Raw genomic sequence first — 46,695 nt, 5'->3', positions numbered from 1 at the left:
CAGAACTGACCGAGGACGGGGTATTTTATAGTCTGGCGTTGACTTTTGGCACGCTGTTGAGTTCTCAAGGAACGGACGCTTCCTTTGTACTCACCCTCTCGGGCTTTCCTCCGGGCGCTTCCCTTCGGTATTTCGTGTTCCGACTCTATCAGATCGTTTTCCGTGCCGTTCCCGGCTCGAATTCGTTTTCCGATCCCCTGTCGGCGGGGTGTTCACTACTTTAGCGGTTCTTCCCGGTGGCTCCTAATCGAGCCGATCGTCGTCATATTTCGGCACAGCAAAATATGACCCCGATCCGGGGTGACCTCGTAGTAGTGATTGTGCCGCCCACCGGTCCGTGCACACGGCACGTCCGTCTCAAGCGGCTCGGGCTACGTTAGGTCCTCGGCGTCCGAGAGTCAAGCACCGGCCTGTCGGCCCGTCTTGCCGGGTCCTTCCTTGCCGCCTCCCCCACGGTGCCGCGGCACGTGCGCGCGGTACGGGCTGACCGTCGGGTCGCCGTCCACCCAGAAGCGCCACGGGTGGGTGGCCCCCTCGCCGCCCACGCCCGTGCGCGGGCCGTTGCGGATCCGGTCCGGGGAGAGGGGGTGGCCGGCGAGGACGGCGAGCGGGGCGCCGGGGCCTGCACAGACGTCCGTGCCGTTCAGGCTGCGGTCGACACTCAGTGCCGTGGCCAGGCGGGCGGGGCCCTGCGCAAGCTCCCGGTCCTTGCGCGCCTTGGGGCGGCGTTCCCGGGCCAGGTCCTGCCCCTTGATCACTTCGCCCGCCCTGAGGAGGACGCCGCTCGCGGTGCCCTCCTCCCCGCAGACGAGGTTGAGGCTGAACCACATGCCGTAGATGAAGTAGACATACGCGTGCCCCGGCGGTCCGAACATCGAGGCATTGCGCTCGGTCCGGCCGCGGTAGGCGTGGGAGCCGGGGTCCGCTTCGCCCGCGTATGCCTCGACCTCCGTGATGCGGACCTCGATCGGTCCGTCGGAGGTCGTACGGACGAGGGTCCGGCCCAGCAGCTCGGGGGCGACCTCGAGCACGGGACGGTCGAAGAAGTCGCGGGCGATTGGCATACGGTCAGGCGCGGCGATCATGCCGATCGAGCGTAACGGACAAGAACGGAAGGACTCGCTCCGAATCAGTGGGGCGCGGGTCCGGTGAAGAGAGGTCGCGGTCATGGGGTTCAAGAAGCTGCTGGCGAGCCTGGGCGCCGGGGGCGCCTCGGTGGAGACGGTGCTGTTCGAGGAGAACGTCGTCCCCGGCGGCATCGTCCAGGGCGAGGTGCGGATCCAGGGCGGTTCCGTCGCTCAGGAGATCCAGGGGCTGTCCGTCGGGCTGCAGGCCCGGGTCGAGGTCGAGGGCGGCGACAGCGAGTACAAGCAGGACGTCGAGTTCACCCGCTTGCAGCTGGGCGGGGCGTTCGAGGTGGCCGCCGGGGCGGTGCACTCGGTGCCGTTCGGGCTGGAGGTCCCGTGGGAGACGCCGGTCACCACCTTCCTGGGGCGGCACCTGACGGGCATGGAGGTCGGGGTGACGACGCACCTGGCGATCGCCCGCGCCGTGGACTCCGGCGACCTCGATCCGGTGAACGTGCACCCGCTGCCGGCACAGCAGGCGATCCTGGACGCGTTCGGGCAGCTCGGCTTCGCCTTCAAGGCCGCGGACCTGGAGCGGGGCCGGATCCGGGGGACGCGCCAGCAGCTGCCCTTCTACCAGGAGATCGAGTTCCGTGCCCCGGCGCAGTACCGGGGGCTGAACGAGGTCGAGCTGTCGTTCGTCGCGGACGACCGCGAGATGGACGTCGTGCTGGAGATGGACAAGAAGCCGGGGCTGTTCTCCGAGGGCAGCGACACCTACCGGTCCTTCACGGTCGACCTGCACGCGTACGGGCAGACGGACTGGGCGGCGTACCTCAACCAGTGGCTGGCGGAGGTCGGCGGCCGGCGCAACTGGCTCTGACGGTCGCGTCCGGACCGGCCGCGGCTCGCCGCCCGCCTCCCGGGTCACCCCAGCAGCACCGCCAGCGGTGTCTCCGCCTCGGCCCAGTAGTCGACGGCGTCGCCGAAGATCGCCTCCGCCGTGCGGGCGTCCTTCGGCGACGCCTTGCGGAAGGCCGTCCACTCCTCGGCGAGGACCAGGTAGCCGCGTGCCTTGCCTTCCTCGCGCCACCACGAGAGGTCGGTGAGGCAGTCGGCGAGGGCGTCCCAGTTGCGGCCGAACCACTCGGGGAACTCCAGGTCGCCGGCGCACCGCTCGAGGAAGGCCGTCTTGGTGGTGACCCCGCCGAGGTGCAGGGTGGCCCCGCGCCAGTCGGCCTCGGCGGCGAGCGACACGACGCGGGGGGTGGTGTCGGTGGGCGGCAGCCGGTAGACGCCGGGCGGGGTCGTGCCGAGGAGGAGCCCGGTGAGTCCGGGGGCGGGCAGCAGGTCGGTCATGGCTGTACCACCGCTTCGAAGGTCTGGTAGTGGTCGCTGGTGTAGTAGCGCTCGGCGTGGCTGCCGGTGATGATGCGGCGGGCCCCGCGGTTGCGGGCGCCGGGCGTGGGGACGGTGTACTCGTGGTAGTAGCCGCGGGTCTGTTTCGGCAGCCGGTTCTCGTAGTTGCCGAAGACGGCGCCGTCCTTGTCGTACGGGAAGGGCCCGCCCTTGTCGATGAGGTCGAGGGTCTTGCGGGCCTCGGGCGGCAGCTTCTCCCGCGAGACGGTCTTCATGCCGTGCGCCCACGAGGGTGCGGGCGGCGCGGCGGTCGAGGCGCCGCCGCCCCCGCCCTTCTTGCCGCTGCCGCCGTCGGAGGAGGAGCAGCCGGGCAGGAGGAGCAGGGGGAGGGCGGCGAGGAGGACGGTCAGGGTGCGCAGGGCGCGGCCGGCCGGTCGTCCGATGGGGCCAAACTGTCGAAGCACGCTTCGTATGGTCTCAGCCGCAGCCCCTGAGGGCTCGTTAGGCTGACGTCTTCAGTGTTCCGCAGCATTCCCGTGCGTTACAGGAGGCGCAGAGGTGTCCGAGCAGAAGCGACGGCCGCTCCCCCACGATTTCCATCCGCCGGTGCCCTCGTTCGCGGTGACGAGCGACGATCTGACGGACGGTGGGACGCTCGCCCGGGATCAGGTCCACAGCGGCGGGAACGTCTCTCCGCAGCTGCGCTGGGAGGGCTTCCCCGCGGACACGAAGAGCTTCGCGGTGACGTGCTACGACCCGGACGCGCCGACGGGCAGCGGGTTCTGGCACTGGGTGCTGTTCGACATCCCGGCCTCGGTGACGGAGCTTCCGGCGGGCGCGGGCAGCGGGGACATGAAGGGGCTTCCGGCGGGCGCGGTGCACGCGCGCAACGACTACGGCACGCGGGACTTCGGCGGTGCCGCTCCGCCGCCGGGCGACGGGTCGCACCGCTACGTGTTCACGGTGTACGCGGTGGACCGGGAGAAGCTCGGACCGGACGCGGACGCCTCGCCGGCGGTGGTGGGCTTCCACCTGCGCTTCCATGCGCTGGGGCGGGCTCAGCTGATCGGTGAGTACGAGGCGCCGGCCGCGGGCTGAGGCTCCTGCGCGGGCCCGTCGTACGTGCTGCGCGGGCCCGTACCGGCGTGGTGCGACCGGAAAATCCGTTGCGCCCCGCCGCCCTTGGATCGCACAGTGGTGCATGGCTGACGGCCCCGCATGGCCGTCGGGCAGTGGACACCGCAGTGGCGGGGGCGGCGGGGCGCAGTTGCGCCCGCGGTCTGCCGGAGCCGGGCTGCGTGCCGGGCGACCGCGTCCGCTGCCGTGCGCTCCGGGCCCGTGTTCGTTACGGGGGAAGGGCCCGGAGCGTTGCCCCCCTTCTTCAGCCCCGTCCTCCCTCCTGCCCGCTTCGTCAGCCCTCACTTTCAACTCCCTTTCGCGGCACCGAAATTGCGTTGTCCGCTACGCAACCACCCCGGCACAGTTGAGCCACCTCGCCGCTGGGGCGGGGGTGATCCGGGAGGTGGCCGGGATGCGGGAGACGTTGGTCCTCAATGCGAGCTTCGAGCCGCTGGCGACGGTGTCGCTGCGGCGTGCGGTGGTGCTCGTGCTGCAGGGCAAGGCCGTGGTCGAGCAGGCCCGCCCGGGGCGCCGGGTGCGGGGCAGCGCGGTCGACGTACCCGCACCACAGGTGATCAGGCTCTGCCGGTACGTCCGGGTGCCGTTCCGAAGACGGGCGCCCTGGTCGCGGAGGGGGGTGCTGGTGCGGGACGGGCACCGGTGCGCGTACTGCGGGCGGCGGGCCACGACCGTGGACCACGTGGTGCCCCGGTCGCGCGGCGGCGAGGACAGCTGGCTGAACACGGTCGCGGCGTGCGCGGAGGACAACCACCGCAAGGCGGACCGGACGCCGGAGCAGGCGGGGATGCCGTTGCTGAGCCTGCCGTTCGAGCCCACTCCGGCGGAGTCTCTGCTCCTGGCGACGGGGGCGTACTGCGCCCCCGCCCGGCGTGACGCGGCGGCCTAGCGCAGCAGCATCTGCACGATTGCCACGACGCCCACGGCGACGATGACGCCCCGCAGCGCCGTGGGCGAGAGGCGGCGGCCGACCTTGGCGCCTATCTGCCCGCCGAGGGTGGAGCCGGCGGCGACGAGCAGGACGGCGGTCCAGTCGACGTGGGCGACGCAGATGAAGAAGAGCGCGGCGACGCCGTTGACGATGACGGCCAGGAGGTTCTTGAGGGCGTTGATGCGCTGGAGGTCGTCGCGCAGGAGCAGGCCCATGAGGGAGAGGTAGAGGACTCCTTGGGCCGCGCCGAAGTAGCCGCCGTAGGCGCTGGCGAGGAGCAGGCCGGTGAGGAGGGCGGGGCCGCCGTCGCTGCGCTCGCCCCCGGTGCCGTTGCGTTCGCGGCGGCGGGCCAGGGCCTTGGCGAGCCGGGGCTGGAGGACGACGAGGACCAGTGCGATGCCGATGAGGGCGGGCACGATGGCGTCGAACGCCTTCGAGGGCAGGGCGAGCAGCAGGACGGCTCCGGCGAGGCCGCCGACGAGGGCGGTGAGGCCGAGGCGGACGGCGCGGGCGCGCTGGCCGCGGAGTTCACGCCGGTAGCCGAGGGTGCCGCTGATGTTGCCGGTGACCAGGCCGATGGTGTTGGAGACGTTGGCGGTCACCGGTGGCAGGCCGACGGCGAGGAGCACCGGGAAGGTGAACAGGGTGCCGGAGCCGACGATGGTGTTGATGGTGCCCGCGCCGATGCCGGCGGCGAAGACCGCGAGTGCTTCCCAGATGGACAAGGCCATCTCCTTCATGATCAGGGTGTCGCCTCCCCGCCGTGGAAGGTCGAGGGGCCTTGCTGATCATGCAGGAGAGGGCGGCCTTCAGTCGATGCCGGGCTGCTCGCGGCGCGGAGGCTCCTTGGGGGACCGGGGGGACTTGGGGGCGCCGCCCATGGGGCCGAGGTTGCCGACGGCGCCGCTCAGGCCCTTGAGGGCGTCGCCGATCTCGCTGGGCACGATCCAGAGCTTGTTGGCGTCGCCTTCGGCGATCTTCGGGAGCATCTGGAGGTACTGGTAGGCGAGGAGCTTCTCGTCGGCGTCTCCGGCGTGGATGGACTCGAAGACCGTACGGATGGCCTGGGCCTCGCCCTCGGCGCGCAGGGCGGCGGCCCGGGCCTCGCCCTCGGCGCGCAGGATCGCGGACTGCTTCTCGCCCTCGGCGGTGAGGATCTGCGACTGGCGGATGCCCTCGGCGGTGAGGATCGCGGCGCGCTTGTCACGGTCGGCGCGCATCTGCTTCTCCATCGAGTCCTGGATGGAGGTCGGGGGCTCGATGGCCTTGAGCTCGACGCGGTTGACGCGGATGCCCCACTTGCCGGTGGCCTCGTCGAGGACACCGCGGAGGGCGGCGTTGATCTCCTCGCGGGAGGTGAGGGTCCGCTCCAGGTCCATGCCGCCGATGATGTTGCGCAGCGTGGTGACGGTGAGCTGCTCGATGGCCTGGATGAAGCTGGAGACCTCGTAGGTGGCGGCGCGGGCGTCGGTCACCTGGTAGTAGATGACGGTGTCGATGTTGACGACCAGGTTGTCCTGGGTGATCACCGGCTGCGGGGGGAACGGCACGACCTGCTCGCGCAGGTCGATGCGGTTGCGGATGGAGTCGATGAAGGGGACGACGATGTTCAGGCCGGCGTTGAGGGTGCGGGTGTAGCGGCCGAAGCGCTCCACGATGGCGGCGCTGGCCTGCGGAATGACCTGCACCGTCTTCATGAGGGCGATGAAGACGAGCACCACCAAGATGATCAGGACGATGATGATCGGTTCCATCGGGGCTCCCCGTGCCTCTGGTCGTTGATCGGGTGGACCGGGTTGATCCAGTTCGAGTCTTTCAGAACGCGGTGCCGCCGTGCAGGCGTTGACCGCACTTCACGGACTTCGCTTCCGCGGACGGCGCTTCGCGGACGGCGTTCCCCTGGGCACCGCGTCACATCACGACGGCCGTGGCGCCTTCGATCTCGACGACGTCGACGTGCTCGCCGGCCTCGAAGGTGCGCTCGGAGTCGAGGGCGCGGGCCGACCAGATCTCGCCGGCGAGCTTGATCCGGCCGCCGCTGCCGTCGACCCGCTCCAGGACGACGGCCTGCCGTCCCTTGAGGGCCTCCACGCCGCTCGCCAGCTCGGGCCGCTGGGCGCGGTGCCGCATGGCGACCGGGCGCACGACGGCGATGAGGGCGACCGACACGGCGGCGAAGACGACGAACTGCGCCACGGTGCCCGCACCGAGCGCGTTGGTCACGGCGGCGGCCACGGCGCCGAGAGCGAGCATGCCGAACTCGGGCATCGCGGTCACCACCAGCGGGATGCCCAGTCCGACGGCGGCCACCAGCCACCACACCCATGTGTCCACATGGTCATGGTAGGCGCGGTGACCGCCCCCGGGACAGGGCGCCCGGGGAGTCGGGCGCCCTGTTCGCGGGTCAGGAGAGCGGCAGGCCCTGGGCCGTCCAGCGGTCGCCCCGGCGCTCGACGACCAGCGGGAGGCCGAAGCAGTGGGAGAGGTTGCGGGAGGTGAGCTCCAGCTCGACGGGGCCGGCGGCCAGCACCTTGCCCTGACGGATCATCAGGACGTGGGTGAAGCCCGCGGGGATCTCCTCGACGTGGTGGGTGACCATGATCATCGAGGGGGCGAGCGGGTCGCGGGCGAGCCGGCCGAGGCGGCGCACGAGGTCCTCGCGGCCGCCGAGGTCGAGACCCGCGGCGGGCTCGTCGAGGAGCAGCAGCTCGGGGTCGGTCATCATCGCGCGGGCGATCAGGGTGCGCTTGCGCTCGCCCTCGGAGAGGGTGCCGAACTTGCGGTCCAGCAGGTCCGTCATGCCGAGGACGTCGAGGAAGGCGCGGGCGCGCTGCTCGTCGACCTCCTCGTAGCTCTCCTGCCAGGTGGCCGTCATGCCGTAGGCGGCGGTGAGGACCGTCTCCAGGACGGTCTGGCTGCGCGGCAGCTTGTCGGCGAGGGCGATGCCCGCCACGCCGATGCGCGGGCGCAGCTCGAACACGTCGACCGCGCCGAGCTTCTCGCCCAGGACCTTGACCGTGCCCGTGGTCGGGAAGAGGTAGCTGGAGGCGACATTCAGGAGGGTGGTCTTGCCCGCGCCGTTGGGGCCGAGGATGACCCAGCGCTCCCCCTCCTTGACCGACCAGGAGACCTGGTCCACCAGAGCCCGGCCCTCGCGGACCACGGATACGTCCACCAGTTCCAGCACTTCGCTCATGAGCGCGTTGTCTCCCATTGCAGTCTCGTCGTCGCGGCGCCGGTAAGCGCAGCCCCCAGGGAAAACCTACGCCACCCGCCGGGGACACCAGTCCTTAGGCTGGTGGCCATGCTCGATGAACATCGCTCAGGACGGCTCACCGCGTGGGGAAATGCCCTCATTGCCGGGTTTGCCGCACCTGATGACGCCGCGCACCAGATCACCGGGGATGACGCCGTCCACCGCGTCGTGGGCCTTCCCGGTGAATCCGGGCCCGTCGGCCTGACGCTCGCCCTCGGCCGGCTGCGGGCGCTGGGGGCCACGGGACTGCGCCTCGCCCTGCCGGCCCCCGGCCACCCGCTGGGCCTCAGCGGCCCGCCCGAGTTCAATGCCCGCGCCCTGGAGGCCGGGGAGGCGGTCGTCGCCACGGGAGCCGCACTGGGGCTCGTACCGGAGGTGCACGAGGCCGGGCCGGAGGGCGACGTGCACGTCGAGGTCGTCTGGCACTGCCTGCCCGTACGGGACGCGCCGCCGGCGGACGTGCCCTCCCTCGGGGAGGCCGAGCGGGAGCTCGCGGAGGCCCTGCGGGAGGCCACGGAGGTGCTCACGCGGCTGGACGTGGCGGGGTCGGGGCCGGTGGCGCAGGCAGCACTGGAGGCGTACCGGGCGCGGGCCGAGCGCGGGCGCGAGGTGCTGGCACCGGGGTATCCGCCGCGGGCGGTGCGCGTGCTGGAGCTGGCGCAGCGCGTGGGGGCGCTGATCGCGATCGCCCACGAGCCGGGAGACGGCGGCGGACGCGAGCACGGGGCCGCGGTGAGCGCGTCGGAGATGGCGGCGCGGGCGCAGGCGCTGCGACCGGTGGAGCGGACGGCCCGGCGGGCCCAGGTGGCCGCGTACAACGCGATCGTCGAGGAGCGGGCCCGCAGGCGGCACTGAGGCGGTGATCGCCCGTTTCGCACAGGAAGGGCGGAAGGTGCGGGAAGGCCCCGCGGACCCAGAGGTCCGCGGGGCCTTCCCGTTGCGCCGGTACGGGTCAGTGGTGCCCGTTGTGGCCACCCCAGTGACCGTTGTGGCCGTTGTGGCCGTCGTGCCGGTCGTGGCCGTTCCAGTGACCGCCGTCGTGGCCGTGCTTGTCGTGGTGACCGCGGTGCTCGTGGTAGCTGCGGTGCTCGTCCCAGCCGCTGCTGGCGTTGACGCAGGTGTTCCCGAAGGTCGGGTTCAGCAGGCCGATCAGGATGTCGATGGTGTTGCCGCAGACGTTCAGCGGCACCTGCACCGGGATCTGGATGACGTTGCCGGAGACGACGCCCGGCGAGCCCTTGGCGACGCCGTTGGCGATGGCGCCACCCGGGTGGTGGCGGTGCTGGTGCACCTGACGGTCGCTGTGGTCGTGGCGATCACCACGGTCGTGAGCGGATGCGACGCCCACAGTGGAACCGACGGCGAGCCCCGTGACCGCCAGGGCGAGAGCGGCTTTCTTGGCACTGTTCATGGTGAGGGTCTTCCTTCTGCTGACGTTCTCGGCGGCCCCAGCCGCGGGGTCGCGTAGTGATGAACGCCAGCGCACCGCCGACGGCACGGCCATCGGCGGTGTTGCCCTCGTTCGGACGATTGCTCGCCCGCGCCTGCCCGGGCTATGCAGGGCGCGCCGGGCAGGCGGGATGCACCGGTACTACTTGTTGACGCAGAGGTTGCCGGCGGCGGGGTTGAGGACGCCGACGATGCTGATGGTGTTGCCGCAGAGGTTGGTGGCGACCTTCACCGGAACCTGGACGACGTTGCCGGAGGCGACACCCGGGGAGTTCTTCGCCGTGCCGTCGGCCTGGGCGTGCGCAGAGGCGGCACCGGCACCGGCGAGGGCAAGACCGCCGGCGGCGATGGTGATGACTGCGGCCTTCTTCATGTTCTTCACTCTTCTTATGACCTTCCTAGGGCGTTGCCACGGCCAGCCGCCGCGGTACGCCATGGAGAACGGGCCGCGGCCATTCGGGTTGCGGGGCCGGAGCGACCACCACACGGTCGTATGAATCTCTGATCAGAACGCGACGTTCCGCTTTGCCGCGAGCCCGTGCCGGTCAGGCTCCGATCCCATGTCGGACGGCCCACAGCGCCGCCTGCGTCCGGTCGGCGAGGTCCAGCTTCATCAGAATGTTCGACACGTGGGTCTTGACGGTCTTCTCCGAGAGCACCAGCGCACGGGCGATCTCCCGGTTCGAACGGCCGTCCGCGATCAGCGCCAGGACCTCCCGCTCCCGCTCGGTCAGCGCGTTGCCCCGCCCCTGGCCCCCGCCCCCGGCCTCCTCCTGCGACAGCAGCGCCCCCGCCACCTCCGGCTGCAGCAGGACGTGGCCCGCGTGCACCGAGCGGATCGCGCCCGCCAGGGCGTCGGGGTCCACGTCCTTGTAGACGTAGCCCGCCGCCCCCGCACGCAGGGCCGGGATGACCGTGCGCTGCTCCGTGAAGCTCGTGACGATCAGCACCCGGGCGGGGTTCTCCAGCTCCCGCAGCCGGCGCAGCGCCTCGATCCCGTCGGTCCCGGGCATCTTCACGTCCATGAGGACGACGTCCGGGCGCAGCTCCTCCGTACGCTCGACGCCCTCCGCGCCGTCCGCCGCCTCCCCCACCACCTCGATGTCTTCCTGGACCTCCAGGAAGGTGCGCAGGCCCCTGCGGACCACCTGGTGGTCGTCCACCAGCACCACGCGGATCACTCCTTCAGCCACCGGGCACCTCCATCTCGATCGCGGTGCCCATCCCGGGCTCCGAGGTAACGGTCAGACTGCCGCCGACGCCGCTCGCGCGGTCCCGCATCGACACGAGGCCGAGGTGGCGGCCGGCCCGGCGGACGGCCTCGGGCTCGAAGCCGCAGCCGTCGTCGGCGACGCACAGCGCCGCGCCCTGGCCCGCGCGGGTGAGGGTGACCTGGACGCGGCCCGCTCCGGAGTGGCGCAGGGCGTTGTGCAGGGCCTCCTGGGCCACGCGCAGCAGGGCTTCCTCCTGGGCGGCCGGCAGGGCCCGTACGCCGTGGGAGGCGAAGGTGACCTTGGCGGTGTGGGCCCGGTCGAGGACCTGGATCTGGGTGCGCAGGGTCGCGACGAGGCCGTCCTCGTCCAGCCCCGCGGGCCGCAGCTCCACGACCGCGGCCCGCAGCTCGTCCGTGGCCTCCGCGGCGAGCCGGGCGGCCTCGTGCAGCTCCTCCTTGGCGCGGGCCGGGTCGCGGTCGATGAGCGCGGCGGCGGCCTGGGCGGTCAGCCGCAGCGAGAAGAGCTTCTGGGCGACGGCGTCGTGCAGCTCGTGGGAGAGGCGGGCGCGCTCCTCGGCGATGGTCAGCTCGCGGCTGCGCTCGTAGAGGCGGGCGTTGGTGAGGGCTATGGCCGCGTGCTGGGCGAGCACGCTCAGCAGCTCCTCGTCCTCCGCGGTGAAGCCGCAGGTGCGGCCGGCCTCCTCGAGGCCGCAGGGCGGCTCGCCGGTGCGGGCGGGGCGCCTCTTGTTCGCGAGGAACAGCGCGCCGAGGACCTCGTCGCCGTCCGCGACGGGCATGCCGATGAAGTCGCGCATGTCCGGGTGGGCGGGGGGCCAGCCGCCGAAGCGGGGGTCCGAGCGGACGTCGGCGAGGCGCTCGGGGGTCGCGTGCTGGATCATCGCGGCGAGGACGCCGTGCTGGCGGGGCAAGGGGCCGATGGCCTTCCACTGCTCGTCGCTGACGCCGTCGACGACGAACTGGGCGAAGCCGCCGTGGTCGTCCGGGACGCCGAGGGCCGCGTACCGGGCGTCCAGCAGCTCCCGGGCCGAGACGACGATCGTCTTGAGGACGTCGTGCACCTGCAGGTGTCTGCTCATGGCGAGGAGTGCGGTGCTCACGGCGGTGAGGCCGGAGCGGGGGCCATTGGTCATGGCCTTACGGTAGCGAGGGCCGCGGGGCCCGGGATCAGGCTGACGGTGGCCGGGCCTGAGTCGTTCGGCCTAGGCCGGTGGTCGGGTGGCTGCCCGCCCCCTGCCGTGGGCATGTACTCATCATGTCTATACCAACCCAGTGGACACCCACCCACGGCGACTCCTACCGGCCCGTGCCCTACCGGCCCCCTCGGATGCCCGTCCAGGAGTCCCTCGCCCGCGCCGCCGAGCTGCGCGAGCGGATGGACGGGCGGCGGACGGTGCGGCAGTTCTCCGCCGATCCGGTGCCGGAGCAGGTGATCCGGGACGCCATCGCGTGCGCGGCCACCGCGCCCTCCGGGGCGCACCAGCAGCCGTGGACCTTCGTCCTGGTGAAGGACCCGGGGGTGCGGCGGCGCATCCGTGCCGCCGCGGAGGAGGAGGAGCAGCTCTCGTACGCGGGCCGGCTGGGCGAGGAGTGGCTGGCGGCCCTGCGGCCGCTGGGCACGGACGAGGTCAAGCCGCACCTGACGGACGCGCCCGCACTGATCGTGGTCTTCCAGCAGCGCTACTGGCTCGGCGAGGGCGGGGAGAAGCGCAAGCACTACTACGTGGACGAGTCGGTCGGCATCGCGGTCGGGATGCTGCTGTCCGCGCTGCACCTGTCGGGGCTGGCCGCCCTGGTGCACACCCCGAGCCCGATGCGTTTCCTGTCCGAGGTGCTGGGCCGTCCGGTGAACGAGAAGGCCTTCGCGGTGATCCCCGTCGGCTATCCGGCGGACGACTGCCAGGTGCCGGACCTGGTGCGCAAGAGCCTCGATCAGGTGCTGGTGGAGGTCTGAGCCCGGAGCGGCACGCTGTGTGCGGAGCCGGTCGCACCGGGCGACGGGAGCGCCCGCCCGGTGTGACCCCGCACATAGGACGCACGTCACCTACGATCCCGCCTAGTGGGCGCATAAAACCGGCGTAAGCGGGTGGCAGGGGCCCTTTTGACCTTCCCTTTGCCACTCCCCGCAGCCCCCTCGGCAACGAAGCCGGGTAGTACGTCACGCCTTTGCCACAGCATTTTGCGGCCGCTAAGAATTCTCCCGTCGCACGGCGCCGTCGATCGAGACGCGGCGCTCATTCGCGCCGCTCCGGGCCACTGCGACTTCGTGCGATCGGAAGGTTCACCCCAGCATGCGCTCCCCCATCTCTGGTTATAGCCGCCTGTCCAGGATCCAGAAGTTCTCCGCCGCCGGCGTCGCCGCCGCGGGCGTCGCCGCTCTGACGTTCGCCGCGATACCGGGCTCCGCCGAGGCGGAGAAGCAGCCCATCGCCGTCAAGCCCGTCGCGTGGAGCGCGGAGGCCTTCGGCCACCAGGAGCAGCAGGAGCAGCTCACCAAGCAGGCCGACAACGCCGCCAAGCAGGCGCAGGCCCAGGCCGAGGCCAAGAAGAAGGCCGACGCCGAGGCCGCCGCCAAGGCGAAGGCCGACAAGGAGCGCGCCGACAAGGAGGCCGCGAGCCGTTCGCAGGAGCGCAAGCCGGTCCAGGCCGCGCCCGCCCCGGCTCCGAAGACCTACGCCAACAACCTCGACGGCTGGATCAAGGAAGCCCTCGACGTCATGAAGGCCAAGGGCATCCCGGGTTCCTACAACGGCATCTACCGCAACATCATGCGGGAGTCGACCGGCAACCCGAAGGCCATCAACCTCTGGGACTCCAACGCCGCCAAGGGCATCCCCTCCAAGGGCCTGCTCCAGGTGATCGACCCGACCTTCAAGGCGTACCACGTCGAGGGCACCTCCTGGGACATCTACGACCCGGTCGCCAACATCACCGCCGCGTGCAACTACGCGTGGAAGGTCTACGGCTCCATGGACAACGTGAACTCGGCCTACTAAGGGCGGGAGCGCGGACAGCGACGTACGCCGAAGGGCGGCACCCGGTGCGGGTGCCGCCCTTCGGCGTATGCGTGGCGGGGCGCGGGACTACTTGCGCATGACCTCCGGCTCGTGGCGGCGCAGCAAACGTGCGACTGCGAAGCCACAGACGATGCCGATGGCGATCAGGGCCACGATGTCGATCGTCCACTGGGTGGCGGTGTGCTCCCAGAGCGGGTCGAGCTTGGGGGGCCTGGCCTTGTCGAACGGGGCCATGATATGCGAGAGGTCGAGCGTGGTGCCGACGCCGGCGATGGCCCAGCGGGCCGGCATCAGCCAGGCGAACTGCTCGATGCCCGGCGAGTCGTAGATCTTGAACAGGATGCCGGTGAAGACGACCTGGACGATCGCGAACATGACCAGCAGCGGCATGGTCTTCTCGGAGGTCTTCACCAGCGCGGAGATGACCAGGCCGATCATCATGCAGGTGAAGCCCAGGGCGATGATCACCAGGCAGAGCTCGAGGGCGGGCGCCGCCTTGAAGACCAGGCCGTTCGCCGGCAGCTCGCGGACCGAGAAGCCGATGGCGCAGATGAGGGCGCCCTGCACCGCGGTGATCAGGCCGAGGACGACCACCTTGGACATCAGGTACGCGGAGCGGGACAGGCCGACGGCCCGTTCCCGTTCGTAGATCACCCGTTCCTTGATCAGCTCACGGACGGAGTTGGCGGCGCCGGAGAAGCACATGCCGACCGCGAGGATCAGCATGATCGTGCCGGCGTCCTGGTTGAAGTGCCCCTTGGTCGCCGGGCCGAGGCCGAAGTCGGACGGGATCACCGTGCTGACGCCGCCGAGGACGGCCGGCAGGAGCAGCATCAGGGCCATGAAGCCGCGGTCCGAGGCGATGACGGAGACGTAGCGGCGCATCAGCGTCCACAGCTGGGAGCCCCAGCTCTGGGCCTTCGGCGGGCGCACCATCTGCGGCTGGACGTGCACCGACTGCGGGGCGACGGCGTCGATGTCGGCCGCGTACATCTGGTAGTGCTGCGAGCCGCGCCAGCGGCCCGACCAGTCGTAGTCGCGGTAGTTCTCGAAGGCCGAGAAGACGTCCGCCCAGGTCTCGTAGCCGAAGAAGTTGAGTGCTTCCTCCGGGGGGCCGAAGTAGGCGACGGAACCGCCGGGGGCCATGACGAGCAGCTTGTCGCAGAGCGCGAGCTCGGCGACGGAGTGGGTGACCACCAGGACCGTGCGGCCGTCGTCCGCGAGGCCGCGCAGCAGCTGCATGACGTCGCGGTCCATGCCCGGGTCGAGGCCCGAGGTGGGCTCGTCCAGGAAGATCAGCGAGGGCTTGGTCAGCAGCTCCAAGGCCACCGAGACGCGCTTGCGCTGACCGCCGGAGAGGGCGGTGACCTTCTTGTCCTTGTGGACGTCGAGCTTGAGCTCGCGCAGCACCTCGTCTATCCGGGCCTCGCGCTCGGAGGCCGCGGTGTCACCGGGGAAGCGGAGCTTCGCGGCGTAGCGCAGCGCCTTCCGGACGGTGAGCTCCTTGTGCAGGATGTCGTCCTGCGGCACGAGGCCGATGCGCTGGCGCAGCTCGGCGAACTGCTTGTACAGGTTCCGGTTGTCGTAGAGGACGTCGCCCTCGTTGGCGGGCCGGTAGCCGGTGAGCGCCTTGAGGAGGGTGGACTTGCCGGAGCCGGAGGGGCCGATGACGGCGATCAGCGACTTCTCGGGGACGCCGAAGGAGACGTCCTTGAGGATCTGCTTGCCGCCGTCGACGGTGACCGTCAGGTGGCGGGCGGAGAAGGAGACGTCGCCGGTGTCGACGAACTCCTCCAGCCGGTCGCCGACCAGGCGGAAGGTGGAGTGACCGACACCGACGATGTCGTTGGGGCCGATGATCTGCTGGCGGACCGGCTGACCGTTGACGTAGGTGCCGTTGTGGCTGCCGAGGTCGACGATCTCGAAGCGGCCGTCGCCGGTGGAGCGGAACTCGGCGTGGTGCCGGGAGACCTGGAGGTCGGAGACGACCAGCTCGTTCTCCAGGGCACGACCGATGCGCATCGTGCCGCGGCCGACGGCCATCTGGTGGAAGCTGGTCGGGCTGCGGTCGCCGTAGACGGGCGGGGCGCCGCCCTGCGAGGGCGGGCCGCCGTGCGCCGGGGGCTGGTGCGCGCCGGGTCCCGGCTGCTGGGGGACGTACGCCTGCTGCGGGGGCTGCTGCCAGCCGCCGGGCTGCTGGTGCTGCTGCGGCTGCTGGTACTGCCCCTGCTGCTGCCAGGCGCCGGGCTGCTGGTGCTGCGGCGGCTGGTGCGGCGTGTGCTGCGGCGGAGCCTGGTGCAGCGGCGCGGCCATGGCGGTCTGCGCGCTGTAGAGGTCCGCGGCGGGGACGCCGGCACCGGCGCCGGCGGCACCGGCGCTCAGGTTCAGCCGAGGGCCGTCCGTCGCGTTGCCCAGGTGCACCGTCGAGCCGGGGCCGATCTCCATGTGGTGGATCCGCTGGCCCTGCACGTACGTGCCGTTGGTGCTGCCGTGGTCCTCGATGACCCAACTGCGGCCCTCCCACCGTACGGTGGCGTGCCGCCACGAGACGCGGGCGTCCTGCAGCACCATGTCACCCTGCGGATCCCGCCCGAGGGTGTAGGACCTGGACGGATCGAGCGTCCAGGTCTGTCCATTCAATTCCAGTACGAGTTCCGGCACTCCATGCCCCACTACTTGTCCCCCGATGAGCCCCCTGCATCAGGGAGTCTAGGGATGGCGAACATCGGGAGGAACTATTTCAGGCACAGTCCCCGAACCGAAAGTCGGGGATTGCCGCGACCGTGTAACAGGCGCCGTTGACCGATCCGAAACATACCCTGAGAGTGGTTACCGCCATGGATACGTACGGATCATGCGCATCCGGGCAATAGCCCGGCTGCAGACCGGCACGGGGGGCCGTGATGACCGTGGACGGGGGCGGGCGCGGGGTGCGCCCGGCGGAGCTGTTGCTGACGTCGATTGCTGCTGTGAGCTGGTCTTTTCTGGCCATGGTGGGGATTGCGGCGCTCGGGCTGCACCTGCTCGGCGCGGATACCGCGGGCGCGCTGGGGCCGATGACCGCGGCCGTCGTCGTGCTCGCCGTAGGCGGATCACTCATGCCTTCGGGGGATATTGAAGCATTCGGCCTGAAGGGCGCCGGGGCGCACACCGCCATCGATATCGCGCCACTGGGAGTGAGCCTGGCGGGCGCCCTGTTGCTGGGAATGATCTTTGCACGATCGTTGCGCCGGGCCGGTGCCACGATCGGCGCCGGAGAGCTCGCCGCACGGGCCGGCGCGGTGGTCGTGCTCTTCCTGCTCCTGCTCGGCGGCCTCGCCTGGGCCGGGGAGGATTCGATCACCATCGACGGGAGCAGCCTGGGCCTGGGCGGCGGGGACGGGGGCGGAGGCGGCCCCAAGCTGGTGATCCCGGGCATCGGCGACGTCGGGGACATCGCGGGCGGCCTGCCGGACCGGCTCGCCGGCCTGGCCGACGCCAAGGCCGCCGTCGGCTTCAGCGTGCGGACGGCGCCCTCGCTGTTCGGGGGCGCGGTCTGGGTCCTGGGCATCCTGCTGATCGCGGTGCTGGGCGCGCGCCGGGCGCCGCTCCCCCGCGGCCTGCAGGCGCTGCACCGGGGCGTGCGCCCGGCGGTCTCGGCGCTGTGCGCGGTGCTGGTCCTCGCGGTGGCGGCGGGCCTGGCCGCCGCGGCGTACGCGGCGGCCGGCGACGACCAGCCGAAGCGGATCCTCGGCGCCGCGTTGCTCGGGGCGCCGAACGGGGTGTTCCTCGCGGTGCCGCTGGGGCTGTTCGTCTCCTGGCGCGGCACGGCCACGGGCGCGCTGGCCAAGGTGCTGCCCTCCCCGCTGGACGAGCTGCTGAGCGCGCGGGCCGAGGAGACGGTCACGCTGGGGCGGCTGGCCGGGCTCGACAGCACGGTGTGGCTGCTGGCCGTCGCCTGTGCGCTGATGATGCTGGGCGTGGGGGTGCTCACCGCGGTCCGCGCGCCGCGGGAGGGGCTGGGGCCGACGGCCTTCGCCGCGCGCTGCGCCGTGGCACTGGGGGTGACGACCGCCCTGGCCCTGCCGCTGCTGGTGCTCGCGACGCGGGTGAAGGCGGACGCGAGCCTGTCGGTGCTGGGATTCGACGCCTTCGGGGCGGGCCTGGAGCTGCGCGGCAATGCGGGGATGGCGCTGGCGCTGGGTGCCGCGTGGGGCGCCGCCGCCGGGGCGGCCGGGGGTCTCCTCGCGTGTGCGACCGGCACGGCGGGGCGGCGGGCGGTGGCCTTGGGGCGGCCGGGGGCGGCCGCTGCGGCCCACCCGGCCGCGGCGCCGCCGCCCGGCCCGTACCGCCCCTCGCCGGGGCCGGTGGGGCAGCCAGGACAGCCGGGGCAGCCGGGCCAGGACGACTCCAACCCGTACAGGCGCCCCGCGCGGGACGACACCAACCCGTACAAGCGCCCGCTCTTCGACGACCGCTCCACCGCGCCCACGCAGACGGGCCGGCCGCTGCCGCCGCCGCGCAGGCCCCGGGGCAGCGGATACCGCTACGGGGCGCCCCCGCCGGAGGAGCCCCCGCCTCCGCCTCCCGGGCCCCCGCCGCGGCGCCGCTGACGGCGTTCACGCGGTGTAGGCCGTGCCTTGGGCATGTCTTCGCCGAGCGGTAGCCGGGACACCTGTGCGTATCCGGCGCGGGGCCCGATACGGTAAGAGGACCATGAGCGCATCGCAGACCTCGCCTGCCACCCCCGTCCCCGCCGACGACGAGCCGACCCTCCTCGTCAAGATCTTCGGGAAGGACCGGCCGGGCATCACCGCCGGCCTGTTCGACACGCTCGCCGCGTACGCCGTGGACGTCGTCGACATCGAGCAGATCGTCACCCGGGGCCGGATCACCCTGTGCGCGCTGGTCACGGCGCCGGAGGGCAGCGGGAACGCCGAGGGCGAGCTGCGGGCCACGGTGCACAGCTGGGCCGAGTCGATGCGGCTGCAGGCCGAGATCATCTCGGGCCGGGGCGACAACCGCCCGCGCGGCACGGGGCGTTCCCACGTCACGGTGCTGGGCCATCCGCTCACCGCCGAGTCGACGGCCGCCATCGCGGCGCGGATCACCGGCACGGGCGGCAACATCGACCGGATCTTCCGGCTCGCCAAGTATCCGGTGACGGCCGTGGAATTCGCGGTGTCCGGCGTGGAGACGGAGGCCCTGCGCACGGCGCTGGCCCTGGAGGCCGCGGTGCGCGGGGTCGACGTGGCGGTCGTTGCGGCGGGGCTGCAGCGGCGGGCCCAGCGGCTGATCGTGATGGACGTCGACTCCACGCTGATCCAGGACGAGGTCATCGAGCTGTTCGCGGCGCACGCGGGCTGCGAGGCCGAGGTCGCCGAGGTGACCGCGCGGGCGATGCGCGGCGAGCTGGACTTCGAGGAGTCCCTGCATGCCCGGGTGGCGCTGCTGGCCGGGCTGGACGAGTCCGTCGTGGACAAGGTGCGGGCGGAGGTGCGGCTGACGCCGGGCGCCCGGACGCTGATCCGCACGCTCAAGCGGCTCGGCTACCAGGTGGGCGTGGTCTCCGGCGGGTTCACCCAGGTCACGGACGACCTGCAGGAGCGGCTCGGACTGGACTTCGCCTCGGCGAACACCCTGGAGATCGTCGACGGCCGGCTGACCGGGCGGGTGACCGGGGAGATCGTGGACCGGGCGGGCAAGGCCCGGCTGCTGCGGCGGTTCGCCGCCGAGGCGGGCGTGCCGCTGGCGCAGACCGTGGCCATCGGCGACGGCGCGAACGACCTCGACATGCTCAACGCCGCGGGGCTGGGCGTGGCCTTCAACGCCAAGCCGGTGGTGCGCCAGGCGGCGCACACGGCGGTGAACGTCCCGTTCCTGGACACGGTGCTCTACCTGCTGGGCGTCACCCGCGAAGAGGTCGAGGCGGCCAGGACCCACGAGTAGGCCCCGGCGGACGTGCCCGCCGCGACGCCGGGGGCGGGGCACCGCGACGGCGGGGGTCCGGCGGAACGGGCGACGGCCGGAACCGGTGCACGCACCTCGTCCGCCGGACGGGCGCTAGGCGTGGGGCGCCCAGAAGGCGACCAGCCGGCCGACGCCGTGCTCGACGCCCTTCCACGATCCGGTGAAGGCGAGCACCGCGATGGCGGAGGTGGGGAACCCGGTGCGATTCATCCGCGGCAGCAGATCGCCGTCGGACTCGCCCGCGAGGGCGTCGGCCAGGGCGTGCATGCCGGGGTTGTGCCCGATCAGGACGAGGTCCCGGACCTCGTCGGAGACCTCGTTGAGCAGGGCGATCAGCTCGCCGAGCGAGGCCTCGTACATCCGCTCCTCGTAGACCGTGCGGGGGCGCTGGGACAGCTCGGGGACGGCGAGCTTCCAGGTCTCGCGGGTGCGGGCGGACGTGGAGCAGAGGGCCAGGTCGGGGTCGATGCCGGAACCGGCGAGCCAGCGGCCTGCGACCGGGGCGTCCTTGCGGCCGCGGTCCGCGAGCGGACGTTCGTGGTCGTCCACGTCGGACCATTCGGCTTTGGCGTGCCGGAAAACGACGATCCTGCGGGTCGGTTCGGAGCTCATGCCGTCCAGCTTCGCATGAAACCAACGGCGAGGCGCGGGGTGTTGAAAGGGTTGCACCCGAAGCGGCGCACGCGCCCCACCTGCCCTCACGGGGCTTCCTCGCCCAGCGCGAGCCGGACGAAGGCGACCACGCGGGCGACGGTGCCCGAGGCGGCGGGATCCGGACCGGAGTCCGCGGTGGCGGGAGCGGCGAGCAGGGTGCAGAAGACGGTGAAGGCCGCGGCGGCGAGCGCGAGGGCCCACCAGGGCAGCCGCGTCTGCACGGTGCCGGGAGTCCGGGCTTTCGTACCGGCGGGCATGGGATCGCCTCCGAGCGGTTCGGTGCACCGCCCCGTCGCGGTGTACTACGAACCTACGGAGAACGGCGCCCCGCTCCCATCCGGTGGACCACCCACTTGCCCCTGACCCGTCCCCCCTAGGGGACGGGGGGTTAGCCCCACCATCGCCTGGAGGCAGACCGGAAGAGGACGCCCGGCCGGGGGCAGGGGGAGAGCGGCGTCAGAGGGAGACCGGCGTCAGGGCGAGACCGGCATCACGAGGAGAACCGGGAATCAGGGCGAGAAGACCGTGGCGATGACCGAGATGACCACCGTGATGCCCAGCATCGCGCCGAGGATCGTCAGCAGGGTCTTCTGACCGTTCTTGGGGTTGGGATCGAGCACAGGCTGCATGCGACCAGTCTCCCACCCCGCGCGCCGGCGGCCGCGTCCGGGTCAGAGCTCGTCCTCCACGGTGCGGGCGCGCCCGGCCAGCACGCCCGCCGCGACCTGAGGCACCATCAGCGCCGCCATGAGCGCGAGCGGCACGTCCCAGCCGCCCGTGCGCTCGTTGAGCCAGCCCACGAGCAGCGGCCCGGGGATGGAGATCAGATAGCCGGTGCTCTGGGCGAACGCCGACAGCCGCACCACGCCCCCGCCCGTGCGGGCGCGCATGCCGATCAGCGTCAGGGCGAGCGTGAAGGCGCTGTTGGAGACGCCGAGCAGCACGGCCCAGGCCCAGGCCCCCGCGGCCGGGGCCAGCCACAGGCCCGCGTACCCCGCCAGGCCGAAGCAGGCCAGGGCGACGACGAGGACGCCCTGGTGGGGCAGGCGGGCGGCGAGGCGCGGCAGCACGAAGGCGAGGGGAATGCCGGTCAGCATCGTGACGGCGCTCAGGATGCCCGCGGTGGAGGCGGACACCCCGGCGTCGCGGAAGATCGCCGGCATCCAGCCCATGACGATGTAGGCGCCGGTCGCCTGGATGCCGAAGAAGATGCCGAGCGCCCAGGCGGTGGGGCTGCGCGTGATGCTGGTGCGGGGAGCGTCCTGGGCGCCGGCCGCGGGGCCGGCAGCTCCGTCCGTACGACTGCGGCGCGCGGCCACCAGCCACAGCAGCCCGGCCGCGGCGGCGAGCAGCGCCCACGAGCCGAGGCCGAGGCGCCAGCTGTGCCCCAGCGCCCCGGCGAGCGGCACCGTGCCGGCGGCGGCAGCGGCGGCACCCGCGGCGATGGCCATGGAGTACAGGCCGGTCATCGGTCCGACCCGGTCGGGGAACCAGCGTCTGACGGCCAGGGGCATCAGGACGTTGCTGACGGCGATGCCCGCGAGCGCGAGCACGCTCAGGGCGAGGAAGCCGGAGACTCCGCCCGCGTACGGCCGCAGGGCGAGACCGGCGGCTATCACCGCCATGCCGGCGCAGACGACGGCCGCGGGGCCGAAGCGGCGGGCCAGCCGGGGGGCGGCGAGGCCGAAGACCGCGAAGCAGAAGGCGGGCACGGACGTCAGCAGGCCCGCCACGGTGCCGCTCATGCCGAGGTCCGCGCGGACCTCCTTCAGCAGCGAGCCCAGGCTCGTCACGGCGGGGCGGAGGTTGAGCGCGGCGAGGACGAGGCCGGCGACCAGGAGCCGGGCCGCCCAGGCGGAACCCCGAGCGCCCTCCCCCGCCGGCGCGGAGGCCTGCAGCGGGCCGGCGGGGTCGACTGCGGCGGCGGACTCGGCCGCTCTCAGGTCTTCGTCTGCCGTGGATGCCATGAGGTCATCATAGATAGAATCATGGGATGAATGGAGGCTGTCGATGCCACTGAACTCGCCCAAGCGCTCCCGCCTCGTCGACCAGGTCATCGCCGGGCTGCGCAGCCAGATCACGTCCGGTGAGTGGCCCGTCGGCTCGCGCATCCCGACCGAGCCGGAGCTGGTCGAGCAGCTCGGCGTCGCGCGCAACACCGTGCGCGAGGCCGTGCGCGCCCTCGCGCACAACGGCCTGCTGGACATCCGGCAGGGGTCCGGCACCTACGTCATCGCCACGAGCGAGCTGGCGGGCGTGATGAACCGCCGCTTCGCCGACGCCGACCCCCTGCACGTGGCCGAGCTGCGCAGCGCCCTGGAGGCGTCGGCCGCCCGGCTCGCCGCCCGCCGGCGCACCGAGCAGGACCTGGTGCAGCTGGCGGCGCTGCTGGAGCGGCGCGAGGAGGCGTGGCGCTCCGGCGACGCCGAGCGGTTCGTGGAGGCGGACGCCACGCTGCACACGGCCGTCGTCTCCGCCGCGCACAACGAGGTGATGGCCGAGGTGTACGCGGACCTCGGCGGGGTGATGCGCGACTTCCTGCGGGCCGGTGTGGGGACGGCGCTGCAGCCGGGAGGGCTCGTCGACCACGGGCGGCTCGTCGCGGCCATCGAGGAGGGGGACGAGGAGACCGCGGGGGCGGAGGCCAGCGCGTACCCCTTCGGCTGCCGGGGCGTGGCGGAACCGGCCGGCTGACGCTCCGGGCGGCCCGGGGCCCACCGTCCTCGGGTGGTCAACCGGCCGTCCTCGGGCGGTCAAGCAGTCTCAAGCGATCCCAAGCAGTCTCAAGCGGGGCGGTGGGTCACCCAGGCGTGGCGTATCCCCAGCCAGCAGCGCTGGCTGAGGGCGACGTGCCCGGCGGGGCCGACGGTGGCCCGCGCGGTGTCCATGTCCGGGTCCCACCAGCGCACGCACTCGATGTGCAGCTGGACGCTGTCGGTGGTGGCGTTGCCGTTGAAGCAGTGGGCGGTGGCGTGGGAGCCGTGGACGCGCGTGCGGCACTCCGCGTGCCGGGGGACGGGCGGTGCGGCCGGGGCGGCGGCTGCGGCCGGGGACACCGGGGCCGTCGAGCCTGCCAGGGCCGCGGCGGCGAACAGCAGGGCCGCGGTGCGGCGGAGCGGGGAGCTCATGCGCGTACCTCCTCCCGCCTTCAGTGTGCGGGGGCGGGCTCCGGCGCACGAGCCGGAAAAGCCCGGTGCCCGTTCCGGCGTAGCGGAACGGGCACCGGGCGTGCGCTTCGGGGCTCGGGCGCGCATCATGTGCGCCCGGCAGTGCGGGTGCTAGGCGCCCATCATGTGCACGCCGCCGTCGACGTGCACGATCTCGCCCGTGGTGCGGGGGAAGAAGTCCGACAGCAGACCGACGACGCCGCGGCCCGCCGGCTCCGGGTCGGCCAGGTCCCAGCCGATGGGGGCGCGGTGGTTCCACACGTCCGCGAGCTCCTCGAAGCCCGGGATGGACTTGGCGGCCATCGACTTGATCGGACCGGCGGAGACCAGGTTGCAGCGGATGCCCTTGGGGCCGAAGTCGCGGGCGAGGTAGCGGTTGGTGCCCTCGAGGGCGGCCTTGGCCACGCCCATCCAGTCGTACTTCGGCCAGGCGATCTGCGCGTCGAAGGTCAGACCGACGATCGAGCCGCCCTCGCGCATCAGCGGGAGCAGGGCCATGGCCAGCGACTTGTAGGAGTACGCCGAGACCTGCACGGCCGTGGAGACGTCCTCCCAGGTGGCGTCGAGGAAGGTGAAGGCGCCCTGCGGGCCGAAGGCGATGGAGTGCACGATGCCGTCGAGGGCCACGCCCTCGCCGAGGTGCTCGCGCACCTTGTCCGCCAGGCCGTCCAGGTGCTCCTGGTTGCTGACGTCCAGCTCGATGACCGGCGCGGGCTTCGGCAGCCGCTTGGCGATCCGCTCGACCAGGGAGAGCCGGCCGAAGCCGGTCAGGATGACCTCGGCGCCCTCGTTCTGGGCGACCTTGGCGGCCTGGAAGGCGATCGACGACTCCGTGAGGACGCCGGTGACCAGGATGCGCTTGCCTGCAAGGATTCCACTCATGACGTTCAGTGACCCATGCCCAATCCGCCGTCGACAGGAATGACGGCTCCAGTGATGTATGCGGCCTCGTCGGAGGCGAGGAAGCGGACCGAGGCGGCGATCTCCTCGGGCTGCGCGTAGCGCGCGAGCGGAACCTGCTTGGTGATGCCCTCGCGCTGCTCGTCGCTGAGCACGCGGGTCATGTCGGTGTCGACGAAGCCGGGGGCGACGACGTTGCAGGTGATGTTCCGGGAGCCCAGCTCACGGGCGATCGAGCGGGCGAAGCCCACCAGGCCGGCCTTGGAGGCGGCGTAGTTGGCCTGGCCCGCGGAGCCCAGCAGGCCCACCACGGAGGAGATCAGCACGATGCGGCCCTTGCGGGCGCGCAGCATGCCCTTCGAGGCCCGCTTGACGACCCGGAAGGTGCCGGTGAGGTTGGTGTCGAGGACGGAGGTGAAGTCGTCCTCGGACATGCGCAGGAGCAGCTGGTCGCGGGTGACGCCGGCGTTGGCCACCAGCACCTCGACCGCGCCCTGCTTCTCCTCGATCTCCTTGTAGGCCTGCTCGACCTGCTCGGGGTCCGTGATGTCGCACTTCACGGGGAGGCACCCCAGGTCCAGGAGGGCGGCCGGCGGCTCTCCCGAGCGGTAGGTGAAGGCGACCTTGTCGCCCGCCTCCGCGAAGGCGCGGGCGATGGCGAGGCCGATGCCCCGGTTTCCTCCGGTGACCAGAACCGAGCGGCTCAAAGGACCACCCTTCCTTCACGTGTAGCTGCCAGCTGGCTGCCATTGGTCGTCTGTACCGTACGAAAACTATCGGGCCGAGGCCTCTGACGTGCAGCCCGCCCCTAACAGGAGCACATGGCGGACCCTGTGGGGTCCCTACAGAAATCGGAGCTGCGAGGCCTGTCCGGACCCGTGCGGGGGGCATTCCCCGATCCGCCCCTGAACTGCACAAAAGCCCGGGACCATGGGTGGCGGGGCGTGATTCACTGCGTCCTCGGGAGACATCGCACGCCTAGGGGAGGCCATCCGTGCCACATGAAATCGACGAGTCGTTCCTCGCGCTGCCGCTGCGGCAACTCGCCGACGCGGCCCTCGCGCGCGCCCGCGCGCTGGGGGCCGACCACGCGGACTTCCGCCTGGAGCGGGTGCGCAGCGCCTCCTGGCGGCTGAGGGACGCCCGGCCGGCCGGCACCTCCGACACCACCGACCTGGGGTATGCGGTGCGGGTGGTGCACGGCGGGAGCTGGGGCTTCGCGGCGGGCGTCGAGCTCACGATGGACGCGGCGGCGCGGGTGGCCGGGCAGGCCGTGGCGATGGCGAGGCTGTCGGCGAAGGTGATCGCGGCGGCCGGCTCCGACGAGCGCGTGGAGCTGGCGGATGAGCCGGTGCACGCCGACCGGACCTGGGTGTCGTCCTACGAGATCAACCCCTTCGCCGTGCCGGACGCGGAGAAGAGCGAGCTGCTCGCGGACTGGAGCTCGCGGCTGCTGGCCGCGGACGGGGTGGCGCACGCGGACGCCTCGCTGCTGACCGTCCAGGAGAACAAGTTCTACGCCGACTCGGCGGGCACGACCACCACCCAGCAGCGCGTCCGGCTGCACCCGCAGCTGACGGCGGTCGCCGTCGACCCCGCCACCGGCGGCTTCGACGCGATGCGCACCATCGCGCCCCCGGCCGGCCGCGGCTGGGAGTACCTGACGGGCACCGGCTGGGACTGGGACGCCGAGCTGGCGGAGATCCCCGCGCTGCTGGCCGAGAAGATGCACGCCCCGGGCGTCGAGGCCGGCTCGTACGACCTGGTGGTCGACCCGTCCAACCTGTGGCTGACGATCCACGAGTCGATCGGCCACGCCACCGAGCTGGACCGCGCGCTGGGCTACGAGGCCGCGTACGCGGGCACGTCCTTCGCGACCTTCGACCAGCTGGGCTCGCTGAAGTACGGCTCGGAACTGATGAACGTCACCGGCGACCGGACCGCCGAGCACGGGCTCGCGACCACCGGCTACGACGACGAGGGCGTCGAGGCCCAGTCCTGGGACCTCGTCAAGGACGGCATCCTCGTCGGCTACCAGCTGGACCGCCGCATCGCCAAGCTGACCGGCTTCGAGCGCTCCAACGGCTGCGCGTTCGCCGACTCCCCCTCCCACGTGCCGGTCCAGCGGATGGCCAACGTCTCCCTGCAGCCGGCGCCCGGCGGGCCGTCGACGGAGGAGATGATCTCCGGCGTCGAGCGCGGGATCTATGTGGTCGGCGACCGCTCATGGTCGATCGATATGCAGCGATACAATTTCCAGTTCACAGGACAGCGGTTCTATCGCATCGAGAACGGCCGTCTCGCGGGCCAGCTGCGGGACGTCGCCTACCAGGCCACGACCACGGACTTCTGGGGCTCGATGACGGCCGTCGGCGGGCCGCAGACGTACGTCCTGGGCGGCGCGTTCAACTGCGGCAAGGCCCAGCCCGGGCAGGTCGCGGCCGTCTCCCACGGCTGCCCCTCGGCCCTCTTCGAGAACGTCAACATCTTGAACACCACCGAGGAGGCGGGTCAGTGAGCCCTCGTCACCAGCCGCACGAGATCGTCGAGCGCGCCCTGGAGCTGTCCCGCGCCGACGGCTGCATGGTCATCGCCGGTGAGCGCTCCACCGCCAATCTCCGCTGGGCGCGCAACGCGCTCACCACCAACGGCGTCACCCGCGGCCGCACCGTCACCGTGATCGCCACGGTGGACGGCGCCGAGGGCACCGCCTCCGGCGTCGTCTCGCGGTCGGCCGTCACGGCGGCGGAGCTGGAGCCGCTGGTGCGGGCCGCCGAGGCCGCCGCGCGCGAGGCCGGGCCCGCCGAGGACGCCCAGCCGCTGGTGTCGGGCGTGCCGCACTCCCCCGACTTCACCGCCCCGCCCGCCGAGACCTCCTCCGCGGTCTTCGACGGCTTCGCGCCCGCGCTCGGCGAGTCCTTCGCCGGTGCCCGGGCGCAGGGCCGCGAGCTGTACGGCTTCGCGCTCCACGAGGTCTCCTCCTACTACCTCGGCACGTCCACCGGGCTGCGGCTGCGCCACGACCAGCCGACGGGGTCCCTGGAGCTCAACGCGAAGTCGCCGGACGGCGCCCGTTCCGCCTGGGCGGGCCGGGCCACGCGCGACTTCACCGACGTCGACCCGCAGGCCCTGGACGCCGAGCTGGCGCAGCGCCTCGCGTGGGCCGAGCGGAAGATCGAGCTGCCGGCCGGGCGGTACGAGACGCTGCTGCCGCCGAGCGCCGTCGCCGACCTGCTCGTCTACCAGATGTGGTCGGCGGCCGCCCGTGACGCCGCCGAGGGCCGGACGGTCTTCTCGAAGGCCGGGGGCGGCACCCGGGTCGGGGAGAAGCTGTCCCCGCTGCCGCTGACGCTGCGCAGCGACCCGCGCGCCGCGGGCCTGGAGTGCGCGCCGTTCGTGCTCACCACGAGCTCGGGGGACGACGCGTCGGTCTTCGACAACGGCCTGCCGCTCGGTCCGACGGACTGGATCCGCGACGGCGTGCTGGAGCACCTGGTCACCACGCGGCACAGCGCCGGGCTCACGGACCTGCCGGTCACCCCGCTCGTGGACAACCTCGTCCTGGACGCGGGGGGCACCGCCACGCTCGACGAGATGGTCGCGGCCACCGAGCGCGGCCTGCTGCTGACCTGCCTGTGGTACATCCGCGAAGTGGACCCGGCGTCGCTGCTGCTGACGGGGCTGACCCGGGACGGCGTCTATCTGGTGGAGAACGGCGAGGTCGTCGGCGAGGTCAACAACTTCCGCTTCAACGAGTCCCCGGTGTCGGTGCTCTCGCGCGCCACCGAGGCGGGCCGCACCGAGCCGACGCTGCCGCGCGAGTGGGGCGACTACTTCACCCGGGCCGCGATGCCCGCCCTGCGCGTGCCGGACTTCAACATGAGCTCCGTCAGCCGGGGCGTGTGACCACAGGGCGTGACCGCAGGGCGTGGCTGCGGGGGGTGTGACAGCCGGGACGCGGCACCGGGCCGAATAGACTGGTCCGCGTCCACCTGTCCCCCGCTCGCCTACGTCTTCCGTATGCGTCCCTTTTCTTCTCCGTCCTTTTCTCATCCGTCCCATCGATCCCCAGGAATGTCATGACACGCCTCGGCGAATCCGTCGCCCGCGCCGGCGAGCTCCTCGCGCAGGACCTCTCCTCCGACCAGACCGTCCAGCGGCTGCTCCAGGAGACGGGCTCGCGGCGCTATCTCGATCTGACGGATCTGTCGGCGAAGGAGCAGGCCGAGCTGATCGCCGCCCGCACCGTCGAGGTGCTGCCGGGCGTGGACAAGCTGGCCGAGCGCATCGAGGAGCGGCGCGCCGCGGGCAAGGGCCTGCAGCTCAAGCTGGGCATCGACCCGACGGCGGCCGACGTCCACCTGGGCCATGCCGTGCCGATGATCATCCTCAGCCGCTTCCAGCGCATGGGCCACGACGTCACCCTCCTCATCGGCGACTTTACGGCCAAGATCGGCGACCCGACGGGCCGCACGGCCGAGCGCCCGCCGCTGACCGACGAGGACATCGCGAAGAACCTCGCGGGCTACCGCGAGCAGGTCCGCCCGTTCTTCGACTTCGAGAAGGTCACGTTCGTCCAGAACAGCACCTGGCTGGCCCCGTACACCTTCCCGGAGCTGCTCGGTCTGCTCTCGCAGGTGCCGGTCTCGCAGCTGCTGCAGCGCGAGGACTTCCGCAACCGGCTGGCGGCCGGGTCGGGCCTGACGATGTCGGAGCTGCTGTACCCGATCGCCCAGGGCCTGGACTCGGTCGCGCTGGACTGCGACGTCGAGCTGGGCGGCGCCGACCAGCTGCTGAACCTGCAGATGGGCCGCAAGCTCATGGAGCTGAAGGGCCAGAAGCCGCAGCTCGTCGTCACCATGCCGCTGATCGAGGGCACGGACGGCACGGGCGCGAAGATGTCCAAGTCCAAGGGCAACTACGTGGGCCTGTCGGCCACGGCCGACGACGTCTTCGGCAAGATCATGTCGGTTCCGGACCGGCTGATGGAGCCGTACCTGAAGGCCTGGACCGAGTGGACGGACGAGGAGATCGCCCTCGCGCTGTCCCGGGTCGAGGAGCGCTCGCTGCACCCGATGGACCTCAAGAAGATCCTCGCGGGCGAGGTCGTGGCCGCGCTGTACGGGATCGAGGCGGCGATGGCGGCCCGGGCCGGGTTCGTCGCGCAGTTCTCGAAGAAGAGCTTCTCCGACGTGGAGACGCCCGTGGTGGAGCTCTCGGAGCACGGCGACTCGCCGGCGACGGCCGTGCTCAGCCAGGTCCTGGGCTTCCAGCCGTCCGCCTCGGCGGCCCGCCGGGTCGCCAAGCAGAACGGCCTGCGCCTCGTGGTCGAGACGGACGGCGGCCAGGAGGCCGTCGTGCTGGCCGAGGCCGATGCGATCCGCCCGCTGGGCGAGGTCGTGACGGAGACGGTCGCCAAGGTCGCCGGAGCCGGGCGGGTCTACCTCAAGGCCGGCCGGAAGATCGCCGAGCTGCGGTAGGGCCTTCCCCACCGGGGACCGAGGCTCGGGGCGGTCCGTGCGCGAGATGCGCACGGGCCGCCCCGCGGCGTTGTCCGGCCGGTGCGGGGCAGCCGTCCGTCACGCCGCGTGTCTCCCTCCGCTCCTGTTGCCGCGTACCGCGACCCACAGCCGGTCGCCGATGCCGACCACGAGGACCGCGCCCGCCAGCTGCAGCAGGTGCCGGCCCCAGTCGACGCCCTTGGTCTCGTTGATGCCGAGCCCGGTGGCGGCCCAGTTGCCGAGCAGGCTGCCGATCATGCCCAGGACGATCGTCAACCAGAGGGGGATCTGCTGTTTGCCCGGCAGGATCGCCTTGGCGATCAGGCCCAGGACAAGTCCGACGATGATGGCCCACAACCAGCTCATGTCGCCTCCTCAGCGGCGCGATGTGCCGTGCCCCGCCATTCTGGGGCCACTGTCCGTACGGCGCACGCCGGAGCCGTCCCTCCGCCGCGCTGCGGCTGTGGAGTACGCAGCCGCAGGTCGGAGCGGGGACGCCGGGGGACCCGCTCTCGTACCCGACGGCCACGCGGCGTAACGTGGAGGGTGTCCCGCCTCAGGGCGTGCGGGCGCGGTGGATCAGGTGGTGGAACGTGATGCGGAAGCAGGGCGGCACGGCGGTCTTCAGGATCACCGGCGCCCGTCAGGGTCTGGCCGAGGACGTGCGCGGCCGCCAGCGCCGCTACGTCATCTCGATGCTGATCCGCACCCTGTCGGTGGTGCTCACCGTGGTGCTGTGGAACGTCGAGCGCTATGTGGCGGTGGGCACGCTGATCCTGGGCGCCCTGCTGCCCTACGTGGCGGTCGTGATCGCCAACGCGGGCCGGGAGAACGCCCCTTCGCTCCCCGGCACGTTCATACCGGCACCGACGCGGCCGGTGCTGATGCCCGGTCCGGGCGAGGAGAGGGCGGAATCCGTCCCGGAAGCCACCCGTGGCCCCGAGGGCGATCAAGGGCGTGACCACGGCTGATGCCCCGCGGGGGCACAGCCGGTGGTGGCGCGCTCGGCAAAGCTCAAGAAAACCTCAGATCAATCATGTGGTTTCAGTGCCGCGCGCCGGGCACCCCGTGACATACTTCCTAAGCGCTCCGCATCCCCCGTCGGAGCGACAGACCGACGCCGGGCGGCTCCCCCCGTGGCTGCCCGGCGTCGCCGTGTCTGCAGGCGGTTCGTAGAGTCAGGGGTGTGAATTCCCCCGATGACGCCGTGATCTGTTCCGCCAAGGGCTGCCGCGCCCCCGCCGTGTGGGTGCTGGCGTGGAACAACCCCAAGCTGCACACCCCAGACCGCCGCAAGACGTGGCTCGCGTGCGACGAGCACCGCGAGCACCTGTCCAACTTCCTCGGCCTGCGGGGCTTCCTCAAGGACGTGGTGACGCTGGCGGAGTGGGAGGCCTCTCCGCACGCGTAGCACCCGGTGCCGGGCCCTGCGGGCCCGGCGGGGCTCAGCCGCCGATCGCCGACATGGGCCGCTGCGGCTGCAGGAAGGACGGGTCGTCCAGGCCCGACCCCGCCTTCTTCCCGTGCATCGCCCGCTTCCACCGCCCGGCTATCTCCTCGTCCGTGGCCCCGGAGCGCAGCGCCGCGCGCAGGTCGGACTCCTCGCGCGCGAACAGGCAGTTGCGGATCTGTCCGTCGGCGGTGAGGCGGGTGCGGTCGCAGGCGCCGCAGAACGGGCGGGTGACGGAGGCGATCACGCCGACGCGGCCGGGCCCGCCGTCGACGAGCCAGCGTTCGGCGGGGGCGGCGCCGCGCTCGTCGGCACCTTCGGGGCTGAGGTCGAAGCGGGCGGCCAGGCTCGCCAGGATGTCCGCCGCGGTGATCATGCCGTCGCGGCGCCAGCCGTGCTGGGCGTCGAGCGGCATCTGCTCGATGAAGCGCAGTTCGTAGCCGTGGCCGAGGGCCCAGGCCAGCAGGTCGGGGGCCTCGTCGTCGTTGAGGCCGGGCATCAGCACGGCGTTGATCTTGACGGGTGCGAGCCCGGCGGCGCGGGCGGCGGCGAGGCCGTCGAGGACGTCCTGGTGGCGCTTGCGGCGGGTCAGCTTCTGGAAGACGTCGGGGCGCAGGGTGTCGAGGGAGACGTTGACCCGGTCGAGGCCGGCGTCGGCCAGGGCCGTCGCGGTGCGCGCGAGGCCGATGCCGTTGGTGGTGAGGGAGATCCGGGGGCGCGGCCGCAGGGCGGCGCAGCGCTCGACCAGGGAGACGAGGCCGGGGCGCAGCAGGGGCTCGCCGCCGGTGAAGCGGACCTCGGTGACGCCGAGGGAGGTCACGGCGATGCGGATCAGGCGGACGATCTCGTCGTCGGTGAGCAGGTCCGGCTTGGCGAGCCACTGGAGGCCCTCTTCGGGCATGCAGTACGTGCAGCGCAGGTTGCAGCGGTCGGTCAGGGAGACACGGAGGTCGGTGGCGACGCGACCGTAGGTGTCGATGAGCACGCTGCGCCTCCGGCGGACTGGGCTTGAACGTTCGTTCGCTGTCCGCAGCGTACGTGATGGGCGGTGCCGGCGGGGCTTCGCGGACCGGGCCGGCAGGCGCCGGGCGCCGGACGGGCCCACCGGCCCGTCCGGCGCCGCGGCCGGTGGCGAAGCGGCGTCAGTGCGCTCCGTGGCCCGTGAGGGAGCGGACCTCGAGCTCGGCGTACTTCGCGTCCGCCCCGGGCTGCGGCTTGGACAGCAGCGAGCCCAGCCAGCCCAGCAGGAAGCCGAGCGGGATGGAGACCAGGCCGGGGTTGCCGAGGGGGAAGAAGTCGAAGCTCATCCCGGGGAAGAGCGCCTTCTCGTTGCCGGAGACGACCGGGGAGAAGATCACCAGGCCGACGGAGGAGATCAGCCCTCCGTAGATCGACCACAGGGCCCCCTGGGTGGTGAAGCGCTTCCAGAAGAGGCTGTAGAGGATCGTGGGGAGGTTGGCGGAGGCCGCGACGGCGAAGGCGAGGGCCACGACGGCGGCGGCGTTCAGCCGGTGGGCGAAGATGCTCAGCAGGATGGCGACCGCGCCGATGACGACGGCGGCGCACTTGGCGGTGAGGAGCTCCTCCTTCTCGCTGGTCTTCCCCTTGCGGATGACGTTGGCCCACAGGTCGTGCGCGAAGGAGGCCGAGGAGGCGAGCGTGAGGCCCGCGACCACCGCGAGGATCGTCGCGAAGGCGACGGCGGAGATCACGGCGAGGAGGACCGCGCCGCCGGTGGATCCGGCGCCGCCGCCGACCTCCCGGGCGAGCAGCGGGGCCGCGGTGTTCCCCGAGGGGTCCGAGGCGGTGATGGACTTCGAGCCGACGAGGGCGGCGGCGCCGAAGCCCAGGGCGATGGTCATCAGGTAGAAGGCGCCGATGATGCCGATGGCCCAGTTCACGGACTTGCGGGCGGCCTTGGCGGTGGGGACGGTGTAGAAGCGGATGAGGATGTGCGGCAGGCCGGCGGTGCCCAGGACGAGGGCGAGGCCGAGCGAGATGAAGTTGAGCTTGGTGGTGCCGTCCTTGCCGTACTGCAGGCCCGGTTCGAGGAAGGCCTTGCCCTTGCCGCTCTCCTCGGCGGCGCGCCCGAGCAGGGTGGAGATGTTCCAGCCGACCTTGTTGAGCACCAGGACGGTGATGAGCAGGGTGCCCAGGATGAGCAGGACCGCCTTGACGATCTGCACCCACGTGGTGCCCTTCATCCCGCCGATGGTCACGTAGAGGACCATCACCAGGCCGACCAGGGCGATGATCCAGCGCCGCGAGCTCTCGCCCGAGGCCCCGAGCAGGAGCGCCACGAGCGCGCCCGCGCCGATCATCTGCGCGAGCAGGTAGAAGATCGAGACGACGATGGTGGAGGTGCCGGCGGCGGTGCGTACGGGCCGCTGCTTGAGCCGGTAGGCGAGCGCGTCGGCCATGGTGAAGCGGCCGGAGTTGCGCAGCGGTTCGGCGACGAGCAGCAGGGCGACCAGCCAGGCGACGAGGAAGCCGATGGAGTAGAGGAATCCGTCGTAGCCGAAGAGGGCGATGGCGCCGGCGATGCCGAGGAAGGACGCGGCGGACATGTAGTCGCCGGAGATGGCGAGGCCGTTCTGGAAGCCGGTGAAGGAGCGGCCGCCGGCGTAGAAGTCGGTGGCGTCCTTGGTCTGCCGCCCGGCCCAGACGGTGATGGCGAGGGTGGCGGCGACGAAGACGGAGAAGAGCGTGATGATCAGGGTGCGGTGCTCGCCCGCGGCGCCGGCCGCGAGAGGGAGGCCCGACTGCAGGGCACTGGTCATGCCGGTCATTCCCCCGCTTCCAGACGGGCCCGCAGGGCCTCGGCCTTGGGATCGAGCTTCGCGGCCGCGTGCCGCGAGTACCACCAGGCGATCAGGAAGGTGGTGAGGAACTGGGCCAGCCCGAGGACGAAGGCCACGTTGATGTTGCCCAGGACCGTGGTGCCCATGAAATCGCCCGCGTAGTTCGAGAGCAGGACGTACAGCAGATACCAGGAGACAAAGGCGATGGTGAGCGGAAAGGCGAACGAGCGCTGAGCGCGGCGCAGTTCGCCGAACTCCGCGCTCGACTGCAGTGTGCTGAAACGATCGTTCCCGGCCGCGGGCGCGGCGGCTTCGGCGGTCGGCGGGCCGTCGGGCTCGTCCGGCCCCTCTTTGGTGGTCGGTGCGGTGTCCACGGTCTCTCCTGACAAGGGGGGTGTGAGGCGCGAGCCGATGGCTTGTGATCCGGATCACGCATCGTAGAGGCAGGTCGCAGTATGCGACAGGGGGAAGGTGCGTAATTCGGCAACAGCTGCCGCAGGGGGCGACACCGCCCGCCCGCGGTCTCGTTGACCCTGGTGTGAGCGATGCGCCTCCTCCCACCCCGCCGTCCCCCGGTCGACGACCGTTCGGGATCGTCAGGTTGACGGCGCCCATAGCGGCGGTGACGACCGGCCGGTCCGTCCCTCTCCCGAGAGCGGGGCGGTGGTACGGGCCCCGGGTGCCGCTTCCGCCGCTGAGCATCGACGGGCTGCGCGACGGCGATCTCACGACCTGACGCGGGCTTTTCCGGAGGGAGTCGTTCCGAACTCCCCCCGACTCTGCGCCATTTGTTGCCGGGTCATGGCCACTCAGGGCGTTTGTTCCGGAATGCATTGCCCGGTGCCATGATCGGCGCTAGCTTCACTCGTCATGTACCCGCCCGCGCGCGACCTGCGCTCCGGCGGTTTTCGGATGATGTGGAGAACCCATGGCTCCTCTGCGTTCAAGACGGCACGCACTGCTGGCCGTTCCCGTCGGTCTCGCCCTCACCGCCTCGCTCGGCCTCCTGCCCGGCGTGGCCGCCGCCGCCCCGCAGCCCGAGCCCCGGGCGAAGACGGCCGCCACGGACGGCCCCCTCCTGTCGTACGTGGTGAACACCGCCACGGACCGCGCCACCCTGGCCAAGGTGAAGAAGGCCGTCGCGCAGGCCGACGGCAGCATCGTGGAAACCTACGGGCGGATAGGCGTGATCGTCGCCCACTCCAAGAACCCCGGCTTCGCCGCGGCGCTGCGCGCGGTCCCCGGCGTGCAGTCGGCGGGCGCCACCCGCACCGCGCCGATCGCCCCGGCCGGCACCACCGACGTCGGCAAGCCCGAGAAGGTGAAGCTGCCCAGGAGCAGCGCGGCGGCGGCCGCCCGTCAGCAGGCCGGCGGCGCCGAGCCGCTGGAGGACCTGCAGTGGGACCTCCCGGCCATCAAGGCCGACCAGGCCGCGAAGATCAACCCGGGCAGCCGCAAGGTCACCGTCGGCGTCATCGACACCGGCGTGGACGACACCCACCCGGACCTCGCCCCCAACTTCTCCCGGAGCCAGTCGGCGAGCTGCGTCACCGGCAAGGCCGACACCAGCCCCGGCGCGTGGCGGCCGTACGACCCGGCGGAGGACTACCACGGCACGCACGTCGCCGGGACGATAGCCGCGGCCCGCAACGGCGTCGGCGTCGCGGGCGTCGCCCCGAACGTCAAGGTCTCGGGCATCAAGGTGTCGAACAGGAGCAGCTTCTTCTACGCCGAGAGCGTGGTCTGCGCGTTCGTCTTCGCCGCCGAGCACGACATAGCGGTGACGAACAACAGCTACTACGTCGACCCGTGGATGTTCAACTGCGCCGACGACCCCGACCAGAAGGCGATATCCGAGTCGGTCGCCCGCGCCACGAAGTACGCCCAGGACAAGGGCACCGTCAACGTCGCCTCGGCCGGCAACTCCAACTTCGACCTGGCCGCCAAGGAGATCACCGACACCTCCAGCCCCAACGACCGCGGCAGGCCGGCCGAGAAGCGCAAGATCGACCCCTCGGTCTGCCTCGACGTCCCCGCCCAGCTGCCCGGCGTGGTCACCGTCTCCTCGACCGGCGTGAAGTCGGCGAAGGCCTACTACTCCAACTACGGCCTGAACCAGGTCGACGTGGCGGCCCCCGGCGGCGACAAGTACCAGGTCCCGGACCTGCCCGCCAAGGACGGCCGCATCCTCTCCACGCTGCCCGGCGGCGACTGGGGCTACCTCCAGGGCACCTCGATGGCCGGCCCGCACGTGGCCGGCGTGGCGGCGCTGATGAAGAGCGCGCACCCCAAGTCGTCCCCGCAGGAGATCCAGTGGCTCCTCAAGGCGCAGGCCGACAACCCCGGCTGCCCCACGGGCCCGTACGACGGTGACGGCGACGGCAAGGTCGACGCCGTCTGCACCGGCAACAAGAACGTCAACGGCTTCTACGGCTTCGGCATCGTCGACGCCCTGGACGCGGTGCGCTGACGCTCGCGCTCGCCGGAGGAGGGGCCGGGCCGGAGCCCGGCCCCTTCCGCACTGCGGAGGAGCCCCGCGGCGAGCAGGACCTGCGCGCCGAGGTAGGTCAGCATGATCCAGAACTGGGCGGCGGGCGCCTGGGGCCAGTCGGCGACGCCGGTGGCGATCAGGGTGTCCGACACGACGAACAGCGCACCGCCCGCCGCGGCGAGCGGCACGGTGCGGGTCGCGCACAGCGCCATCGTGACGAGCAGCAGGCTGTAGAGCGCGACGGGCACCCGCAGCCCGGCCTCCAGGTCGGGCCACAGCAGCACGACGGTGCCGAGCCAGGCCGCCCCGTAGCCGGCGGCCAGGCCGCGGGTGCGGGCGCCGCCGGAGGTGCCGTGCCGCGCGCACAGCACGAGGTAGCAGCCGTGCCCGGCGGCGAAGGACGCCATGCCGAGCAGGAACGGCACGTCGCCGCCGATCTGCAGGAGCGTGTCGCCCCCGCATCCGAACAGCAGCGCCACGACGAGCAGCCGGGGCCCGCCGCGCACGAGGACGCACGCCGCGAGCAGGGGCATCAGGGCGGGCTTGGTGACGAGCGCGACCGCGGACCCTGCCGGCAGGGCCCCCAGGTGCGCGAGGGCAACGGCGCCGAAGAGGGCGGGCAGGGCGCGGGTGGGCCTCACGCGGCCTGCTCGTGGGCGGGGGCGGTTTCCACGGCCGGGGTCCCGGCGTCCGCCGCCTCCCGCCCGGCAGCCGCCGCCTCCCGCCCGGCGTCCGTCGCGTCCTTCCCTGCGCCCGTCGTCTCCCGCTCCGCAGCCGTCGCCTCCTGCCGGGCCGCCGGCTGCCAGCCCGGCCCCCGGAACACCCGTCCCAGCCGTTCCCGCCAGTCCCGCGCCGCGCGCAGGTCGCGGGCGATGGCGGCGTATTCGTGGGTGGCGACGCGCAGCGGGTTGTAGGTGTCGATGTTCTTGGTCAGCCCGTAGACGGGCCGCTCGCCCTCGGGGACGAAGGACCCGAAGAGCCGGTCCCAGACGATGAGGATCCCGCCGAAGTTGCGGTCCAGGTAGCCGCCCTGCGAGGCGTGGTGGACCCGGTGGTGGGAGGCCGTGTTCAGGACGTATTCGAAGGGGCGGGGCAGCTTGCGCACCCGCTCGGTGTGCACCCAGAACTGGTAGACGAGGTTGGCGGACGAGCAGAAGGCCAGCGCGGCCGGGTGCACGCCCACGGCGATCATCGGCAGGTAGAAGGGCCACACGGTCAGCGTGGTCCAGGGCTGGCGCAGCGCGGTGGTGAGGTTGAACTTCCGGCTGGAGTGGTGCACCACGTGGCAGGCCCACAGGACCCTGATCACGTGGTGCCCGCGGTGCGACCAGTAGTAGAAGAAGTCCTGCACCAGGAGCATCAGCGGGAGCGTCCACCACAGCACGGGGATGCGCAGCGGCGTGAGCTCGTAGAGCGCGGTGTAGACGGCGACGATCGGAATCTTCCACAGCGCGTCGAAGACGAGACTGCCGGCGCCCATTCCGATACTGGTCGCCGCGTCCTTGGCCTCGTAGCCCGCGTCGCCCGTCTCCTCGGCGGGATGCAGCCGGTAGCTCACCAGCTCCAGCGCGGTGAGCAGGAGGAAGGCGGGTATGGACCACAGCACGACATCGGGAAGGTGCGGCATGGGCGCACGATAGGCACGTCATCAGCCGTGCCGCTAGGGGTAGTTACCCTTCGGTATCGAATTGTGTTACCCGGGGTTCGGCGTACGGGGGGAGGGCCCGTCAATGGCGTGGGCGTCTTCTCACCCGGGCATCTCGCGGTGCGGCCGGGGCGGGCGTGGGACCTTCCCCGCCCGCCGTCGCCGCACCGCCCGCTCGCCTCACTGTCAGTACGCCCCCGTATTCTCTGTGACCATGCTCGAAGACCAGACCACCGCCGACAATCCCACTCCGTGGCCGGCCGCGTATCCCGAGGGGTACGCGGTCGTCGACGTGGAGACCACCGGGCTCGCGCGGGACGACCGGATAGTGTCGGCGGCGGTCTACCAGCTGGACGCCCGCGGGCAGGTCGAGGACCACTGGTACACGCTGGTCAACCCCGAGCGTGACCCCGGGCCCGTGTGGATCCACGGTCTGACGACCGCCGTCCTGTCCGGCGCGCCGCTGTTCCCCGAGATCGCGGACGAGTTCGCGAAGCGGCTGGAGGGCAGGGTCCTGGTGGCGCACAACGCCGCCTTCGACTGGTCGATGATCGCCCGGGAGTACGCCCGCGCGCGGGCGACCGCGCCCGTGCGGCAGCGGCTGTGCACGATCGCGCTCTCCAAGGAGCTGCAGCTGCCGCTGCCCAACCACAAGCTGGAGTCGCTCGCGGCGCACTACGGCGTCGTGCAGCAGCGCGCCCACCACGCGCTCGACGACGCCCGCGTGCTGGCCGAGGCGTTCCGGCCGAGCCTGCATCTGGCGGCCAGGGCCGATCTGCGGCTCCCGCTGCTCGCCTGCCAGCCCCTGACCGAGTGGTCCGACGGCCCGGCAACTCCCCGCACTTCCGGATATATCGGGCATCAGCGTTCCTACGGCTCGTCCAACAGCTGGCGGCCCAGCCGTAAGCGGCCCGCCTGCCCGTACCCCAACCCCGGGCGGTACAAAGAGGGCGAACAGCTCATTCAGGGCATGCGGGTGGCCTTCTCGGGCGACACCTCCATCGACCGCGAGCTGCTGGAGGACCGCGCCATCGAGGCGGGGCTGCACATCGCCACCAGCGTCTCCCGGCTCACCAGCGTGCTCGTGACCAACGACCCGGACTCCCCCACGACCAAGACCACCAAGGCGCGCTCCTTCGGCACCCCGGTGATCGACGAGGCGGTCTTCGTCCAGCTGCTCTCGCACGTGGTCCCGGCGCCCGGCGGGCAGCAGGGCTGACGGAGGGCGCCGGCGGGGCACCCGATGGCCCCGGGGTAAACCGGGCCAGGTACCGTCAAATGCGTGTACCGCTTCCTGTTGTCCCGGCAGTGGGTGATCCTCACCCTCGTGGGGCTCGTCCTCATCCCCGTGATGATCAAACTGGGCTTCTGGCAGTTCCACCGCCACGAGCACCGGGTCGCGCGCAACGACTTCGTCGCCCGCAGTCTCGCCGCCGACCCCGTGCCGGTCACCGAGCTGTCCGAGCCCGGCAAGGACGTCTCCGGCGACGTCTGGCGCCAGGTCACCGCGAGCGGCACCTTCGACACCAAGGGCGAGGTCGTCGTCCGGATGCGGACCAACGCCGACGGCAAGTCCGGCTACATGGTCCTCACCCCCCTCCTGCTGGCCGACGGGCGGGCCGTGCTCGTCAACCGCGGCTGGATCCCCTCCACCGGCGAGCTGACGAAGTTCCCCGAGGTCCCCGCCCCGCCCTCCGGCAAGGTCACCGTCACCGGCCGGCTGCGCGCCGACGAGACCGACTCCAGCGGCATCAAGGACACCCGCGGCCTGCCGCCCCGTCAGGTGATGCGCATCAACAGCGAGCGCCAGGCCGCCTCGCTGCACCGTCCCGTCCTCGGCGGCTACCTCGAGCTCACCGACCCGGACCCCGGCGACAAGGGCCCCGAGCCCGTGGGCGCGCCCGACCACGACAGCATCGGCCCGCACATGGCGTACGCCGTCCAGTGGTGGCTGTTCGCCGCCTTCGTGCCGGTCGGCTGGGTCGTCCTCGTCCGCCGCGAGCGCCGCGACCGCGCCGCCGAAGCCGCCGCCGGGACCGCGGACGCCACCGGCGCACAGCCCGCGGTCGCCCGTACAGCCGCCACTCCGGAGTAGCCGCCCCGCACCGGGGGAAGACGCAGTCCGTGGCAGCACGCATCGAGGACTACGCGCTCATCGGCGACCTGCAGACCGCCGCCCTGGTCGGCCGCGACGGCTCGATCGACTGGCTCTGCCTGCCCCGCTTCGACTCGGCCGCCTGCTTCGCCGCCCTCCTGGGCGACGAGGACAACGGCCACTGGAGACTGGCCCCCGCCGGCACCCGCCCCGGCACCCCCTGCACGCGCCGCGCCCACCTCGAGGACTCCCTCGTCCTCGAAACCGTCTGGGAGACGCCGTCCGGCACCGCCAAGGTCACCGACTTCATGCCCCAGCGCGACCGCGCCCCCGACGTCGTCCGCATCGTCGAGGGCGTCTCGGGCAGCGTCGAGATGCTCGGCGTCCTGCGCCTGCGCTTCGACTACGGCAGCATCGTGCCGTGGATACGGCGCACCGACGGTCACCGCGTCGCCGTCGCCGGGCCCGACTCCGCCTGGCTGCGCAGCGAGCCTCCCGTCAAGACCTACGGCCGCGACTTCAGCACCCGCTCCGAGTTCACCGTCTCCGCCGGCGACTCGGTCGCCTTCGTCCTCACCTGGCACCCCTCCCACCAGCCGCGCCCCGCCCTCGTCGACCCCCACGAGTCCCTGCGCCACAGCCTGGAGGACTGGCGCGAGTGGGCGGGCCGCTGCTCCTACCGCGGCCCCCACCGCGAAGCCGTCGTCCGCTCCCTGATCACCCTCAAGGCGCTCACCTACGCCCCCACCGGAGGCATCGCCGCCGCCGCGACCACCTCCCTCCCCGAGGAGATCGGCGGCGTCCGCAACTGGGACTACCGCTACTGCTGGCTGCGCGACTCCACCCTGACCCTCGGCGCCCTGCTCTCCGCCGGCTACGCCGACGAGGCCGCCGCCTGGCGCTCCTGGCTCCTGCGCGCCGCCGCCGGCAACCCCGCCGACCTGCAGGTGATGTACGGCCTCGCCGGCGAGCGCCGGCTCCCCGAGACCGAACTCCCCTGGCTCCCCGGCTACGAGGGCTCCGCCCCCGTCCGTATCGGCAACGGCGCCGTCAAGCAGCTCCAGCTCGACGTCTACGGCGAGGTCATGGACTCCCTCCACCTCGGCCGCCGCTGGGGCCTGCCGGCCAAGCCCCACGAGTGGAAGCTCCAGCGCTCCCTGATGGCGTACATCGAGGAGCACTGGCGCGAGCCCGACGAGGGCATCTGGGAGATCCGCAGCCCCCGCCGTCACTTCGTCCACTCCAAGGTCATGGCCTGGGTGGCCGCCGACCGCGCCGTCCGCGCCCTCGAAGCGGACCCCGACCTGGACGGCGACGCGGACGGCTGGCGCGCCATGCGCGACGAGGTCCACCGCGAGGTCTGCGAGCGGGGCTTCGACGCCGGGCGGGGCACCTTCACCCAGTCCTACGGCTCCGAGGAGCTCGACGCCGCCACGCTCCTCATCCCCCGCGTCGGCTTCCTCCCGCCCGACGACCCGCGCGTGACCGGCACGGTCGACGCGGTCCGCCGCGAGCTGGACCACGGCGGCCTCGTCCGCCGCTACAGCTCCGACGGAAAGCCCATGGACGGCGTGCCCGGCAACGAGGGCGCGTTCCTGGCCTGTTCCTTCTGGCTGGCCGAAGCCCTGCACATGACCGGCCGCACCAAGGAAGCGCACGACCTCTTCGAGCGCCTCCTCTCCCTGCGCAACGACGTCGGCCTCCTGGCCGAGGAGTACGACCCCGGCGCCGGGCGGCACCTCGGCAACTTCCCCCAGGCGTTCAGTCACATCGGCCTGGTCAACACCGCCCTGGCGCTCTTCCCTCCGCCAGACTGACCCCATGGACCTGGGACTTAAGGACCGCACGTACGTCCTCACCGGCGCGACAAGAGGCCTGGGCAACGCCACGGCCGGGGAACTCGTCGCGGACGGCGCGAAGGCCGTCATCACCGGCCGCACGGAGGAATCCGTGCGCAAGGCCGCCTCGGCCCTGGGCCCCGACGCCCTCGGCGTGGCGGCCGACAACGCCGATCCCGCCACCGCGGACCGCGTGATCGCCGCGGCCCGCGACCACTTCGGCCGCTTCGACGGCATCCTCATCAGCGTGGGCGGCCCGCCGGCGGGAACCACGGCGGACGTCACCGACGACCAGTGGCACAGAGCGGTCGACACGATCTTCCTCGGGGCGATCCGCCTGGCCCGCACGGCAGCGGCCGCCCTCGCCCCGGGCGGGGTCATCGGGTTCGTCCTCTCGGCATCGGTCCACGAGCCGATCCGGGGCCTGACGGTCTCCAACGCCCTGCGCCCGGGCCTGGCGGGCTTCGCGAAATCCCTCTCCGCGGAACTGGGCCCGCGGGGCATCCGCGTGGTGGGCCTCCTCCCCCACCGCATCGACACGGACAGGGCCAGGGAACTGGACGCCCTCTCGGACGACCCGCAGAGAACACGGCAGCACCACACGGCACAGATCCCCCTGGGCCGCTACGGCACGCCCACCGAATTCGGCAAGACGGCGGCGTTCCTGCTCTCCCCCGCGGCGTCCTACCTCACCGGCATCATGCTCCCGGTGGACGGCGGCGCACGCCACGGCTTCTGACGGGGAGCGGACAGGAGGGGACGGGGCCGCAGGGGCAGGGGTCCGGGACGCTGCCGTGTATTTGCGGGCCCGATGAGGCGGAGGGCACCGATGCGGCGCCGGGCACGGGCCCGTAAACATACGGTCCCGGACCCCTGCCCCGGAGGCCCCGGCCCCGCACCACCCGCTCACCCCACCCGTTCGGCCCGGTGCCTGACGGCCCTCAACCGCACCTCCACCGGCAGCCGCCCCACCCCCGCCGACACCCGCGCGTGCTCCAGCGCCTCCCCGTCCAGCCGCTCCAGCGCCACCGCCGGCGACGCGTGCGGCGCCAGCGTCAGCCCCACCCGCGCCTCCGGCGCCGTCCGCCGCCCGAGCAGCGCGACGAGCGCCCGCTCCACCCCCTCCAGCGCCTCGGCCTCCGCGCAGACCGCCTCCTCCAGCGCCCGCCCCCGCAGAACCGCCTCTTCGCCGTCCCCGCTGTCCACCACCAGTTCCCTCAGGCGCCGCCGCCTCACCTGCGCCAGCAACCACCACAGCGCCAGCAGGACCACCACGGCGAGCGCGGCGATGACCGCCGGCCACCACCACCCCTCGCCGCGCCACCTCACCTGCGCGGCCCGGCTCAGCAGCACGTCCCGCGGCCCGTCGAACGGCCAGAACGACGGCAGGGACAGCCCCCACCGCCGCCGCAGGTCGAGCGACGCGACGAGGACCGACGCGCCGCCCCCGGCCAGGACCAGCCCGGCGACTCCCACCAGCACCCGATTGACGGCCTTCAGCACGGCCCCCACATCCTCACCGCTTCACCGGCCGGTTCACCCGCACCGAAACCCCGGGCTCATGCGCAAGCCCCAACTTCCGCACCCCCTCGGCGATCACCGCGTCCACATCCGCACGTACGTCGTCCAGGTCCCGGAAGTGGGACTGCGCACGCACCCGCACCCGGCGCCGGCCGACACCGACCCGTACCGACTGCACCCCCGCCACCTCCATGGCCCGGTCCCGCAGCACCAGCGCCGCGGCCCGCCTGTCGATGCCGGCCCTGAGGTCCGCGCGGTCGCGCCGCATCGGCAGGACGGACCGCAGCCCGGGCGTGACGGCGAGCACGACCAGCCACACCCCCGCCACCACGGCCACGCCGGCACAGGCGACGATCCACGCGTCCTCCAGGGGACGGGTGGCCAGCTCGCGCGCGAGCCTGCGCCGCCACCCCATGGCGGGCCGGTGCGCACGGACGGCCGCCACGTCGTACAGGAAGACACCGGCCACCCCCAGCACCACAGCGGCCACCAGAAACGCAGGCACGCGCCGCACGGACCAGAACCGCCGCGCAGGCGCCCGGACCGTGCCCGCGCCCCCGCCCGCAGCCTCGTCCCCGCGCGCCGTTTCCTCGCCCGCGCTCACCGCACCCGCTCCCGCCCCGCCGACACCGTGTGCACGGAGTGCAGCCGCTCCACGCTGACCGCGACCTCCGGCACCTCCATCCCCGCGAGAGCCCGCACCCGCTCGGCGATCCGCCGCCGCACGGCACCGCACTGCGCCCCGATGTCCGAGGGGTAGGCCAGCTCGACGGCGACCCGGACCCGCGCGACGTCGTCGTGCACGGTGACCGTGGCGTACGGCGGGGAGACCTCCGCGCCGGTCATCGGAGCACCCGTCGCCGGAGCACCCGCCGGAGCACCCCCGAAAGCGCCTTTCGCCGGGGCGCCGCTCAACGCCTCCCGCGCCGCCTGCGAAGCGATCTTCGCGACGACGCGGTCGGCGATCCGGGTCGCACCGCGCTCAGCGGCCTCCACCACCGGCCGTCACCCCCTTCGCACCCCTTGCGCCCCTTGCACACCTCGCACCCGTGACACCCGGCGCGGCGGATCCGTAGGTCACCGCCGCCGCCCCTCCCGGTCCCGGGGACGGAAGAACTCCCCCGGATCCAGGTCCCCGTCCAGGAAGCGGCCCACCACGAACCCGACCGCGCCCAGGGCAGCCACAAGCAGAAAGGCCCCGAACCCACCGAAGTACCCGGCGAACCCGAGCGCCAAGCCGGCGATCATGCCGACGACGGCCATGCTCATCCTGCGCTCCTCTACTGGAGCCTCGGCTCCGGCTCGTCCTCTTCCTCGTCGGGCAGCTTCACGTCGCTGACGGCGATGTTGACCTCGACGACTTCGAGGCCGGTCATGCGCTCCACCGCCGCGATGACGTTCTCCCGGACGGAGCGGGCGACATCCGCGATGGCCACGCCGTAATCCACGACGATCTCCAGGTCGAGGGCCGTCTGGACCTCGCCGACCTCGGCCTTCACCCCGCGGGTGACGGACCTGCCGCCCCCGGGCACCCGGTCGCGGACGGCCCCGAAGGTGCGGGAGAGGCCGCTGCCCATCGCGTGGACGCCGACGACGTCCCGCGCCGCGAGCCCGGCGATCTTCTCGACGACCCCGTCGGCGATGGTGGTGCGGCCACGGTCGGCCGGGGCGGTCGGAACGGTCTCCTTGCCGCTAACGGTCTCGCTCATCGTCCATTCGCCTCTTTCCCGTGAAAGGAAACGTCATGGCTGACGCTGACGGGCTCCGTTTGCCACCTTAGGTGCGCTTCACCCGTACCGCTCGGGGGATCCGGGGGAAACGGCCGGAGCGGACCGCTGTCCGAGTGAGCCCCCCGTCCGGAACGCGCCGGGTGGGGCAGGCTGAAGGCGAGGGGGCGGCGAAGGCCTGCCCCACAGGGCTGAGGGGTGACCACGATGGCCGCGGACCAGTGGGCACAGACCGTACGGCGGCAGCTCGCACTCGGCAGGCTGCTCCCCCTGGGTGGCGCGGCGGACGGCGCCTGGATCACGGAGTCGGCGGCCGTGGGCGTACTGCGCCGTGCGGCGCACGCCGCGCTCCCGGCGGTGCGCCTGAACGCGGCCCGCATCGCCCTCGCGAAGGCGGCCTCCCCACCGGCGGTGCCGCCGCCCCCGAGCGCGCTCCCGCCGGGGCCCCTGCGCATCGAGGCGGACTGCGCGACGACGGCGGACGTCCCGTTCCCGGAGACGGCGGCCCGGCTGCGGGCGGTGCTGGGGCGGGCCGCAGCGGAGCGGATCGGCCTGCGCGTGGAGGCGATCGACCTCAGGCTGACGGAACTGCTGGACGACAGGCCACCCCGGGACGGGCGCGACGACACCGCCGCCGCACCGGCTCCGCCCCCGGCCGGCCAGGACCCCCTGGCCCGGGCGGCCCTCTCCGTCCGGGGCGTCTCCCGCGCGACGCTGCGGACCCGGGGCGGCGATCACGTCCAGACGGACATCGCCGTGACGGCGGAGCGCCGCGCACTGGATGTGGCGCGGGAGGTCCGTGCGGCGGTGGCCCGGGTGTCCGCGCAGGCCGTACCGCCACCGCACACGGTTTCTGTCATGGTCACAGCGATAGAATCCCCGCCTGTTTGATCAAGGCGGGAGGCACAGCGGCACGCCCCCTCCGCGGAAAAGACTTCACGAGGAACACAGGGGGAGAAAGAATCATGGCGCTGAGACAGCTGCTGGCGTTCGGCGGCAGCACCTGGCTGGGAGGCGTACGCCACGCCCGCCGCCACGCCAACAGCATCTTCGCCACCGCCGGCCCCGGCCGCACCACCGACCCGGTCATAGGCCGCGTCCAGACGGCACGGGCCGTCGTCGGCGCCCTCACCACGTTCGGGCTGATATCCGTCTACGGCGTCGACGGCGGCTGGAGCGCGGTGTTCGAGGACGGGCTCACCAAGCTGTTCGTGGCACCGCTGGTCCTGCTGCTCGTCGGCCCGCTCGTCATCGCCGGCTTCATCTGGTACGTGCCGCCGCAGCACCGCCCGGTGCTGCGCTCACGGCTGCGCTACCCGCTCAGGGCCATCGCCTGGTACCTGGGCATACCGCTCGGCGCGGTCGCCGGGTTCGCGGTCCTGGCCCTGCTGCTCAAGGTCTCGCAGGGGATCTTCGCCCTCCAGGCGGTCATCTCCCTCGCCATCCTCATCGTGGGCCTGCCGTTCCTGGTCTGGGCGGCGGCGTTCCTCGTCTTCTCCTCGGGCTCCG

The 46,695-nt window shown here is 72.3% G+C and carries 52 protein-coding genes (1 of these 52 running past the window's edge); 22 read left to right on the top strand and 30 right to left on the bottom strand.

The genetic code is table 11. The features are described from left to right. The coding region (locus ACFPP6_RS18585) for a hypothetical protein (RefSeq protein ID WP_382043276.1) at positions 1-224 on the top strand (224 nt) is incomplete at its 5' end. 174 nt (positions 225-398) lie between these two features. On the opposite strand, the gene ACFPP6_RS18580 is transcribed toward ACFPP6_RS18585, so the two are convergent. Continuing rightward, a complete protein-coding gene (locus tag ACFPP6_RS18580; RefSeq protein ID WP_382043273.1) occupies positions 399-1,085 on the bottom strand; it encodes a DNA-3-methyladenine glycosylase in 687 nt (228 codons plus the stop codon). 82 nt (positions 1,086-1,167) lie between these two features. Here ACFPP6_RS18580 and ACFPP6_RS18575 point away from each other — a divergent pair, with 82 nt between their 5' ends. After that, positions 1,168-1,950 carry a sporulation protein gene (locus ACFPP6_RS18575; protein WP_382043271.1) on the top strand — a complete coding sequence of 261 codons (783 nt, stop codon included), beginning with the start codon at positions 1,168-1,170 and terminating at the stop codon, positions 1,948-1,950. A 44-nt stretch (positions 1,951-1,994) separates the two neighbouring features. Here the strand turns inward: ACFPP6_RS18575 and ACFPP6_RS18570 are convergent, their stop codons facing one another. Both ACFPP6_RS18570 and ACFPP6_RS18565 read right to left on the bottom strand, forming a co-directional pair. Continuing rightward, positions 1,995-2,426, bottom strand: coding sequence for a barstar family protein (locus tag ACFPP6_RS18570; protein WP_382043268.1), 432 nt, complete (start codon positions 2,424-2,426; stop codon positions 1,995-1,997). After that, positions 2,423-2,890 carry a guanyl-specific ribonuclease gene (locus ACFPP6_RS18565; protein ID WP_382043266.1) on the bottom strand — a complete coding sequence of 156 codons (468 nt, stop codon included), beginning with the start codon at positions 2,888-2,890 and terminating at the stop codon, positions 2,423-2,425. The genes ACFPP6_RS18570 and ACFPP6_RS18565 overlap by 4 nt, the downstream gene beginning before the upstream one ends. Positions 2,891-2,984: 94 nt before the next feature. Between ACFPP6_RS18565 and ACFPP6_RS18560 the strand changes: the two genes are divergently transcribed. Together ACFPP6_RS18560 and ACFPP6_RS18555 are read left to right on the top strand one after the other, a co-directional pair. Further along, complete coding sequence (locus ACFPP6_RS18560; protein ID WP_382043263.1) at positions 2,985-3,524, top strand: YbhB/YbcL family Raf kinase inhibitor-like protein; 540 nt, start codon at positions 2,985-2,987, stop codon at positions 3,522-3,524. 433 nt (positions 3,525-3,957) lie between these two features. Then, the gene (locus ACFPP6_RS18555) at positions 3,958-4,452 is read left to right on the top strand and encodes an HNH endonuclease (RefSeq protein WP_382043260.1); all 495 of its coding nucleotides are present in this window, start codon (positions 3,958-3,960) and stop codon (positions 4,450-4,452) included. On the opposite strand, the gene ACFPP6_RS18550 is transcribed toward ACFPP6_RS18555, so the two are convergent. The 4 genes from ACFPP6_RS18550 to ACFPP6_RS18535 all read right to left on the bottom strand — a co-directional run bounded on the left by ACFPP6_RS18550 (position 4,449) and on the right by ACFPP6_RS18535 (position 7,708). Further along, positions 4,449-5,219 carry a sulfite exporter TauE/SafE family protein gene (locus ACFPP6_RS18550; RefSeq protein WP_382043257.1) on the bottom strand — a complete coding sequence of 257 codons (771 nt, stop codon included), beginning with the start codon at positions 5,217-5,219 and terminating at the stop codon, positions 4,449-4,451. The genes ACFPP6_RS18555 and ACFPP6_RS18550 overlap by 4 nt on opposite strands. Positions 5,220-5,303: 84 nt before the next feature. Further along, positions 5,304-6,248, bottom strand: a complete 945-nt coding sequence (locus tag ACFPP6_RS18545) for an SPFH domain-containing protein (protein ID WP_058045024.1) — start codon at positions 6,246-6,248, stop codon at positions 5,304-5,306. A gap of 157 nt (positions 6,249-6,405) precedes the next feature. Next, the gene (locus ACFPP6_RS18540) at positions 6,406-6,828 is read right to left on the bottom strand and encodes an NfeD family protein (protein ID WP_256790786.1); all 423 of its coding nucleotides are present in this window, start codon (positions 6,826-6,828) and stop codon (positions 6,406-6,408) included. A 70-nt stretch (positions 6,829-6,898) separates the two neighbouring features. Beyond that, positions 6,899-7,708, bottom strand: coding sequence for an ABC transporter ATP-binding protein (locus ACFPP6_RS18535; RefSeq protein WP_058045023.1), 810 nt, complete (start codon positions 7,706-7,708; stop codon positions 6,899-6,901). A gap of 90 nt (positions 7,709-7,798) precedes the next feature. Between ACFPP6_RS18535 and ACFPP6_RS18530 the strand changes: the two genes are divergently transcribed. Beyond that, positions 7,799-8,605, top strand: coding sequence for a hypothetical protein (locus ACFPP6_RS18530; RefSeq protein ID WP_382043252.1), 807 nt, complete (start codon positions 7,799-7,801; stop codon positions 8,603-8,605). 97 nt (positions 8,606-8,702) lie between these two features. Here the strand turns inward: ACFPP6_RS18530 and ACFPP6_RS18525 are convergent, their stop codons facing one another. The 4 genes from ACFPP6_RS18525 to ACFPP6_RS18510 all read right to left on the bottom strand — a co-directional run bounded on the left by ACFPP6_RS18525 (position 8,703) and on the right by ACFPP6_RS18510 (position 11,563). Then, positions 8,703-9,161 (bottom strand): chaplin, encoded by a 459-nt coding sequence (locus ACFPP6_RS18525; RefSeq protein WP_382043250.1) that lies wholly within the window; start codon positions 9,159-9,161, stop codon positions 8,703-8,705. A gap of 180 nt (positions 9,162-9,341) precedes the next feature. Further along, positions 9,342-9,581, bottom strand: coding sequence for a chaplin (locus ACFPP6_RS18520; protein WP_382043247.1), 240 nt, complete (start codon positions 9,579-9,581; stop codon positions 9,342-9,344). A gap of 163 nt (positions 9,582-9,744) precedes the next feature. Further along, positions 9,745-10,392: a response regulator gene (locus tag ACFPP6_RS18515; protein ID WP_382043244.1), complete on the bottom strand. Its 648-nt coding sequence runs from the start codon at positions 10,390-10,392 to the stop codon at positions 9,745-9,747. Continuing rightward, positions 10,385-11,563 carry a GAF domain-containing sensor histidine kinase gene (locus ACFPP6_RS18510; RefSeq protein ID WP_382043241.1) on the bottom strand — a complete coding sequence of 393 codons (1,179 nt, stop codon included), beginning with the start codon at positions 11,561-11,563 and terminating at the stop codon, positions 10,385-10,387. The genes ACFPP6_RS18515 and ACFPP6_RS18510 overlap by 8 nt, the downstream gene beginning before the upstream one ends. A gap of 122 nt (positions 11,564-11,685) precedes the next feature. Between ACFPP6_RS18510 and ACFPP6_RS18505 the strand changes: the two genes are divergently transcribed. Further along, positions 11,686-12,384: a nitroreductase family protein gene (locus tag ACFPP6_RS18505; protein WP_382043238.1), complete on the top strand. Its 699-nt coding sequence runs from the start codon at positions 11,686-11,688 to the stop codon at positions 12,382-12,384. Positions 12,385-12,721: 337 nt separating this feature from the next. After that, positions 12,722-13,426, top strand: coding sequence for a transglycosylase SLT domain-containing protein (locus tag ACFPP6_RS18500; RefSeq protein WP_382043235.1), 705 nt, complete (start codon positions 12,722-12,724; stop codon positions 13,424-13,426). Between the two features lie 87 nt (positions 13,427-13,513). Here ACFPP6_RS18500 and ACFPP6_RS18495 read toward each other — a convergent pair whose 3' ends face one another. Beyond that, positions 13,514-16,120, bottom strand: a complete 2,607-nt coding sequence (locus ACFPP6_RS18495) for an FHA domain-containing protein (protein WP_382043232.1) — start codon at positions 16,118-16,120, stop codon at positions 13,514-13,516. A 230-nt stretch (positions 16,121-16,350) separates the two neighbouring features. Between ACFPP6_RS18495 and ACFPP6_RS18490 the strand changes: the two genes are divergently transcribed. Both ACFPP6_RS18490 and serB read left to right on the top strand, forming a co-directional pair. Further along, on the top strand, positions 16,351-18,039 hold the full coding sequence (locus ACFPP6_RS18490; RefSeq protein WP_382043229.1) for a streptophobe family protein: 1,689 nt from the start codon (positions 16,351-16,353) through the stop codon (positions 18,037-18,039). Positions 18,040-18,142: 103 nt separating this feature from the next. Next, positions 18,143-19,375: a phosphoserine phosphatase SerB gene (gene serB / locus ACFPP6_RS18485; RefSeq protein WP_382043226.1), complete on the top strand. Its 1,233-nt coding sequence runs from the start codon at positions 18,143-18,145 to the stop codon at positions 19,373-19,375. Positions 19,376-19,489: 114 nt separating this feature from the next. Here the strand turns inward: serB and ACFPP6_RS18480 are convergent, their stop codons facing one another. The 4 genes from ACFPP6_RS18480 to ACFPP6_RS18465 all read right to left on the bottom strand — a co-directional run bounded on the left by ACFPP6_RS18480 (position 19,490) and on the right by ACFPP6_RS18465 (position 22,017). Further along, positions 19,490-20,008: a SixA phosphatase family protein gene (locus ACFPP6_RS18480; RefSeq protein ID WP_382043223.1), complete on the bottom strand. Its 519-nt coding sequence runs from the start codon at positions 20,006-20,008 to the stop codon at positions 19,490-19,492. 86 nt (positions 20,009-20,094) lie between these two features. Beyond that, positions 20,095-20,307 (bottom strand): hypothetical protein, encoded by a 213-nt coding sequence (locus ACFPP6_RS18475; protein WP_168091276.1) that lies wholly within the window; start codon positions 20,305-20,307, stop codon positions 20,095-20,097. A gap of 252 nt (positions 20,308-20,559) precedes the next feature. Beyond that, the gene (locus ACFPP6_RS18470; RefSeq protein WP_256790788.1) at positions 20,560-20,679 is read right to left on the bottom strand and encodes an SGM_5486 family transporter-associated protein; all 120 of its coding nucleotides are present in this window, start codon (positions 20,677-20,679) and stop codon (positions 20,560-20,562) included. A 42-nt stretch (positions 20,680-20,721) separates the two neighbouring features. Further along, on the bottom strand, positions 20,722-22,017 hold the full coding sequence (locus tag ACFPP6_RS18465; protein ID WP_382043221.1) for an MFS transporter: 1,296 nt from the start codon (positions 22,015-22,017) through the stop codon (positions 20,722-20,724). A 43-nt stretch (positions 22,018-22,060) separates the two neighbouring features. Here ACFPP6_RS18465 and ACFPP6_RS18460 point away from each other — a divergent pair, with 43 nt between their 5' ends. Next, entirely contained in the window at positions 22,061-22,744 is a 684-nt protein-coding gene (locus ACFPP6_RS18460) for a FadR/GntR family transcriptional regulator (RefSeq protein WP_382043218.1), read from the top strand. 89 nt (positions 22,745-22,833) lie between these two features. Here ACFPP6_RS18460 and ACFPP6_RS18455 read toward each other — a convergent pair whose 3' ends face one another. From ACFPP6_RS18455 to fabG, 3 genes are all read right to left on the bottom strand, one after another. After that, entirely contained in the window at positions 22,834-23,178 is a 345-nt protein-coding gene (locus ACFPP6_RS18455) for a hypothetical protein (RefSeq protein ID WP_382043216.1), read from the bottom strand. A 150-nt stretch (positions 23,179-23,328) separates the two neighbouring features. Continuing rightward, entirely contained in the window at positions 23,329-24,099 is a 771-nt protein-coding gene (gene fabI, locus ACFPP6_RS18450) for an enoyl-ACP reductase FabI (RefSeq protein WP_058045009.1), read from the bottom strand. Between the two features lie 5 nt (positions 24,100-24,104). Continuing rightward, positions 24,105-24,824: a 3-oxoacyl-[acyl-carrier-protein] reductase gene (fabG, locus tag ACFPP6_RS18445; protein ID WP_382043213.1), complete on the bottom strand. Its 720-nt coding sequence runs from the start codon at positions 24,822-24,824 to the stop codon at positions 24,105-24,107. A gap of 287 nt (positions 24,825-25,111) precedes the next feature. Between fabG and ACFPP6_RS18440 the strand changes: the two genes are divergently transcribed. The 3 genes from ACFPP6_RS18440 (at position 25,112) to tyrS (ending at position 29,597) form a co-directional block, all read left to right on the top strand. Continuing rightward, complete coding sequence (locus tag ACFPP6_RS18440) at positions 25,112-26,635, top strand: TldD/PmbA family protein (protein ID WP_382043211.1); 1,524 nt, start codon at positions 25,112-25,114, stop codon at positions 26,633-26,635. Beyond that, positions 26,632-28,023 carry a metallopeptidase TldD-related protein gene (locus tag ACFPP6_RS18435; RefSeq protein ID WP_382043208.1) on the top strand — a complete coding sequence of 464 codons (1,392 nt, stop codon included), beginning with the start codon at positions 26,632-26,634 and terminating at the stop codon, positions 28,021-28,023. Before ACFPP6_RS18440 ends, ACFPP6_RS18435 begins: the two co-directional genes overlap by 4 nt. 173 nt (positions 28,024-28,196) lie before the next feature. Beyond that, a complete protein-coding gene (gene tyrS, locus ACFPP6_RS18430; protein ID WP_336005482.1) occupies positions 28,197-29,597 on the top strand; it encodes a tyrosine--tRNA ligase in 1,401 nt (466 codons plus the stop codon). 99 nt (positions 29,598-29,696) lie between these two features. Here tyrS and ACFPP6_RS18425 read toward each other — a convergent pair whose 3' ends face one another. Continuing rightward, a complete protein-coding gene (locus ACFPP6_RS18425; protein WP_382043205.1) occupies positions 29,697-29,984 on the bottom strand; it encodes a GlsB/YeaQ/YmgE family stress response membrane protein in 288 nt (95 codons plus the stop codon). A 230-nt stretch (positions 29,985-30,214) separates the two neighbouring features. On the opposite strand from ACFPP6_RS18425, the gene ACFPP6_RS18420 reads away from it, so the two are divergent. Both ACFPP6_RS18420 and ACFPP6_RS18415 read left to right on the top strand, forming a co-directional pair. Further along, positions 30,215-30,589: a DUF3099 domain-containing protein gene (locus ACFPP6_RS18420; protein ID WP_382043315.1), complete on the top strand. Its 375-nt coding sequence runs from the start codon at positions 30,215-30,217 to the stop codon at positions 30,587-30,589. 215 nt (positions 30,590-30,804) lie between these two features. Next, a complete protein-coding gene (locus ACFPP6_RS18415; protein ID WP_168091294.1) occupies positions 30,805-31,029 on the top strand; it encodes a hypothetical protein in 225 nt (74 codons plus the stop codon). A 34-nt stretch (positions 31,030-31,063) separates the two neighbouring features. Here the strand turns inward: ACFPP6_RS18415 and moaA are convergent, their stop codons facing one another. The 3 genes from moaA to ACFPP6_RS18400 form a co-directional block, all read right to left on the bottom strand. Further along, the gene (gene moaA / locus ACFPP6_RS18410) at positions 31,064-32,053 is read right to left on the bottom strand and encodes a GTP 3',8-cyclase MoaA (RefSeq protein ID WP_382043202.1); all 990 of its coding nucleotides are present in this window, start codon (positions 32,051-32,053) and stop codon (positions 31,064-31,066) included. A 157-nt stretch (positions 32,054-32,210) separates the two neighbouring features. Continuing rightward, positions 32,211-33,857 (bottom strand): solute symporter family protein, encoded by a 1,647-nt coding sequence (locus tag ACFPP6_RS18405; RefSeq protein ID WP_382043199.1) that lies wholly within the window; start codon positions 33,855-33,857, stop codon positions 32,211-32,213. Continuing rightward, positions 33,854-34,243 (bottom strand): DUF485 domain-containing protein, encoded by a 390-nt coding sequence (locus ACFPP6_RS18400; RefSeq protein ID WP_382043198.1) that lies wholly within the window; start codon positions 34,241-34,243, stop codon positions 33,854-33,856. Before ACFPP6_RS18400 ends, ACFPP6_RS18405 begins: the two co-directional genes overlap by 4 nt. A 554-nt stretch (positions 34,244-34,797) precedes the next feature. Here ACFPP6_RS18400 and ACFPP6_RS18395 point away from each other — a divergent pair. Beyond that, positions 34,798-36,339, top strand: coding sequence for a S8 family peptidase (locus tag ACFPP6_RS18395; RefSeq protein WP_382043196.1), 1,542 nt, complete (start codon positions 34,798-34,800; stop codon positions 36,337-36,339). Here the strand turns inward: ACFPP6_RS18395 and ACFPP6_RS18390 are convergent. Together ACFPP6_RS18390 and ACFPP6_RS18385 are read right to left on the bottom strand one after the other, a co-directional pair. Further along, positions 36,297-37,001 carry a lysoplasmalogenase gene (locus ACFPP6_RS18390; RefSeq protein ID WP_382043193.1) on the bottom strand — a complete coding sequence of 235 codons (705 nt, stop codon included), beginning with the start codon at positions 36,999-37,001 and terminating at the stop codon, positions 36,297-36,299. The two genes, ACFPP6_RS18395 and ACFPP6_RS18390, sit on opposite strands and share 43 nt — an antisense overlap. After that, positions 36,998-37,987 (bottom strand): sterol desaturase family protein, encoded by a 990-nt coding sequence (locus tag ACFPP6_RS18385; RefSeq protein WP_382043190.1) that lies wholly within the window; start codon positions 37,985-37,987, stop codon positions 36,998-37,000. Before ACFPP6_RS18385 ends, ACFPP6_RS18390 begins: the two co-directional genes overlap by 4 nt. A 232-nt stretch (positions 37,988-38,219) precedes the next feature. Between ACFPP6_RS18385 and ACFPP6_RS18380 the strand changes: the two genes are divergently transcribed. The 4 genes from ACFPP6_RS18380 to ACFPP6_RS18365 all read left to right on the top strand — a co-directional run bounded on the left by ACFPP6_RS18380 (position 38,220) and on the right by ACFPP6_RS18365 (position 42,677). Continuing rightward, the gene (locus ACFPP6_RS18380) at positions 38,220-39,224 is read left to right on the top strand and encodes a DEDDh family exonuclease (RefSeq protein WP_382043188.1); all 1,005 of its coding nucleotides are present in this window, start codon (positions 38,220-38,222) and stop codon (positions 39,222-39,224) included. Between the two features lie 63 nt (positions 39,225-39,287). Then, positions 39,288-40,100, top strand: coding sequence for an SURF1 family cytochrome oxidase biogenesis protein (locus ACFPP6_RS18375; RefSeq protein WP_382043185.1), 813 nt, complete (start codon positions 39,288-39,290; stop codon positions 40,098-40,100). Between the two features lie 29 nt (positions 40,101-40,129). Continuing rightward, positions 40,130-41,917 (top strand): glycoside hydrolase family 15 protein, encoded by a 1,788-nt coding sequence (locus ACFPP6_RS18370; RefSeq protein WP_382043183.1) that lies wholly within the window; start codon positions 40,130-40,132, stop codon positions 41,915-41,917. Between the two features lie 4 nt (positions 41,918-41,921). Further along, positions 41,922-42,677, top strand: coding sequence for an SDR family oxidoreductase (locus tag ACFPP6_RS18365; RefSeq protein WP_382043180.1), 756 nt, complete (start codon positions 41,922-41,924; stop codon positions 42,675-42,677). A 167-nt stretch (positions 42,678-42,844) separates the two neighbouring features. Here ACFPP6_RS18365 and amaP read toward each other — a convergent pair whose 3' ends face one another. The 5 genes from amaP to ACFPP6_RS18340 form a co-directional block, all read right to left on the bottom strand. Next, a complete protein-coding gene (amaP, locus tag ACFPP6_RS18360; protein ID WP_382043177.1) occupies positions 42,845-43,450 on the bottom strand; it encodes an alkaline shock response membrane anchor protein AmaP in 606 nt (201 codons plus the stop codon). A 4-nt stretch (positions 43,451-43,454) separates the two neighbouring features. After that, the gene (locus tag ACFPP6_RS18355) at positions 43,455-44,063 is read right to left on the bottom strand and encodes a DUF6286 domain-containing protein (protein ID WP_382043175.1); all 609 of its coding nucleotides are present in this window, start codon (positions 44,061-44,063) and stop codon (positions 43,455-43,457) included. Then, a complete protein-coding gene (locus ACFPP6_RS18350) occupies positions 44,060-44,455 on the bottom strand; it encodes an Asp23/Gls24 family envelope stress response protein (RefSeq protein WP_382043313.1) in 396 nt (131 codons plus the stop codon). The genes ACFPP6_RS18355 and ACFPP6_RS18350 overlap by 4 nt, the downstream gene beginning before the upstream one ends. Before the next feature lie 81 nt (positions 44,456-44,536). Further along, the gene (locus ACFPP6_RS18345) at positions 44,537-44,728 is read right to left on the bottom strand and encodes a hypothetical protein (RefSeq protein ID WP_058044990.1); all 192 of its coding nucleotides are present in this window, start codon (positions 44,726-44,728) and stop codon (positions 44,537-44,539) included. An 11-nt stretch (positions 44,729-44,739) separates the two neighbouring features. Continuing rightward, complete coding sequence (locus ACFPP6_RS18340; RefSeq protein WP_382043172.1) at positions 44,740-45,168, bottom strand: Asp23/Gls24 family envelope stress response protein; 429 nt, start codon at positions 45,166-45,168, stop codon at positions 44,740-44,742. A gap of 225 nt (positions 45,169-45,393) precedes the next feature. On the opposite strand from ACFPP6_RS18340, the gene ACFPP6_RS18335 reads away from it, so the two are divergent. Continuing rightward, positions 45,394-46,077, top strand: a complete 684-nt coding sequence (locus ACFPP6_RS18335) for a nucleopolyhedrovirus P10 family protein (protein ID WP_382043170.1) — start codon at positions 45,394-45,396, stop codon at positions 46,075-46,077. Positions 46,078-46,151: 74 nt separating this feature from the next. Then, positions 46,152-46,695 carry the 5' portion of a hypothetical protein gene (locus ACFPP6_RS18330; RefSeq protein ID WP_382043167.1) on the top strand. 230 nt of this gene lie beyond the right edge of the window, so only the first 544 of its 774 coding nucleotides appear in the window; it begins with the start codon at positions 46,152-46,154; its stop codon lies beyond the right edge, outside the window.

The sequence above is a fragment of the Streptomyces aureoversilis genome (assembly GCF_042657885.1).
In the GTDB taxonomy this organism is placed as follows: Bacteria; Actinomycetota; Actinomycetes; order Streptomycetales; family Streptomycetaceae; genus Streptomyces; species Streptomyces aureoversilis.
This window is presented reverse-complemented; position numbering and strand designations above follow the sequence as displayed.

What these genes read in the sequence shown, in the direction of transcription:
- ACFPP6_RS18395 (WP_382043196.1), top strand. Translation starts at nt 34,798, where the DNA reads ATGGCTCCTCTGCGTTCAAGACGGCACGCACTGCTGGCCGTTCCCGTC.
- ACFPP6_RS18365 (WP_382043180.1), top strand. Translation starts at nt 41,922, where the DNA reads ATGGACCTGGGACTTAAGGACCGCACGTACGTCCTCACCGGCGCGACA.
- ACFPP6_RS18470 (WP_256790788.1), bottom strand. Translation starts at nt 20,679, where the DNA reads ATGCAGCCTGTGCTCGATCCCAACCCCAAGAACGGTCAGAAGACCCTG.
- ACFPP6_RS18460 (WP_382043218.1), top strand. Translation starts at nt 22,061, where the DNA reads ATGCCACTGAACTCGCCCAAGCGCTCCCGCCTCGTCGACCAGGTCATC.
- fabI (WP_058045009.1), bottom strand. Translation starts at nt 24,099, where the DNA reads ATGAGTGGAATCCTTGCAGGCAAGCGCATCCTGGTCACCGGCGTCCTC.
- ACFPP6_RS18455 (WP_382043216.1), bottom strand. Translation starts at nt 23,178, where the DNA reads ATGAGCTCCCCGCTCCGCCGCACCGCGGCCCTGCTGTTCGCCGCCGCG.
- ACFPP6_RS18490 (WP_382043229.1), top strand. Translation starts at nt 16,351, where the DNA reads ATGACCGTGGACGGGGGCGGGCGCGGGGTGCGCCCGGCGGAGCTGTTG.
- ACFPP6_RS18580 (WP_382043273.1), bottom strand. Translation starts at nt 1,085, where the DNA reads ATGATCGCCGCGCCTGACCGTATGCCAATCGCCCGCGACTTCTTCGAC.
- ACFPP6_RS18465 (WP_382043221.1), bottom strand. Translation starts at nt 22,017, where the DNA reads ATGGCATCCACGGCAGACGAAGACCTGAGAGCGGCCGAGTCCGCCGCC.
- ACFPP6_RS18475 (WP_168091276.1), bottom strand. Translation starts at nt 20,307, where the DNA reads ATGCCCGCCGGTACGAAAGCCCGGACTCCCGGCACCGTGCAGACGCGG.
- ACFPP6_RS18480 (WP_382043223.1), bottom strand. Translation starts at nt 20,008, where the DNA reads ATGAGCTCCGAACCGACCCGCAGGATCGTCGTTTTCCGGCACGCCAAA.
- ACFPP6_RS18425 (WP_382043205.1), bottom strand. Translation starts at nt 29,984, where the DNA reads ATGAGCTGGTTGTGGGCCATCATCGTCGGACTTGTCCTGGGCCTGATC.
- ACFPP6_RS18420 (WP_382043315.1), top strand. Translation starts at nt 30,215, where the DNA reads ATGCGGAAGCAGGGCGGCACGGCGGTCTTCAGGATCACCGGCGCCCGT.
- ACFPP6_RS18385 (WP_382043190.1), bottom strand. Translation starts at nt 37,987, where the DNA reads ATGCCGCACCTTCCCGATGTCGTGCTGTGGTCCATACCCGCCTTCCTC.
- ACFPP6_RS18340 (WP_382043172.1), bottom strand. Translation starts at nt 45,168, where the DNA reads ATGAGCGAGACCGTTAGCGGCAAGGAGACCGTTCCGACCGCCCCGGCC.
- ACFPP6_RS18335 (WP_382043170.1), top strand. Translation starts at nt 45,394, where the DNA reads ATGGCCGCGGACCAGTGGGCACAGACCGTACGGCGGCAGCTCGCACTC.
- ACFPP6_RS18405 (WP_382043199.1), bottom strand. Translation starts at nt 33,857, where the DNA reads ATGACCGGCATGACCAGTGCCCTGCAGTCGGGCCTCCCTCTCGCGGCC.
- serB (WP_382043226.1), top strand. Translation starts at nt 18,143, where the DNA reads ATGAGCGCATCGCAGACCTCGCCTGCCACCCCCGTCCCCGCCGACGAC.
- ACFPP6_RS18535 (WP_058045023.1), bottom strand. Translation starts at nt 7,708, where the DNA reads ATGGGAGACAACGCGCTCATGAGCGAAGTGCTGGAACTGGTGGACGTA.
- ACFPP6_RS18500 (WP_382043235.1), top strand. Translation starts at nt 12,722, where the DNA reads ATGCGCTCCCCCATCTCTGGTTATAGCCGCCTGTCCAGGATCCAGAAG.
- ACFPP6_RS18345 (WP_058044990.1), bottom strand. Translation starts at nt 44,728, where the DNA reads ATGAGCATGGCCGTCGTCGGCATGATCGCCGGCTTGGCGCTCGGGTTC.
- ACFPP6_RS18380 (WP_382043188.1), top strand. Translation starts at nt 38,220, where the DNA reads ATGCTCGAAGACCAGACCACCGCCGACAATCCCACTCCGTGGCCGGCC.
- ACFPP6_RS18555 (WP_382043260.1), top strand. Translation starts at nt 3,958, where the DNA reads ATGCGGGAGACGTTGGTCCTCAATGCGAGCTTCGAGCCGCTGGCGACG.
- ACFPP6_RS18505 (WP_382043238.1), top strand. Translation starts at nt 11,686, where the DNA reads ATGTCTATACCAACCCAGTGGACACCCACCCACGGCGACTCCTACCGG.
- tyrS (WP_336005482.1), top strand. Translation starts at nt 28,197, where the DNA reads ATGACACGCCTCGGCGAATCCGTCGCCCGCGCCGGCGAGCTCCTCGCG.
- ACFPP6_RS18575 (WP_382043271.1), top strand. Translation starts at nt 1,168, where the DNA reads ATGGGGTTCAAGAAGCTGCTGGCGAGCCTGGGCGCCGGGGGCGCCTCG.
- ACFPP6_RS18525 (WP_382043250.1), bottom strand. Translation starts at nt 9,161, where the DNA reads ATGAACAGTGCCAAGAAAGCCGCTCTCGCCCTGGCGGTCACGGGGCTC.
- ACFPP6_RS18570 (WP_382043268.1), bottom strand. Translation starts at nt 2,426, where the DNA reads ATGACCGACCTGCTGCCCGCCCCCGGACTCACCGGGCTCCTCCTCGGC.
- ACFPP6_RS18545 (WP_058045024.1), bottom strand. Translation starts at nt 6,248, where the DNA reads ATGGAACCGATCATCATCGTCCTGATCATCTTGGTGGTGCTCGTCTTC.
- ACFPP6_RS18530 (WP_382043252.1), top strand. Translation starts at nt 7,799, where the DNA reads ATGCTCGATGAACATCGCTCAGGACGGCTCACCGCGTGGGGAAATGCC.
- ACFPP6_RS18510 (WP_382043241.1), bottom strand. Translation starts at nt 11,563, where the DNA reads ATGACCAATGGCCCCCGCTCCGGCCTCACCGCCGTGAGCACCGCACTC.